At 74.8% G+C, this 55,787-nt stretch carries 48 protein-coding genes (1 of these 48 running past the window's edge); 21 read left to right on the plus strand and 27 right to left on the minus strand.

The window, feature by feature from the left end; all coding sequences use genetic code 11:
• Positions 1-2,838, minus strand: a 2,838-nt coding sequence (locus AKI01S_RS12780; protein WP_067815599.1) for an AfsR/SARP family transcriptional regulator, incomplete at its 3' end; no start/stop codon positions are given.
• Positions 2,839-2,928: 90 nt separating this feature from the next.
• Between AKI01S_RS12780 and AKI01S_RS12785 the strand changes: the two genes are divergently transcribed.
• The gene (locus tag AKI01S_RS12785) at positions 2,929-3,777 is read left to right on the plus strand and encodes an NAD(P)-dependent oxidoreductase (protein ID WP_067815602.1); all 849 of its coding nucleotides are present in this window, start codon (positions 2,929-2,931) and stop codon (positions 3,775-3,777) included.
• Between the two features lie 44 nt (positions 3,778-3,821).
• On the opposite strand, the gene AKI01S_RS12790 is transcribed toward AKI01S_RS12785, so the two are convergent.
• A complete protein-coding gene (locus tag AKI01S_RS12790; RefSeq protein WP_067815605.1) occupies positions 3,822-4,448 on the minus strand; it encodes a helix-turn-helix domain-containing protein in 627 nt (208 codons plus the stop codon).
• Positions 4,449-4,687: 239 nt separating this feature from the next.
• Between AKI01S_RS12790 and AKI01S_RS12795 the strand changes: the two genes are divergently transcribed.
• Positions 4,688-6,130: a carbon-nitrogen hydrolase family protein gene (locus tag AKI01S_RS12795; protein WP_067815608.1), complete on the plus strand. Its 1,443-nt coding sequence runs from the start codon at positions 4,688-4,690 to the stop codon at positions 6,128-6,130.
• A gap of 5 nt (positions 6,131-6,135) precedes the next feature.
• On the opposite strand, the gene AKI01S_RS12800 is transcribed toward AKI01S_RS12795, so the two are convergent.
• Positions 6,136-6,912 carry an IPT/TIG domain-containing protein gene (locus AKI01S_RS12800; RefSeq protein ID WP_067815611.1) on the minus strand — a complete coding sequence of 259 codons (777 nt, stop codon included), beginning with the start codon at positions 6,910-6,912 and terminating at the stop codon, positions 6,136-6,138.
• A gap of 72 nt (positions 6,913-6,984) precedes the next feature.
• The gene (locus tag AKI01S_RS12805; RefSeq protein WP_067815781.1) at positions 6,985-7,350 is read right to left on the minus strand and encodes a winged helix-turn-helix transcriptional regulator; all 366 of its coding nucleotides are present in this window, start codon (positions 7,348-7,350) and stop codon (positions 6,985-6,987) included.
• A 91-nt stretch (positions 7,351-7,441) separates the two neighbouring features.
• Between AKI01S_RS12805 and AKI01S_RS12810 the strand changes: the two genes are divergently transcribed.
• A complete protein-coding gene (locus AKI01S_RS12810; protein WP_067815614.1) occupies positions 7,442-8,098 on the plus strand; it encodes an NADPH-dependent F420 reductase in 657 nt (218 codons plus the stop codon).
• Positions 8,099-8,140: 42 nt separating this feature from the next.
• Here the strand turns inward: AKI01S_RS12810 and AKI01S_RS12815 are convergent, their stop codons facing one another.
• Entirely contained in the window at positions 8,141-10,024 is a 1,884-nt protein-coding gene (locus AKI01S_RS12815) for a WD40 repeat domain-containing serine/threonine protein kinase (RefSeq protein ID WP_157419803.1), read from the minus strand.
• Between the two features lie 71 nt (positions 10,025-10,095).
• Positions 10,096-10,983, minus strand: coding sequence for a LysR family transcriptional regulator (locus AKI01S_RS12820; RefSeq protein WP_083999457.1), 888 nt, complete (start codon positions 10,981-10,983; stop codon positions 10,096-10,098).
• Between the two features lie 84 nt (positions 10,984-11,067).
• Between AKI01S_RS12820 and AKI01S_RS12825 the strand changes: the two genes are divergently transcribed.
• Positions 11,068-11,622 (plus strand): NuoB/complex I 20 kDa subunit family protein, encoded by a 555-nt coding sequence (locus tag AKI01S_RS12825; RefSeq protein ID WP_067815623.1) that lies wholly within the window; start codon positions 11,068-11,070, stop codon positions 11,620-11,622.
• Between the two features lie 705 nt (positions 11,623-12,327).
• Here AKI01S_RS12825 and AKI01S_RS12830 read toward each other — a convergent pair.
• Positions 12,328-13,575, minus strand: a complete 1,248-nt coding sequence (locus AKI01S_RS12830) for a macrolide family glycosyltransferase (RefSeq protein WP_067815626.1) — start codon at positions 13,573-13,575, stop codon at positions 12,328-12,330.
• A 63-nt stretch (positions 13,576-13,638) separates the two neighbouring features.
• On the opposite strand from AKI01S_RS12830, the gene AKI01S_RS12835 reads away from it, so the two are divergent.
• On the plus strand, positions 13,639-14,250 hold the full coding sequence (locus AKI01S_RS12835; RefSeq protein WP_067815628.1) for a TetR/AcrR family transcriptional regulator: 612 nt from the start codon (positions 13,639-13,641) through the stop codon (positions 14,248-14,250).
• Positions 14,251-14,355: 105 nt separating this feature from the next.
• On the plus strand, positions 14,356-16,053 hold the full coding sequence (locus tag AKI01S_RS12840) for an ExeM/NucH family extracellular endonuclease (RefSeq protein ID WP_067815631.1): 1,698 nt from the start codon (positions 14,356-14,358) through the stop codon (positions 16,051-16,053).
• A gap of 58 nt (positions 16,054-16,111) precedes the next feature.
• Here AKI01S_RS12840 and AKI01S_RS51680 read toward each other — a convergent pair whose 3' ends face one another.
• Positions 16,112-16,348, minus strand: coding sequence for an EF-hand domain-containing protein (locus AKI01S_RS51680; protein ID WP_067815634.1), 237 nt, complete (start codon positions 16,346-16,348; stop codon positions 16,112-16,114).
• 256 nt (positions 16,349-16,604) lie between these two features.
• Here AKI01S_RS51680 and AKI01S_RS12850 point away from each other — a divergent pair, with 256 nt between their 5' ends.
• Positions 16,605-17,966: a serine/threonine-protein kinase gene (locus tag AKI01S_RS12850; RefSeq protein ID WP_083999463.1), complete on the plus strand. Its 1,362-nt coding sequence runs from the start codon at positions 16,605-16,607 to the stop codon at positions 17,964-17,966.
• Between the two features lie 210 nt (positions 17,967-18,176).
• Positions 18,177-19,166, plus strand: a complete 990-nt coding sequence (locus AKI01S_RS12855) for an LLM class flavin-dependent oxidoreductase (protein ID WP_067815640.1) — start codon at positions 18,177-18,179, stop codon at positions 19,164-19,166.
• On the opposite strand, the gene AKI01S_RS12860 is transcribed toward AKI01S_RS12855, so the two are convergent.
• From AKI01S_RS12860 to gabT, 7 genes are all read right to left on the minus strand, one after another.
• Positions 19,142-19,939 (minus strand): SDR family NAD(P)-dependent oxidoreductase, encoded by a 798-nt coding sequence (locus AKI01S_RS12860; RefSeq protein WP_067815643.1) that lies wholly within the window; start codon positions 19,937-19,939, stop codon positions 19,142-19,144. The genes AKI01S_RS12855 and AKI01S_RS12860 overlap by 25 nt on opposite strands.
• A gap of 1 nt (position 19,940) precedes the next feature.
• Positions 19,941-20,648, minus strand: coding sequence for an ABC transporter ATP-binding protein (locus AKI01S_RS12865; protein ID WP_067815646.1), 708 nt, complete (start codon positions 20,646-20,648; stop codon positions 19,941-19,943).
• Positions 20,645-22,360: a branched-chain amino acid ABC transporter ATP-binding protein/permease gene (locus AKI01S_RS12870; RefSeq protein WP_218009656.1), complete on the minus strand. Its 1,716-nt coding sequence runs from the start codon at positions 22,358-22,360 to the stop codon at positions 20,645-20,647. Before AKI01S_RS12870 ends, AKI01S_RS12865 begins: the two co-directional genes overlap by 4 nt.
• The gene (locus AKI01S_RS12875; RefSeq protein WP_067815652.1) at positions 22,347-23,204 is read right to left on the minus strand and encodes a branched-chain amino acid ABC transporter permease; all 858 of its coding nucleotides are present in this window, start codon (positions 23,202-23,204) and stop codon (positions 22,347-22,349) included. Before AKI01S_RS12875 ends, AKI01S_RS12870 begins: the two co-directional genes overlap by 14 nt.
• Positions 23,197-24,375, minus strand: a complete 1,179-nt coding sequence (locus AKI01S_RS12880) for an ABC transporter substrate-binding protein (RefSeq protein WP_067815655.1) — start codon at positions 24,373-24,375, stop codon at positions 23,197-23,199. Before AKI01S_RS12880 ends, AKI01S_RS12875 begins: the two co-directional genes overlap by 8 nt.
• Before the next feature lie 20 nt (positions 24,376-24,395).
• The gene (locus tag AKI01S_RS12885; RefSeq protein ID WP_067815657.1) at positions 24,396-26,078 is read right to left on the minus strand and encodes an amidohydrolase; all 1,683 of its coding nucleotides are present in this window, start codon (positions 26,076-26,078) and stop codon (positions 24,396-24,398) included.
• Between the two features lie 214 nt (positions 26,079-26,292).
• Positions 26,293-27,663, minus strand: coding sequence for a 4-aminobutyrate--2-oxoglutarate transaminase (gene gabT, locus AKI01S_RS12890; protein ID WP_067815659.1), 1,371 nt, complete (start codon positions 27,661-27,663; stop codon positions 26,293-26,295).
• 75 nt (positions 27,664-27,738) lie between these two features.
• Between gabT and AKI01S_RS54235 the strand changes: the two genes are divergently transcribed.
• The gene (locus AKI01S_RS54235) at positions 27,739-29,181 is read left to right on the plus strand and encodes a PucR family transcriptional regulator (protein ID WP_281186072.1); all 1,443 of its coding nucleotides are present in this window, start codon (positions 27,739-27,741) and stop codon (positions 29,179-29,181) included.
• Here AKI01S_RS54235 and AKI01S_RS12900 read toward each other — a convergent pair whose 3' ends face one another.
• A complete protein-coding gene (locus AKI01S_RS12900) occupies positions 29,182-30,165 on the minus strand; it encodes an aldo/keto reductase (protein WP_067815661.1) in 984 nt (327 codons plus the stop codon). It abuts the gene before it with no gap.
• 117 nt (positions 30,166-30,282) lie between these two features.
• Between AKI01S_RS12900 and AKI01S_RS12905 the strand changes: the two genes are divergently transcribed.
• From AKI01S_RS12905 to AKI01S_RS12925, 5 genes are all read left to right on the plus strand, one after another.
• Positions 30,283-31,113, plus strand: a complete 831-nt coding sequence (locus AKI01S_RS12905) for a helix-turn-helix domain-containing protein (protein ID WP_157419804.1) — start codon at positions 30,283-30,285, stop codon at positions 31,111-31,113.
• Positions 31,114-31,171: 58 nt separating this feature from the next.
• The gene (locus AKI01S_RS12910) at positions 31,172-32,404 is read left to right on the plus strand and encodes a helix-turn-helix domain-containing protein (RefSeq protein ID WP_067815664.1); all 1,233 of its coding nucleotides are present in this window, start codon (positions 31,172-31,174) and stop codon (positions 32,402-32,404) included.
• A gap of 61 nt (positions 32,405-32,465) precedes the next feature.
• Entirely contained in the window at positions 32,466-32,711 is a 246-nt protein-coding gene (locus AKI01S_RS12915; protein WP_157419805.1) for a hypothetical protein, read from the plus strand.
• 71 nt (positions 32,712-32,782) lie between these two features.
• Positions 32,783-33,124 carry a hypothetical protein gene (locus tag AKI01S_RS12920; protein ID WP_157419806.1) on the plus strand — a complete coding sequence of 114 codons (342 nt, stop codon included), beginning with the start codon at positions 32,783-32,785 and terminating at the stop codon, positions 33,122-33,124.
• Positions 33,125-33,196: 72 nt separating this feature from the next.
• Positions 33,197-34,624, plus strand: a complete 1,428-nt coding sequence (locus tag AKI01S_RS12925) for an aldehyde dehydrogenase family protein (protein ID WP_067815672.1) — start codon at positions 33,197-33,199, stop codon at positions 34,622-34,624.
• A gap of 48 nt (positions 34,625-34,672) precedes the next feature.
• On the opposite strand, the gene AKI01S_RS12930 is transcribed toward AKI01S_RS12925, so the two are convergent.
• The 3 genes from AKI01S_RS12930 to AKI01S_RS12940 are packed head-to-tail and all read right to left on the minus strand — an operon-like array spanning position 34,673 to position 40,434.
• Positions 34,673-39,319, minus strand: a complete 4,647-nt coding sequence (locus tag AKI01S_RS12930; RefSeq protein ID WP_067815675.1) for a hypothetical protein — start codon at positions 39,317-39,319, stop codon at positions 34,673-34,675.
• Positions 39,320-39,361: 42 nt separating this feature from the next.
• The gene (locus AKI01S_RS12935) at positions 39,362-39,766 is read right to left on the minus strand and encodes a hypothetical protein (RefSeq protein WP_157419807.1); all 405 of its coding nucleotides are present in this window, start codon (positions 39,764-39,766) and stop codon (positions 39,362-39,364) included.
• A 17-nt stretch (positions 39,767-39,783) separates the two neighbouring features.
• Positions 39,784-40,434, minus strand: coding sequence for a hypothetical protein (locus AKI01S_RS12940; RefSeq protein WP_067815681.1), 651 nt, complete (start codon positions 40,432-40,434; stop codon positions 39,784-39,786).
• A gap of 133 nt (positions 40,435-40,567) precedes the next feature.
• On the opposite strand from AKI01S_RS12940, the gene AKI01S_RS12945 reads away from it, so the two are divergent.
• Positions 40,568-41,785 carry an MFS transporter gene (locus tag AKI01S_RS12945; protein WP_067815684.1) on the plus strand — a complete coding sequence of 406 codons (1,218 nt, stop codon included), beginning with the start codon at positions 40,568-40,570 and terminating at the stop codon, positions 41,783-41,785.
• Here the strand turns inward: AKI01S_RS12945 and AKI01S_RS12950 are convergent.
• Entirely contained in the window at positions 41,772-43,040 is a 1,269-nt protein-coding gene (locus tag AKI01S_RS12950; protein WP_067815689.1) for a cytochrome P450, read from the minus strand. The genes AKI01S_RS12945 and AKI01S_RS12950 overlap by 14 nt on opposite strands.
• Before the next feature lie 9 nt (positions 43,041-43,049).
• On the minus strand, positions 43,050-44,411 hold the full coding sequence (locus AKI01S_RS12955; RefSeq protein WP_067815692.1) for a glutamine synthetase family protein: 1,362 nt from the start codon (positions 44,409-44,411) through the stop codon (positions 43,050-43,052).
• A gap of 150 nt (positions 44,412-44,561) precedes the next feature.
• Here AKI01S_RS12955 and AKI01S_RS12960 point away from each other — a divergent pair, with 150 nt between their 5' ends.
• Positions 44,562-45,350: an acetoacetate decarboxylase family protein gene (locus tag AKI01S_RS12960; RefSeq protein ID WP_067815694.1), complete on the plus strand. Its 789-nt coding sequence runs from the start codon at positions 44,562-44,564 to the stop codon at positions 45,348-45,350.
• Between the two features lie 58 nt (positions 45,351-45,408).
• Here AKI01S_RS12960 and AKI01S_RS12965 read toward each other — a convergent pair whose 3' ends face one another.
• The gene (locus tag AKI01S_RS12965) at positions 45,409-46,845 is read right to left on the minus strand and encodes an APC family permease (protein ID WP_067815697.1); all 1,437 of its coding nucleotides are present in this window, start codon (positions 46,843-46,845) and stop codon (positions 45,409-45,411) included.
• Between the two features lie 193 nt (positions 46,846-47,038).
• Here AKI01S_RS12965 and AKI01S_RS12970 point away from each other — a divergent pair, with 193 nt between their 5' ends.
• Together AKI01S_RS12970 and AKI01S_RS12975 are read left to right on the plus strand one after the other, a co-directional pair.
• Positions 47,039-47,611, plus strand: a complete 573-nt coding sequence (locus tag AKI01S_RS12970) for a MarR family winged helix-turn-helix transcriptional regulator (RefSeq protein ID WP_067815700.1) — start codon at positions 47,039-47,041, stop codon at positions 47,609-47,611.
• Between the two features lie 40 nt (positions 47,612-47,651).
• Positions 47,652-48,584 carry a TIGR03619 family F420-dependent LLM class oxidoreductase gene (locus tag AKI01S_RS12975; RefSeq protein WP_067815703.1) on the plus strand — a complete coding sequence of 311 codons (933 nt, stop codon included), beginning with the start codon at positions 47,652-47,654 and terminating at the stop codon, positions 48,582-48,584.
• Positions 48,585-48,597: 13 nt separating this feature from the next.
• Here AKI01S_RS12975 and AKI01S_RS12980 read toward each other — a convergent pair whose 3' ends face one another.
• A complete protein-coding gene (locus AKI01S_RS12980) occupies positions 48,598-48,876 on the minus strand; it encodes a hypothetical protein (protein WP_067815706.1) in 279 nt (92 codons plus the stop codon).
• A gap of 142 nt (positions 48,877-49,018) precedes the next feature.
• Positions 49,019-49,897, minus strand: coding sequence for a LysR family transcriptional regulator (locus tag AKI01S_RS12985; protein ID WP_067815710.1), 879 nt, complete (start codon positions 49,895-49,897; stop codon positions 49,019-49,021).
• Between the two features lie 95 nt (positions 49,898-49,992).
• Here AKI01S_RS12985 and AKI01S_RS12990 point away from each other — a divergent pair, with 95 nt between their 5' ends.
• Both AKI01S_RS12990 and AKI01S_RS12995 read left to right on the plus strand, forming a co-directional pair.
• The gene (locus AKI01S_RS12990) at positions 49,993-51,330 is read left to right on the plus strand and encodes an MFS transporter (protein WP_067815790.1); all 1,338 of its coding nucleotides are present in this window, start codon (positions 49,993-49,995) and stop codon (positions 51,328-51,330) included.
• 45 nt (positions 51,331-51,375) lie between these two features.
• The gene (locus AKI01S_RS12995; RefSeq protein WP_067815714.1) at positions 51,376-52,233 is read left to right on the plus strand and encodes an NAD(P)-dependent oxidoreductase; all 858 of its coding nucleotides are present in this window, start codon (positions 51,376-51,378) and stop codon (positions 52,231-52,233) included.
• A gap of 1 nt (position 52,234) precedes the next feature.
• Here AKI01S_RS12995 and AKI01S_RS13000 read toward each other — a convergent pair whose 3' ends face one another.
• From AKI01S_RS13000 to AKI01S_RS13010, 3 genes are all read right to left on the minus strand, one after another.
• Entirely contained in the window at positions 52,235-52,456 is a 222-nt protein-coding gene (locus tag AKI01S_RS13000) for a hypothetical protein (RefSeq protein WP_067815716.1), read from the minus strand.
• A gap of 133 nt (positions 52,457-52,589) precedes the next feature.
• The gene (locus AKI01S_RS13005; RefSeq protein ID WP_218009657.1) at positions 52,590-53,558 is read right to left on the minus strand and encodes a MerR family transcriptional regulator; all 969 of its coding nucleotides are present in this window, start codon (positions 53,556-53,558) and stop codon (positions 52,590-52,592) included.
• A gap of 63 nt (positions 53,559-53,621) precedes the next feature.
• Positions 53,622-54,707 (minus strand): helix-turn-helix domain-containing protein, encoded by a 1,086-nt coding sequence (locus tag AKI01S_RS13010; RefSeq protein ID WP_067815723.1) that lies wholly within the window; start codon positions 54,705-54,707, stop codon positions 53,622-53,624.
• A 139-nt stretch (positions 54,708-54,846) separates the two neighbouring features.
• Here AKI01S_RS13010 and AKI01S_RS13015 point away from each other — a divergent pair, with 139 nt between their 5' ends.
• Positions 54,847-55,787, plus strand: partial view of an FAD/NAD(P)-binding protein gene (locus AKI01S_RS13015; RefSeq protein WP_067815726.1) — the 5' portion only. The gene runs 481 nt beyond the window's last position; 941 of the gene's 1,422 nt are visible here — the first part of the coding sequence; it begins with the start codon at positions 54,847-54,849; its stop codon lies beyond the right edge, outside the window.

Below are 55,787 nucleotides of genomic sequence, written 5' to 3' on the forward strand. Positions count from 1 at the left end.
GGCCGCCTCCGCCAGCAGCCGGGCCGCGTGCCCGGGTCGTCCGGCCAGCGCCTCGGCTCCCGCGAGCCCCTCCAGGGCCAGCGCCACGGCGCGCGGGTTCCCGCTGGCCCGCGCCGCCGCGAGTCCCTCGCCGTGCAGGCGGCGGGCCTGCTCGGCGTCGCCGCGCAGCTCGGCGACGAAGCCCAGCTCGGCCAGCACGAGCGCGAGCCCCGGCGCGCCGTCGACCCGCCGGACCCAGCCCAGCCAGCGGCGCAGCAGCGCCTCGGCGGCGTCGAGGTCGCCGCGCCTGCGGGCGGCGAGGGCGAGGCCGATCTCGGCGAAGTGCTCCATCCGCCGGTTCCCCTCCGCGGCGGCCAGCCGGGCGGCGCGGCGGTGCAGCTCGTCGGCCCGGTCATGGTCGCCGGTCAGCGACGCGATCCGGCCGAGCCGCGACAGCCGGTAGGACACCTCGGAGCGCAGGCCCAGGTTCTCGGCCAGGGCGAGGCCCTCCTCGTGCAGGCGCGCGGCGCGGGCGTGGTCGCCGCGGATCTCGGCCAGCACGCCGAGCCGCTCGGCGGCCTGCATCCGACCCCAGCGGTCGCCCTCGGCGTCGAACAGCGCCAGGCTCTCGGCGGCGTCGCGTCCGGCCGTGGCCAGGTCGCCGGAGGCCAGCGCGCACGCGGCCCGCGAGTACAGGGCGGCGGCCGTGCCCCAGGCGTCGCCGTGCTCCCGGAACGCCGCCAGGGCACGGTCCGCCAGGTCCGCGACGTCCCGCAGGTCACCGAACCCGGCGCGGGCGAAGGCCAGGAACCACCGTCCCCACGCCAGGTCGCGCGGGTCGTCGATCCCCCCGAGCGCGGCGCGGGTGCGTGCGGCGCGGTCGGCCCCGTCGCCGTCCAGGAACGCGAAACCGGCCCGCCACACCCCGACCCGCGCGCGGACGCCGGGCGTCACCGGGCCCGCGACGCCCGCCGCCGCCTCCAGCGCGCGGCGGGCCTCCCCGACGCGCCCGCGCAGGAACCAGTACCAGGCCAGGGCGTCGGCGAGGCGCAGCGCCGTGTCCGCGTCGCCGGACCGCACGGCGTCGTCCAGGGCGGCGCGCGGGTCGGCGGTGTCCAGGCGGTCCAGCCACCGGCGCTGGCCGGGGCCGCGCAGGGCGGCGCGTTCGGCCAGGTCCAGGTGGTGGCGGCGGTGCCGGGCGCGGGTCGCGTCCTCCTCGCCCGCCTCGCGCAGGCGTTCCAGCGCGTAGGCGGCGACCGACTCCAGCAGCCGGTACCGGCCCGCCGTGTGCACGACCAGCGACCGGTCCACCAGGCGCGCCAGCGGGTCGAGCACGTCCTGTCCGGGCGTGTCCGCGCACACCGCCTCGGCGGCGGCCAGGGGGCAGGCGTCGGCGAAGACCGCCAGCCGCCGCAGCACGGCGCGTTCGGGTCCGGGCAGCGGTTCCCAGCTCCAGTCGATCACCGCGCGCAGGGTGCGCTGGCGGGCGGGCGCGTCCCGGGGGCCGCCCGTCAGCAGCCGGAACCGGTCGTCCAGCCGGTCGGCCAGCTCGCGCACGTCCATGGACCGCACGCGGGCGGCGGCCAGCTCCACGGCCAGCGGCAGCCCGTCCAGCCTCCGGCAGACCGCGGCGACGGCGGCGCCGTCGGTGACGGGACCGGGAGCCCGCGCCGCGAACAGCGCGACCGCGTCCGCCTCGGCCAGCGGCGGAACGCTCCACACGCGTTCCCCCGAGACGCCCAGCGGCTCGCGGGAGGTGACCAGCAGCCGTAGGCCGGGCGCGCCGCGCAGCAGGGCCGCGGCCGTGGCGGCGACCTCCTCGGCCCGCCGTTCGCAGCCGTCGAGGACCAGCAGCATCCGGCGGTCGCGCAGCGCCCCCGCCAGCCGCGCCACCGGGTCGGCGGGGCCGCCCGCCACGTCGCGCAGGCCGGCGGTCTCGGCGACCCGTTCGGCGACACCGGTCCCGGCGTCGACGGCCTCCACCAGCCAGACGCCGTCGGGGTGCTCCGCGCCGCGCGCCGCCTCGACCGCCAGCCGGGTCTTGCCGACCCCGCCAGGGCCGGTCAGCGTGACCAGCCGGTGCGCGCGCAGTTCCGCGCGCACCTCGGCGAGGGCGGCGTCCCGGCCCACCAGGTCCGTGACGGGGGCGGGCAGGTTCCCGCGCGGCGCGTCCAGGGACGGGTCCCGCCGGAGGATCGCCTCGTACAGCGCGGTGGTGCGGGGGTCGGGATCCATGCCCAGCTCCTCGCGCAGCAGGTCGCGCAGGTCCAGGTAGGCGCGCACCGCCTCGCCCTGCCGCCCCTCGCGGTACAGGGCGCGCAGGTGCGCGGCGCGCAGCCGTTCCCGCAGGGGGTGCCGGGCGACCAGCGCGGCCAGCTCGCCCGCCGTCCGCGTCCCGGCCCCCTCCTCGACCGCCGTCAGCCGCAGCTCCGTCAGCCGGGCGATCTCCGGCAGGGCGAACGGGGCCTCGGCGAAGTCCGCGAACGCCGCGCCCCGCCACAGCGCGAGCGCGTCGGCCTCCCCGCGTGCCACGGCCTCCTCGAAGCGGCCCGCGTCCACGGCGTGCGGCGGGACGGCGAGCCGGTAGCCGGGCGGGCGCGTCTCGACGAGGGCGCGGGCGCCGGGTTCGGCGTCCTCCAGCGTCCGCCGCAGTTGCGACACGCGCGCCCGCAGCGTCGCCCTCGGGTCGGCGGGCGGCTCCGCGCCCCACAGCCAATCGACCAGGCGGTCCGCCGCGACGGTCTCGCCCCGGTGCGCCAGCAGGCAGGCCAGCAGCGTCCGCACCTTCAGATCGGGCACCCGGACCGGTTCACCCCCGTCGGTCCGCACCTCCAGCGGGCCGAGCACCCCGAAACGCATGATCCAACCGTATGCCCGAACCCCGGCCGAACCCGACCCGAACCCCCCTGCCCCACAGTCGTCCCGTCACCAACGTGAAAGGCGGAACCCATGACGAGGACTCCCGTGACCGTGCTCGGACTCGGCCTGATGGGCACGGCGCTGGCCGGGGCGTTCGTGCGCGCCGGTCACCCGACGACGGTGTGGAACCGGTCGGCCTCCCGGCCCACCCCGCCCGGTGCGACCCGCGCCGCCGGGATCGGCGAGGCGGTGGCGGCCTCGCCGCTGACGGTCGTGTGCCTGTCGGTGTACGACAACGCGGCCTCGGTGCTGGACGAGGCGCGCGACGTCCTGCCCGGCCGGACGGTCGTCAACCTCACCAACGGCGCCCCGGCGCAGGCCCGCGCCCTGTCCGGGGAGGTCGCCGGGTACGGCGCGGCGTACCTGGACGGCGGGATCATGGCGGTCCCGCCGATGGTCGGACGGCCCGAGGCGCTGGTCCTCTACAGCGGCCCGGCGGAGGCGTTCCGGACGCACGAGGGGACGCTCGGGGCGCTCGGCACCGCGCGCCATCTGGGCGAGGACCCCGGGATGGCCGCGCTGTACGACCTGGCCCTGCTCAGCGCCATGTTCGGGATGTACGCCGGGTTCTACCAGGCGGTCGCGCTCGTGCGGTCGGAGAAGGTCGCGGCGGGCGCGTTCGCCCCGATGGTCACCGAGCTGCTGGCGGCGATGCTGCCGAGCCTGCGGCAGCAGGCCGAGCAGATCGACGCGGGAGCGTACGCGACCACCGTGTCCAGCATCGACACCACGCGGGCGGGCCTGCCGGGCCTGTTCGCGGCCGGGCGTGACCAGGGGGTGGACACGCGGTTGATGGAGCCGTTCCGGGAGCTGGTCGAGCGGGCGGTGGCCGCCGGTCACGGGTCCGACGGCCTGGCCCGGCTGGTCGAGCTCCTGTGACCGGTCCCGGCCGCGCCCGGCGGGCGCGGCCGGGGCAAGGGGGGTCAGGCGAGGTCGGGGCGGCGGGTCGGGGGCGGCGGCGGGGTGTCCGGGGAGCCCTCGTGGTGCGGGGCCTCGGTGAGCAGGCCCGCGCGTTCCAGGTACTCGCGGCCGCGCGGGGTGATGTCCCAGGCGTTGTGCCGCCACTCCTTGCGCCGCCAGACCACGCCCGCCGACAGCAGCTTGCGGCCGACACGGCTGACCTCGGTGGCGTCGGTGCCGAGGGCGTCGGCGAGCTGCTGGTTGTTCATGCCGGGGTGGCTCGCCACGCTCTGCAGGAAGCGCGCGGCGTGGCCGCCGGGCTGCAGGCCGAGCTGGAGGCCCGAGGGCAGGCGGCGCAGCGCCCAGTGCGCGACGTCGATGAGGCCGAGGATGCGGCCGCGTTCCTCGCGCTGGTCGGGGTCCAGGTTGGCCTTGTCCAGGTAGTGGGCGCGGTGCAGCCACTGGAGTCCGTCCTGCACCGCCACCAGCGCGGCCTCGTCCGCGCACAGCGACGCGTCGTTGATGAGCATGCCGAGGGCGCTGAAGTGGCCCTCGCCGATGCTCTTGGCGTGCTCCATGGAGTCGATCAGACGGCGCGCCTCGCTCGCGCGGTCATGTCCGGCGGGCGGCGTCTCTGTGCGTCCGGTCACGGGTCACCTCACGGTCGTCGAGTGCGCGGACCCCTCCAGCATGCGCCGATGCCAAGTGAATGTCAAGTGATGGGTCGAGCGCTTTCCCCGGTCACGAAAACGCAGGTCGGCAACGCTTTGGTCACACTCGCAAACTTTCTTCGTACGATGTGTATCGCATGTCACTGATGACCCTGACGCCCGGCGGTTAGCATCGGGCGACCCGCCCCTGACCGCCCCGCTCCCCCCGGAGGGCGCCCATGACGGACCGGACGGCTTCGGCTGTCTACCCGGCCGAACCCGCCGACCTGTTCGTGCTGCTGTACGACGACCTCCCCGACGAGCTCTTCCGGCAGTGGACGGCCACCGAGTGGTACGCCGACGACGAGGTACGGCGACGCGCGCTCGAACTGTCGGAACAGGTGCTGGAGGACGGCGAGCCCGACGCCGGGACCGTCCGCGCGCTCATCGCGGAGGACGGGTACCGCGGGCGGTTCACCGTCCTGCTCGCGCTGGACCAGGCGCTCGCGCATGTGAACCCGTTCGGCCCCTACCACAACGCGCCCGCCTTGGTCGGCACGCTCACCCGCTACCTGACCGAGGGGCGGTTCAACACCGACGGGGTCCCCGGGGCGCTGCTGCCCCGGTGCGCGTTTCCGGGACGTCCGCTGGGGCGGCGTTCCAAGGCCGACTTCTTCGGCGTCCAGCGGGTGCCCGCCGGACGGTGGGACGCGCTCGACCACCGCGTCCTCCCGGCGGTGAACGACCCGCACTTCCCCCGGGAGGAGCCCGTCGCCGTCGGCTGCGCCCCGATGCTGGAGACCCGCGACGAGGTGGACTTCCGCGTCGAGCGCCACCACCGCCTCGACGTCTACCGGCTGGGCCCGGTCGAGCACGCGGTCTCCGGCGGCCGGATCGAGACGGTGCTGCGGCGGCTGGACGAGGCGGGCGCGCAGATCGCGGTCATGCCCGAGGCCACGCTGACCGACGGGATCGTGGAGCGGTGGAAGGAGGCGGCGTTCCGCACCGCCGGACGGGACCGGAGCCGCCACCCGCTGCGGCTGATCCTGCTGGGCAGCGGCCCGGTCGGCGGCGGCGACCCGCCCGCCAACCGCGCCGTGCTGATCGACCGCTGGACCGGCGAGGAGCTGCTGACGCAGGACAAGCTGTCGGGCTTCACGCTGGACGCCCGGCAGCTCCGGATGTGGCGGCTGTCGGACCGGCCGGTCGCGGGCGCGGTCGACGAGTACATCGCGCACGGCGACCGGATCGGGCTGCTGGACTGCTCACTGGGCCGGCTGGCCGTCCTGATCTGCGAGGACCTGACCCGGTCGACCGGGTGGGAGCCGGAGTTCGCGGCCTGCGGGGTGTCGCACCTGCTCGTTCCGATCTTCTCCAAGCCGATCCTGCGGTTCCGCTGGGAGCAGCAGGCCGCCGAACGCCAGGTGAACGTGCTGGGGAGCTGGTCGGTGGTCGCCAACAGCCTGGCGGTCGGCAACGCGATCCCGGCCGAGGAGCTGGACGAGCCGCGCTACACCTGCCTGGTCGTCGGCCCCGAGGACGCGGGCCGCGACCGCCACGGCGCCTCCCTCCAGTTCGGGCGGGCCAAGTCCGCCGACGAGGTCGCGGTGACCGACGAGGGCGAGCTGCCGCGCGTGCTGCCCGGCGCCGCCCACGAGGCGTGGTTCCCGCACTGGTCCTGACCGGCTCACTCCACGGTGAAGTCGGCGGGGCCGGTCGCCGACCCGGCGGGCGTCAGCACGGTCGGCCGCCCGCTGGTCGCGCCCGCCGGGACGGTCGCCCGCACACTGTCGTCGGTGACCTCGGCGGCCGGGGCGTCGGCCCCGCCGAACCGCACCGCCGTCGCCGACCGCAGCCCGCTCCCCCGGACCAGCACCTCGGTCCCGACCGGGCCGGAGGCGGGCTCGACCGAGTGGACCTGCGGCGGCAGCGCCTGGTCGCGTCCGGCCTGCGCGGGGGCCAGCAGCGTCGCGAACACCGCCCGCAGCTTCTCGGAGGTCTCCCGCGAGAACAGCCCGACCAGCGCGGCGATCGCGGCCATCCCGTAGGGGTTGACGTCGGTGGAGCCGCCGGTCGGGGAGGTCAGCCCGCCGCGCAGCACCAGGTACACGACCAGCGCCAGCAGCGCGCCGGTGAACGGCAGGAACAGGTACATCATCAGCCAGCTACGGCGCAGCGACCGGTTGCCGACGTACCAGAACAGCGACCGCATCGCGTGCACGGTCGCGCCGACCGCCCCGGCGGCGAGCACGACGACGAACAGGCTGGCCTCCCGCGAGACCCGCGCCGTCCACCCGAACAGGTCCACGCGGACGGCGGGGACGCGTTCGGGCTGGGCGGCGGCCGACGCGGGCAGCGGCGGAGGCCACACCTGCACCAGCACGACGAGCAGCCCCACCGCCAGGACGGCCAGCAGCGCCGCCACCACCACGATGTCCCGGGTCCGCGCGAACCCCGATCCCACCGGAGACTCAACACCCACGCGGGGTTATCGCGCCTCCCGACACTCCCGTTTCGCCCATCCGCCCGTTATGGGTCATGACGTCGTCGGCGGCTCCACGAGCTCGGCCTGGTGGTCGGCGGCCCACCGCGCGAGCTGGGCCAGTGGCCCGTTCGCGAAGGACTCGCCGAGCGGTGTGAGCCGGTAGACCGCGGCCCCGCGGGCAGGCGCCCCTTCGGCGTCGCGGACCCTGGTGACGAGCCCGCGCGATCGCAGACGCCGGAGCGCCTGGGTCAGCACCTTGTCGCTGATCCCCGCGATGCGCGGCAGGAGTTCGTTGCGTCGCGTCGGTCCCGGGCGCAGGGCGGAGAGCACGACGGGATCCCAGGTGTGGTGGATGAGCTCGACCGCCGCGCGCACATGGCAGTCGGACACGAACGTCGGGCAGTTCTCCTCGATCACGGGTTCCAGTGTCACACCGGCCTCCTACCGATCGGTAGGAGCCGCGTTCGTAGCGTTCCGAGGGCATCGCTTCCGAACGAAGGAGATCGTTGTGAACGTGGGGATCCTGGGCACCGGCGACCTGGCCGTGACGCTGGGCCGGGTCTGGGCCGCGGCCGGCCACCCGCTGTCGGTGACGGGGCGGAACGGGCCGCGCGCCGACGAGGCCGCCGACCGGATCGGCCATGCCGCCAGAGCGGTGGCCCCCGCCGACTTCGCGGCTCGGGCCGACGTGGTCGTGGTGGCGCTCCCCTGGGAGGGCCTGGAGACGGGGCTGTCCCTCGTCGGCGGCCCCCGGGGGGCGCTGGCCGGCAGGACCGTGCTCGACTGCACCAACCCGGTCGACCACGCGACCGGGGCGCTCAAGCCCGCGACCGGCTCAGCGGCCGAACTCGTGGCCCGCACGGCCGCGGGGGCGCACGTGGTGAAGGCGCTCCATCTGTTCGCGGGCGCCTCGTGGCCGTACGAGGGGCCGCGGGACACGGCGCCGGTCGTGGCCCTCTGCGGGGACGAGCCGGGCGCGCTCGATCGCGCCGCGGCGCTGGTCCGGGATCTCGGCGGGCGGGCCGCCGTGGTCGGGGGGCTCGACGGCTCGCGGCAGCTGGAGGAGGCGGCGGGGTTCGTCATGCGGGTCGTGGCCGCGGGTCACAACCCTCGGTTCGCCGTCCCCGACGTGGACCCGGCCGCCCTTCGGGCCGCGACCGGCTGATCCGGCCGATGCCGCAGGCGGCGGTCAGCTCAGCCGGTGGTGTCATGGGCGCCACAGGCGTACCGTGCGGTCGCCGCCGCCGGTGGCCAGGATCCTGCCGTCGGGGCTGAACGCCACCGACAGGACGGGCTCGATGTGGCCGGTCAGGGGCTGGCCGACGGGGGTGCGCGAGGCGACGTCCCACAGGCGCACCGTCTTGTCCTCGCCGCCGGTGGCCAGGGTCCTGCCGTCGGGAGTGAACGCCACCGACCAGACCTCGCCGGTGTGACCGGTGAGGGGCCGGCCGATCGGGGCGCGTGAGGCCACGTCCCACAGCCGCACCGTCTGGTCGACGCCGCCGGTGGCCAGGGTCTCCCCGTCAGGGCTGAACGCCACCGACAGGACGGTGTCGGTGTGGCCGGTGAGGGGCTTGCCGATCATGCTGCGCGAGGCGACGTCCCACAGCCGCGCCGAGTCGTCGGCGCCGCCGGTGGCCAGGGTCTCGCCGTCGGGGCTGAACGCCACCGACCAGACCCAGCCGGTGTGACCGGCGAGAGCCTGGCCGATCGGGGCCCGCGAGGCGGCGTCCCACAGGCGTGCCGTCCTGTCCTCGCCGCCGGTGGCCAGGGTCCTGCCGTCGGGACTGAAGGCCACCGACCGGACCCGTCCGGTGGCGAGGGGCTGACCGGTCGCGGTGCGCTGGGCGGCGTTCCACAGCCGTACCGTCCCGTCGGCGCCGCCGCTGGCCAGAGCCTTGCCGTCGGGGCTGAACGCCACCGAGAAGACGGCGTCGGTGTGACCGGTGAGAGGCCGACCGGCCGGGGCGCGTCGGGCGACGTCCCACAGCCGCACCGCCTTGTCCTCCCCGCCGCAGACGGCCAGGGTCCTGCCGTCGGGGCTGAACGCCATCGCGTTGACGCTGCCGAGGTCGCCGGTGGGGAACTGGCCGGCGGCGACGGGCGTGCGGTTCCAGCGGGGGTGGTCGGGCGGCCGGGTGAGCAGGTAGGCGGCGGGGACGGCGATGAGCGCCGCGACCGCGACGACGGCCGCGAGGATCTTCAGGCGGGTGCCGCGGGAGGCGCGGGAGGCGCGGGAGGGCCGGTGCAGGACCTTCGTCGGCTCGGCGGGCCGCGCGGCGATCCGGCGCAGGGCGACGGCGGCGGCGCCGGCGGTGGGCCGCCGGGCGGGGTCGCGGCGCATCAGGTCGCGCAGGACGGGCTTGAGCGCCTGGGCGCGGGTCGTGGGGGCGGGGGCGCTGCGGCTGACCGCCAGCAGCAGCGCCGCGGTCGTGTGACCGGCGAACGCGGGACGGCCCTCGACGGCGTAGTAGAGGGTCGCGCCCAGGGACCACATGTCGGACGCCGGGGTGGCCTGGTGGTCGTTGATCTGCTCGGGGGCCATGTAGGAGGGGGTGCCCAGCAGCGCCCCGTACGGGGTCAGGGTGGCCTCGCCCGTCACCGCCGCGACCCCGAAGTCGGTGACCACCACCCGGTCGCCTTCCAGCAGCACGTTGGCGGGCTTGATGTCGCGGTGCACGATCCCGGCCGCGTGCGCGGCGGCCAGCGCCTCGCAGATCCCGGCGCCGATCCGGGCGACCTCGGCCTCCGGCAGCGGCCCGCCGTCCTTGACGATCCGGTCCAGCGAGGGGCCCCTCACCAGCTCCATCACGATCCAGGGCAGGCCGTCCCGGTCGTGGAACTGGTCGTGGACGGTGATGATGCCCGGATGCTTGAGCATCCCCGCCGCCCGGCCCTCCCGGTCCATCCGCGCGACCATCGCCGCCCGCGTCTCGTCGTCCATCCCGGACGGGAGCTTGACCTGCTTCAGGACGACCTCGCGCCCGATGCGCTCGTCCATCGCGCGCCAGGCCGCGCCCATACCGCCCTCGCCCAGCACTTCCAGCAGGCGGTAACGGCCTATGACCAGCCTTCCCGCGTCCCTCGTCACATCCTGTACGTAACCATTCACGGCGCACCCATCCACGCCGGGCGCCAGAACATGCCCGCGATGACCTGGCCTCACCCGCTCCCCGCGGTGATCCGGGCGAAGTCGTCGAGCACCGCGCCGCCCGTGTCGGCGGACCAGACCGGGGCGCAGACCATCGGGGGCAGGCCGGACACCGGCACGGTGACCACGCGGGGGTCGTCCGGACTCACCGAGGTGACCGTCAGGTGGATCACGTCTCCCGCGGCGACCAGGACGACCGCCTCTTCAAGCGAGGCGGACCTGTGCCGGGGCACCCGGCGCAGCGGGGTCCCGCCGGGGGTGGCCGGGGGCGTCCACAGGTCGGCGAGCCGCTGCGGCATGCCGCTCGGGTACAAGATGTCCTGGCCGGCCAGTTCCTCGACGTCGACGCCGGCGCGCCGCCCCAGCGGGTGCCCGGCCGCCACCAGCGCCGCCCGCTCCCGGTGGAACCACGCCGGGCCGACGTTGAAGCCCATGGCCTCGACGCGCGCGGGATCGGCGGGCAGCCAGCCGACGAAGACGTCCACCGGCCAGCGGTTCCCCCACCGGGCCGGGTCGGTGTTGGGGTGCGCCGAACGCACCACGGCGCAGCGGGGACGGGCGCATTCGAACGCCCGGATCGGCCCGTCGACCGCGGCGGCGGGCAGGCTGGTCGCGACGCCGACGCGCAGCACCTCGGTGCCCGCGCCGCTCCGCGCCTCCTCCAGCGCCCGTTCCATCCGCCGGTACGCGGGCTGGAGCTCGGCGCGCAGCCGTTCGCCCAGCGGCGTCAGCCGGACCCGCCGGCTGGTCCGCTCGAACAGCGGGGCGCCGACCCGGCGTTCCAGCGCGCGCACCGCCTGGCTCACGCGAGGGGCGGACACGCCCAGCCGCGCGGCCGCGCGGCCGAAGTGCAGCTCCCGGGCCACCTCCAGGAACGCCTCGATCTCGCGCATCTCCATGCGCCCATTGTGACGCCGGGCTTAACGACCGTGGCGGGATCCGTCGTTGATCGCGTCACGCCACGCGGCCAGCCTGGAAGGACTATGGGACTCGAAGAGCACCTTCCCGGGGACTTCCTGCTCACGACCGTCGAGGCGATGGCCGGCTGGGCGCGCAGGTCGTCGATGTGGCCGATGACGTTCGGGCTGGCCTGCTGCGGCATGGAGCTGATGGCCGTCGGCGATCCGCGGCACGACTTCTCCCGGTGGGGGATGGAGCGCGCCTCAGCCACGCCCCGCCAGGCCGACCTCATGGTCGTGGCCGGGCGGGTGAGCCAGAAGATGGCCCCGGTGCTACGGCGGCTGTACGACCAGATGGCCGAGCCCAAGTGGGTCATCGCGATGGGCGTGTGCGCCTCCTCGGGCGGCATGTTCAACAACTACGCCGTCGTGCAGGGCGTCGACCACATCGTCCCGGTGGACGTCTACCTGCCCGGCTGCCCGCCGCGGCCGGAGATGCTGCTGGACGCGATCCTCAAGCTGCGCGACAGCGTCCAGAACACGAGGCTGGGCGCCCACCGCCGCGCCGAGACCGCGATGCGAGAACGGGCCCGCCTGGCCCGGCTCCCCCTGATCAACACCCCCTCCGACCTCCGATGACGCGCGTCAGAGCGTTAACCGGCGATCGAGCCGTTCGCCGTTCCCTGTAGGCGGCACCTCAGGGGCTCGCAGCCATATCCGGGCAATGCCTCGGGGCGGAACTCCTGGCGAAACGTCAGCAACCAGCCCTTCGGCTCCCGCTCAGCCGGTACAGCGGGAGGCATCCCGCTCACGCGTCGCGCGACGCCGCCCCACGGCGATCGAACCGTTCCCTGTAGGCGGCGCACCAGGGACTCGCAGCCGTATCCGAGAAAGGCGCCGGGGCCGAGCTCCTGGCGAAGCGTCAGCAACCAGCCCTTCGGCTCCCGCTCAGCCGATTTGGCGGGGAGCACCCCGCTCACGCGTCGTGCAGCGCCACCCCATGACGATCGAGCCGTTCCCTGTAGGCGGCACCTCAGGGGCTCGCAGCCGTATCAGGGAAAGGCGCCGGGGCCAAGCTCCTGGCGAAGCGTCAGCGACCAGCGCTTCGGCTTCCGCTCGGCCGGTTCGGCAAGGGGCACCCCGCTCACGCGTCGCGCGGCGCCGCCTCATCGGTGGTGGTCGACGAGGGCCGCAGCGGACGATTCGGGTGTCTCTGTGGGGTGGTGTGAACGTTCCCGCGCGTCGGGCAGCCGCGTATTTGAGTGCGCTGCGGCTCAGATGGTGGGCGGTCTTCGGCGTCGGAGCCTCCCGGATTGCTGTGGCAGCGGGCTTTGACGGCACCGTCTAGGAGAGGTACGTCTCGATCAGGTCGGTGGCTCGGCGGGTGCCTCCCTCTTCGGCGGTCTCGGTGCGGATCCTCTTCAGGGCCGTGGCGACGTCGGGGGACGTGGTCAGGTGGTCCAGGGCCTCGCGGAGGGCCGGGGCGGTCGCCTCGGCGGTGTCCAGGCGGCGGGCGACGCCGAGCTCGACGAGGCGGTCGGCGTTCATGAACTGGTCCACCGCCTGGGGCACGGCGATCATCGGGACGCCGTAGTAGAGGCCCTCGTTCGCGCCGCCGCTGCCCGCGTGGGTGACGAACAGGTCCGCCTCCTTCAGGATGGCCTTCTGCGGCACCCAGCGGTGGACCTCGACGTTGCCGGGGATCGGGCCGAGGGCGGCCTCGTCCACGTGCTTGCCGATCTGGAGGACCAGGCGCCAGCCCGGCAGGTCGCCGAACGCCCGCAGGCACTCCCGGTAGAGGTCGGGCTGGTCGGTGAAGGTCGAGCCGAGGGAGACCAGCGCGACGCGGGAGCCGTCGGCGGGGCGCTGCCAGCCCTCGTCCAGGTCGAGGGGCAGGCAGGGGCCGACGAACGTGTAGCGGTCCGGGTCGACGCGGTCGGCGTTGGGCTGCATGGCGCGCGGGATCAGCGCCAGGCAGCGGTCGGGGCGGCCGGAGAAGCGCTGGGGGTCGGTGTCGGCGACGCCGCTGTCGGCCAGCCACCGTTCGAAGCGCTCGAAGTAGGAGGCCCCGGTCGGGGTGGCGCGGACCGACTCCATGAACTCGGCCATGTCCTCCTCGTAGCCCTCCCAGGCCACGGCGGACGGCGAGAGCTGGACGGCGGGCACCCCGTAGCGCTCGGCGAGCACGCGGCCGGTGTAGCCGGTGATGTCGTAGAGCACCAGGTCGGGGCGGTCCTCGTCGTAGACGGCGGTGAGCTGCGGGAGCATCGCGATCGAGTCGTCCAGGAAGACGGCCATCTGGCCCGCGGGGTCCTCGGGCCAGTCGGAGGGGTGCTCGGTCCCCTCGTGCGGAAGCGTCGAGCGGTAGACGACGGGCTCGGCCCCGGTCGCGGCGATGCGGTCGGCGTAGACGGCGTCGTTGGCGTAGGTGACCCGGTGGCCCCGGGCCGCCAGCTCCCGGATGATCTCCAGGCTCGGGTTGACGTGCCCGGGGAACGGGGTGCTGACCATGGCGATGTGGGCGGGACGGGTCATGCGTCTGCTCCGATCACTATGAGACGAGACGGTTCGTCTCGCTGCGTGCTCCACCATGCCGCACGGCCGGACGCGTGTCAAGACGAGACGTCTCGGTTCGTTTGGGGGTAGGTTCGGGTCATGACGCGATCACCCTCCAGTGACGCCCCGGGCCGGGGGCCCGATCCGGGGCGGCGCAGCGAACGGTCCCGCCGCGCGATCCTCACCGCCACCCGCGAGCTGGTCTTCGAGGTCGGATATCCCAGGCTGACGATCGAGGCGATCGCGGCGCGGGCCGGGGTCGGCAAGCAGACGATCTACCGCTGGTGGCCGTCCAAGGGCGCGGTGATGTTCGACGCGCTGCTGCACGAGGCGCGGCAGGAGGGCCCGGCGCTGCCCGACACCGGGGATCTGGCCGCCGACATGCGGACGGTGCTGCGCGCGATCGTCGACGAGTTCAACGACCCGGTGCTGGACCGCATGACCCGCGCCCTCGGCAACGAGGTCAACAACGATCCGCGCCTGGCCGCCGACATGCTGGAGCGCCTCCTCGGCCCGCAGCTGGAGGCGACCGCGGAACGGCTGCGCGCCGCCCAGCGCGCCGGTCAGGCCGCCCCCGGCGTCGACCTGCCGGCGGCGGTCGAGATGTTCTACGCGCCGCTGTTCTACCGCTGGATGCTGCGCACCGGCCCGTTGACCCACGCCTACGCCGACACGGTCACGGCGATGGCCGTACGGGCGATCGCCCCCTGACCGGAAGCCCGATATCTCCCTCAATCACCCCAATCAATTACAAATTGGTGGAGTCTTCACGATTACGCCATCCTCGGGGGGTGCGGCGGCCCTACGCTCGCGCGCATGCGCCGAACAGCAGCAGCATTCACGACCGTCCTGGCCGCCGGTCTGGTCACCGCGACCGGCACCGGGGCGGCCCAGGCGGAGCCCGGCCCCTGCGCCGTGCCCGCCACCCACCAGATCGCCCAGGTCCAGGGCGACGGCAACGCCTCCCCGCTCGCCGGACAGACCGTCCGCGTCGAGGGCGTCGTCACCGGGGACTTCCAGCAGGCGAACCAGCTCAAGGGCTTCTTCGTCCAGGACCCCACCCCCGACGCGGACCCCGCGACCTCCGACGGCCTGTTCGTCTACTCGACGCAGGACGTCAAGCCCGGTGACCGCGTGCTGGTCACCGGCAAGGTGGTCGAGTTCAACAAGCTGACCGAGCTGTCGCCGGTCACCGCCGTCGACGTGTGCGGGACCGGCGAGGTCGCCCCCGCCAAGGTGCGGCTCCCGCTCGCCAAGGGCGCGACCCTGGAGCGGTACGAGGGCGTCCTGGTGCGCTTCCCGCAGAAGCTCACCGCCACCGAGACCTACGGGCTCGGCCGGTACGGCGAGATCGCCGTGTCGCAGGGCGGGCGGCTCTTCCAGCCGACCGAGGGCCACGGCGACACCCAGGCGGGGAACGACGCCCGCCGCGTGCTGCTGGACGACGGCTCCACCGTGCAGAACCCCAAGCCGGTGCCGTTCAGCCGGAAGGGCCGCGTGCCGCGCACCGGCGACACGGTCACCGGGCTCACCGGCGTGATGCAGGAGGCGTTCAACGCCTACCGCGTGCAGCCGGTGGGGTCGCCGCGCTTCGCGCCCGCCAACCCGCGCCCGAAGAAGCCGGGGCCGGTCGGCGGCGAGGTCCGTGTCGCCAGCTTCAACACCCTCAACTGGTTCACCACGCTCAACAAGCGCGGCGCCAACTCCACGGCCGAGCAGGAACGCCAGATCGCCAAGCTCGTCTCCGCCCTCAAGGGCCTGAACGCCGACGTCGTCGGCCTCATGGAGGTCGAGAACAACGGCGACACCGCGATCAAGGCCCTGGTGGACCGGCTGAACGCCGCCGTCGGCGCCGACACCTACACCTGGGTGAAGCACCCCAAGCCGGGCACCGACGAGATCCACGTCACGATGATCTACAAGCCCGCCAAGGTGAGGCCGGTCGGCGCGCCCTCCTCCTCCGACGCCCCGGTATTCGAGCGCCCGCCGCTGGTGCAGACGTTCCAGAAGGTGGGCGGCGGCGTGCCGTTCACCATGGTCGTCAACCACTTCAAGTCCAAGGGCTGCGGCGGCGCGACCGGCCCGGACGCCGACCAGGGCGACGGCCAGGGCTGCTGGAACGCCCGCCGCGTCACCCAGGCCAAGGCCATCGCCGACCTGGCCCGGGGGCTGCGCAACCCGATCGTGCTCGGCGACCTGAACGCCTACTCCGCCGAGGACCCGATCAAGACCCTGAAGGCGGCGGGCCTGGCCAGCCAGACCGAGCGGTTCGTCCGCCGGGAGCAGCGCTACAGCTACGTGTTCCAGGGCCAGTCCGGCGAGCTGGACCACGTGCTGGCGGCCAGGAGCCTGGCCAAGCGGGTCACCGGCGCGACGATCTGGCACGTCAACAGCGACGAGCCGACGATCATGGACTACAACACCGAGTTCAACCCGCCGGAGATGTACGCGCCCGACGCGTACCGCTCCAGCGACCACGACCCGGTGCTGATCGGTCTCGACCTGCGCAAGTGACGCTCTCGCCCCCGACGCCCCGTCCGGTCCCCGGGCGGGGCGTCGCCCGTTCGCGGGGTCAGGAGGCGGGCAGCCCCCCGAACAGGCCGAGGTACTCCTCGAAGTCCAGCCGCCCGTCGCCGTCGGTGTCGGCCTCGGCGAACAGCTCGCGCAGCAGGTCCTCGGGCGCGTTCATGCCGAGCGCGGCGACCGCCCGCCGCATCTCGTCGAAGCTGACCGTTCCGTCGGAGTCGGCGTCGAAGTCGTCGAACGCCTGACGCAACTCGGCACGGGCGGTGTCGTCCAGCTTGGCCATGGCCGGGTCTCCCCTTCGTCGTCCGGCGCCCGTCTGCGGGCCCCTTCCACCTTGGCAGAATCCGCCCCCTCGTGCGGCGCCCCGCACGCCGCGCGGCGTTCCCGCAGGAAGATGACCTTTTCCCGGGACCGAACCCGCCCGGAGGGGCGCGCATCGTAGGGGTATGAGCGCCGGGCCGGCCGCTCGGAACGTCGGGCACCTCGCCGACGGCGGCCCACGGGGAACGTGACGTCCGGCGGGAACAGGGGCACGGAGCATGGCAGTGGCGGCACTGCGCAGGGACGACCCGGTCCGGCTGGGCGACTACCACCTGCTCGGCAGGCTCGGAGAGGGCGGGCAGGGCACCGTCTACCTGGGGCGGCGCGGGGACGCCGGGGAGCAGGCGGCGGTCAAGCTGCTCGGCGCGGAGGCGGCCGAGAGCGAGACCGCGCGGATGCGGTTCATGCGGGAGTTCGAGGTCGCGATGCAGGTGGACGACTTCTGCACCGCGCGGGTCCTGGACGTGGGGATGCAGGACGGGCGGCCGTTCATCGTCAGCGAGTACGTGCCGGGCCCGTCGCTGTACCGGCAGGTCACCGAGCACGGCCCGCTGACGGGCGGCGAGCTGCAGCGCGTGGCGATCGGCATGGCGACCGCGCTGGTGGCGATCCACCAGCGGGGCATCGTGCACCGCGACCTCAAACCCCAGAACGTGCTGCTCGGCCCGTCCGGCGCACGGGTGATCGACTTCGGGATCGCGCGGGCGCTGGACGTGTCCACCCAGACCACCCGGATGATCGGCACCCCGCTGTACATGGCCCCCGAGCAGGTGCGGGCCGAGTCGGCGGCCCCGCCCATCGACGTGTTCGCCTGGGCGGCGACCGTGGTGTTCACGGCGACCGGCGCCCCGCCGTTCGGCGCGGACTCGCTGCCCGCCGTGATCAACCGGATCCTCAACGACGAGCCCGACCTCGGCGACCTCACCGGCCGCCTCCGGGAGATCGCCGCGCTGTGCCTGGCCAAGGACCCGAAACGGCGGCCCGACGCGGCGCAGGTGCTGCTGTGGCTGCTGGGCAAGGACCTGACGCCGCCGCAGCCGCCCGCCGCCGCGCCGCCCTCGGCCGAGCTCCAGGCGATCCCGCGGGAGGTCCTGGTGGAGGGGCGCAAGCTGGCGGAGCTGCGGCAGTCCGACGCCGCGACGCGCTCCTCCGGAGGGACGACGACGGACCCGTCGGACCTGTCGTTCGGGGAACGCGGCCGGACCAGCCCCGCCGGGGGCCGGGCCGACTGGGGCGGCGCCCCGACCCCGCCGCCCCAGATGCCGCGGACGCCGCTGCCGCCGCACACCCCGCCTCCGGCCGGGGGCTACCCCATGGCGCGACGGCCGCCGCACGGCGAGGCGACCTGGCCTCCCCCGGCGCCCCGGGCGCGGAAGGGCTCGGGGCTGCGGTGGGTGATCGCCGCCTCGGTGGTCGCGCTGCTGCTGGCCGGGGCGCTGGCGCTGCTCCTTCTCCTGCCCCGCCTGCTGGCCTCCGACGGGAACGGCGGCGGGTACGAGACGCACAGCCCGCAGCCCACGCACACGGTGACCAGCAGCCCCTACGGCGGGCAGGGCGACGGTTACGGCACCCACTACTGAGCCGGGGTCAGGGCCTTCCGGGTCCGGTGCGCGGCTGTGCGGGGGCCGGTGGTCCGGGCGCGGGCCGACCGACGCGGCCGTGGCGCGGCGGCGGACCATTCGACCGTAACGGCACCGGGCAGTCGCCGTCGGGCGACCAGGGCTGCTCCTGTGATCCTCCGCTCGTCCAACGAAGGAAGAACGGGCAGGCGGGCGGGGTTGGAAAGGTTCATGACCGTTCCCTTCTCCGTGCTCGATCTCGCGCCCGTCGCCAGCGGGTCCACCTCCGCGCAGGCGCTCCGCAACACCCTCGACCTGGCCCGGCACACCGAACGGCTCGGCTACCACCGCTACTGGCTGGCCGAGCACCACACGATGCCGGGCATCGCCTCGGCCGCGACGTCCGTGCTGATCGGGCAGGTCGCGGCGGTCACCGAGCGGATGCGGATCGGGTCCGGCGGGATCATGCTGCCCAACCACGCGCCGATGGTGGTCGCCGAGCAGTTCGGGACGCTGGAGGCCCTGTACCCGGGGCGGATCGACCTGGGGCTGGGCCGCGCGCCGGGCACCGACCAGAAGACGGCGCTGGCGCTGCGCCGCTCCCCCGAGGCCCTGTCGGTGGACGACTTCCCCGAGCAGGTCCACGAGCTGCGCGGCTACTTCGAGCCGCGCAGCGACGTCACCCCGGCGGCGGGCAACCGGCCGCCGGTGTGGCTGCTGGGGTCCAGCGGGTACAGCGCGCGGCTGGCGGGGCTGCTGGGGCTGCCGTTCGCGTTCGCGCACCACTTCAGCGCCGAGAACACGCTTCCGGCGCTGGAGATGTACCGCGAGTCGTTCCGGCCGTCGGCCGACCTGGACGAGCCCTACGCGATGATCGCCGTGTCGGTGACGGCGGCCGACGAGGACGACCGGGCGCGTGAGCTGGCGCAGCCGCAGGCGCTGTCGTTCCTGCGGCTGCGGCAGGGGCGGCCCGGCCCGCTGCCGACGCCGGAGGAGGCCGCGAACCACCCGTACACGCCGCTGGAGCGCGACATCATCGAGTCGCGGATCGCCGCGCAGGTGGTGGGCGGCCCGGAGGCGGTGCGGCAGCAGATGGACCTGCTGGTCAAGCGCACGGCGGCCGACGAGGTCATGGTGACGACGATGGTCTTCGACCACGCCGACCGCCGCCGCTCCTACGAGATCCTCGCCGACCTCTACGACCTGGGCCGCACCTCGTAGTCGAACGGGATCGTGCCCGGATCGGGCAGGACCGTGCCGCCGTCCACCGTCAGCACCGCGCCGTTGACGTAGGAAGCGTGCGGGCCGAGCAGCCACAGCACGGCGGCGGCGGCCTCCTCCGGCGTCCCGGGGCGGCCCTGCGGGACGAGCTGGGTGACCTCGGCGTACGCCTCGTCGACGTCCAGGTCGAGGGGGTCGCCGAACGCGCGCATCTCCGCGTCGGCCATCTCGGTGCGGATCCAGCCGGGGCACACGACGTTGGCGCGCACGCCCTGCCCGCCGTAGTCGACGGCGATGCTGCGGGTGAGCGTCGTCAGGCCCGCCTTGGAGACGGCGTAGGCCGCCGCGCCGGTCGAGGCGCGCAGCGCGGCGATCGAGGAGACCGCCACGAACGCGCCCCGCGCCGCGACCAGGTGCGGCAGCGTGGCCCTGGCCAGGTGGAACACCGAGGTCAGGTTGGTGTCCAGGCTGGCCTGCCAGTCCTGCGCGGTCAGGTCGAGGACGGCCCCGGGCCGCATGGTCCCGGCGTTGGCGACCACGCCGTCCAGCCGCCCGTGGGCGTCCACGACCTCGGCGACCAGGGCGGCCACCGCCTCCGGCGAGGTCACGTCGGCGACGCGGGCGTCGGCCCCGGACGCGGCGGCGACCCGCTCCAGGGCGTCCCGGCGGCGGCCGCAGATCACGGCGCGGGCCCCGGCGGCGCGGGCGCCGTGCGCGACGGCCGCGCCGATCCCGCTGCCGCCGCCGGTGATCAGGTAGACGCGTTCCTCCATGTCAGGGCTCCTCCGTGGGGGTCTCGCCAAGGTAGGCGGCGTGCAGGCGTCCGGGCGAGGCGCGCAGCGGTCCGGGCGGGCCGGAGTAGGTCAGCGCGCCGCCCGCCAGCACGTGCGCGGAGTCGGCGATCTCCAGGGCGAGCGTGGCGAACTGCTCCACCAGCAGCACGGTCACGCCGCCGTCGGCGAGCGCCCGCACGGCGGGCAGCAGCCGCCGCACGATCACCGGGGCGAGGCCGAGCGACATCTCGTCGATCAGCAGCACCTTCGGGCCCGTGGCCAGGGCGCGGGCGAGCACGACCATCTGCTGCTCGCCGCCCGACAGCAGCCCGGCGGCGACGTCGAGGCGTCTGCCCAGCTCGGGAAAGAGTTCCACGGCGCGGTCGAGGGCGTCGGCGGAGCCGTTGACGACGCGGACGTTCTCGGCGACGGTCAGCGCGGAGAACACCGTCCGGCCCTGCTCGACCAGGGCGAGGCCGCGTCGCGCGCGGGCCACCCGGTCCAGTCCGGCCAGGTCGGCGCCGTCGAGGACGGCGTTCCCGGCGGCGAACGGCAGCACGCCCGCGACCGCCTCCAGCAGGGTCGTCTTGCCCGCGCCGTTCGGGCCGAGCAGCACGGTCACCGCGCCGGGCGGGGCGGTCAGGTCGATGTCGCGGACGACGGGCGCGGCCCCGCGCGCGACCGCGACGCCGCTGAGTTCGAGTGTCATGCGAGGGCCGCCTCGTCTCCCAGGTAGGCGCGGGCGACCTCGGGCTCGGCCAGGGTCGCGGCGGGCGGGCCCGCCGCGATGACCCGGCCGAAGTCGAGGACGGCCACGTGGGCGCAGGCCCGGCGGACCATGTCGAGGTCGTGTTCGATCAGCAGCACCGACGCGCCGTACCGGGCGGGCACCTCGGCCAGCCGGTCGGCCAGCGCCAGGGAGTCGGCGTGGGTGAGCCCGGCGGCGGGCTCGTCGAGGACGACCAGCCGCGGCCGGGCCAGCAGCGCGGCGGCGACCTCCAGCAGCCGGCGGCTGCCGACGTCGAGGTCGCCCACGTGCCGGTCCGGCGGCGGGCAGCCGAGGAAGGCGCAGACCTCCGCCACCTCGCCGCGCCCCACCCTCCGGCGGGCGGCGAAGCGCAGGTAGGCGCCGACGGTCAGCCCGGTCGGGACCCGGTCCTGCTGGAACGTGCGCCGCAGGTGCGCCGCGCGGCGGTGGACGGGCAGGCCGTCCAGGCGCCTCCCGGCCAGGGTGATCTGGCCGGTGGCCCCGGGGAGGAAGCCCGACAGCGCGTCGGTGAGGGTGGACTTGCCCGCGCCGTTCGGCCCGATCAGGCCCATGACGGTGCCCTCGGGGACGGTCAGGTCCACGTCCTGGAGCGCGGTGACCTTCCCGTACCGGACGGTCAGGCCCGTCACGGTCAGGAGCGGCCCGCCACCGGGCGGGGCCTTCGCCGCCTCCCCGCGCGGAACGGCCGCGGCGGGCGGCGCGGGGCGGCGGGCGCGCAGCCTGCGGGCGAGGCCCTCGCTGACACTGGCGCCCTGCGTCAGCGCCTGGACCGCGCCGGCCGCGAACAGCACGTTCGCCCAGTCCTGCGGGACGCCGAGCCGCTTGAGGACCTCCGGCACGAACGTCATCAGCAGCCCGCCGAACAGCGCCCCGCCCGCGTACCGGGACCCGGCCATCACCGCGACCACGAACAGGGCGAGGGAGTTGATCGTCTGGAAGTTCTGCGCGGTGACGGTGCCGATCTGCCCGGCGAGCACGCCGCCCGCCACGCCCGCGGCGAACGCGCTCGCCGCGAACGCCGTCAGCTTGGTCCGCGCGACGCTCGTCCCGGCGGCGGCCGTGGCGCGTTCGGAGAACCGGACCGCCCGCCAGGCCGCGCCGGCCCGGGTGCGGTCCACCAGCCACAGCGCTCCGCAGACCAGCGCGAACACCAGCGCCGCGAACACGAAGTAGCCCCGGTCGGTGGCGATGGGGCCGGGCCGCGGCACCTGCTGGAACGTGGTCGCGCCGGGGAACCGCAGCGCCGCGACCACCACGTCGGCGGTCGCGGCGAAGCCGAGCGTGACCACGGCCAGGTGCACGCCGCGCAGCCGCAGCGCGGGCAGCCCGATCAGCGCGCCGAACGGCACCGCCGCCAGCCCGCCGGCCGCCACCCACAGGACCAGGCCGCCGGGCGCGGCCATGACGTTCAGCCTGGCGACGGTCCAGGCGCCGACGGCCGCGAACGACAGCTGGCACAGCGAGTTCATGCCCGCCTGCCCGACGACGCCGAGGCCGCGCAGCGCGATCGCCGCCACCAGCGCCGACGTCGCCAGGAACAGCCAGTACCCGGGCAGCGCCACCGCCGCGACGGCGATCACCGCGAGGACGGCTCCGCCGGTGAGCAGGTCGGCGCGCCGTATCTCGACGTGCGGCATCTCAACGTGCGGCATCCCACACCTCCCGCCGCTGGGACCAGACGAGGATCGCCAGGATCACCGCGAACGGCACCGCGTCCCGGTACTGCTGGAGGTCCTCCACGTGCGCGAGCACGCCCTGCATGACGCCGAGGCCGAGACCTCCGGCGACCGTTCCGGTCAGGCTCCGGAACCCGCCGACCAGCGCGGCCGTGCAGGCGGGGATGACCATGAGGGCCAGCGAGCTCTGGTCGGCGGACTGCTGCGGCGCGACCACCATCAGCACGGCGGCGGCCAGCGCGCCGGTCGCCGCCCACGTCCCGACGGCCAGGCGGCGCGAGGGGATGCCGAGGAGTTCGGCGGTGGTGGGCCGTTCCGACAGGGCGCGCAGCCGCAGGCCGACGGCGGTGCGGGTGAGCAGCAGGTGCGCGCCGGCCGCGAGGGCCGGGGCCAGCAGCGCGCACACCGCCGCCGCCCGGGTGACGGTGACGCCGCCGACCGTCAGCAGCGCCCCGCCGAACGGTCCGGGGACGCGGCGCGGGTGCGTGCCGAACGCCAGGAACGACACCGCCAGCAGCCCCACCAGGAACGCGATCGCGATGGCGGAGCGCTGGTCGGCCCCGGCCTCGGCGAACCAGCGCGCCATGATCCAGCCGAGGGCGGCCGCGACCAGCCCGGCCGCCAGCAGCCCGGCCGGGGCGGCGAGCGCGTAGGGCAGTCCGGCGTCGGCCAGCAGGGCCATGCCGTAGACGCCGATGACGCCGATCGCGGCCTGGGCGAAGTTCACCACCCGCACCAGGCGGAACATCAGGGTCAGGCACAGGCCGAGCGCCGCGTACGCGCCGCCTCCGGCCAGCCCCGCGACGGCTCCGTCAAGCATCGGGGAGCCGCACCCAGTCGGGGGTCAGGACGGTCCAGGACCCGTTGCCCGGCCGGACGAACTTGCCCGCGAGGTTGGTGGCGTGCGCGTCGCCGCCGCCGAACCCGAACGGGGTGCCGGTCATCGGCGACGGCAGCGGCCGGAGGCCCTTGAACGCCTTGGTCACCGCGTCGCGGGTGACGTCGCCCCTGATGCCCTTGAGGACGGTCACCAGGTGGGTGGCCGCCAGGTAGCCGCCCTGCGCGAACGACGTCAGCGGCACGTTCCGCTCGGTCATCAGCGCCCGCCAGTCCTTGGCGGCGGCCGAGTCCTCGTCGCTGTAGGGCTCGAACTCCGACAGCGCGACGACGTCCCTGCCCGCCGGGCCGAACGCCCGGGCGGCCTGGTCGGTGTAGGTGGAGGTCAGGAACAGCCACCGGATGCCGGTGATCTTCTGGGCCTGGGCGGCCCTCACCCAGCCGACCGCCATGGGCTCGGTGCCGTTGAAGAACACGCCCTGGCAGCCCGCGTCGCGGGCGCGCAGCAGGTAGGGGGTGAAGTCGGTGGTGGACGCCGACAGGCTGCGGTCGTCGATCAGCAGCCTCTTCCCGGTGATCTTCGACCAGCGGGCGGCGCCGTCCCGGTAGGCGTCGGCGGTGCCGCCGATGATCGCGAAGAAGGCGCACAACCGGTCCATGCCCAGCTTCTCGGAGGCGTGATAGAGGCTGAGCGTGGTGCCGAGGAACGGCCCGGTGTTGACCGGGGAGATGTTCGGGGAGTTGAAGCAGCCGGGGTCCACGCCGGTGCCCTGGACCGACACGATGCCGGTCTGCTGGTAGAAGGGGCCGTTGACCTGGCAGTCCAGCAGGCTCGCGCCGCCCGCCAGCGCGACGGCCCGCCGGTTCTGGGCGAGGTCGCGGGCGGTCTGGGCGGCGGTGGCGGGGTCGCCCTTGTCGTCGCCCGCCACGTACTCGATCCTGCGGCCGTTGACGCCGCCCTGGGCGTTGACCCGGTCGAACACGGCCCTGGCGGCCCGGGACGCCTCGGGGAAGGTGACCGCGCCGCTGAGGGTGTTGACCGAGCCGACGACGATGGGGCCGTTCGCGCCGGTCCCGGATCCGCACGCGGCGGCGGCCGCGAGCAGCGCTCCCGCGACGCCCGCCGCCGTCAGGCGGTGGAACTTGCCGTTCATGGGTTCCTCACTCGCGGGGTTCAGAGGGTGGAGTGGACGACGCGGCCGTCGAAGACGGTGAGGGCGACCGGGACGTCGGGCAGGTCGTGCGGGTCGAGTTCGGTGAGGGTGCCGTCGAGGACGGTGACGTCGGCGGCCTTGCCGGGTTCGAGGGAGCCCTTCCACTCCTCGGCGAAGTCCTGCCAGGCGGCGTGGACGGTGTAGGCGCGGACGGCGTCGGCGAGCCCGACGCGTTCCTCGGGGCCGTAGGGGCGACCGCTGACCTTGCCCTCGCGCAGGATCATCGCGGCGACGCCCTGCCGCCAGTTGGGGTGGGTGACGGGGGCGTCGGAGCTGCTGGTGACCGGGATCCCGGCGTCCAGGGCGGACCGGACGGGCCACTGGTAGGCGGCGCGCTCCGGGCCGAGCAGCTCGGCCATGGCGTCGGCGATCGTCCACTTGATCGCGGGGTTCATGTTCGCGCCGAAGCCGTGCGCGGCGAGCTTGCGCAGGCTCTGCGGGCCGACGAGGTCGGCGTGGATGACGTAGTGGCGCGGGTCGTCGCGGGGGTGCCCGGCCTGCGCCGCCTCGAACGCGTCCACCACGGCGTCGATCGCGCGGTCTCCGGTCACGTGCACGCCGAGCTGGTGCCCGGCCTCGTGGGCGAGGCGCACCATCTCGGTCAGCTCGCGGACGCGCAGCGCGTCGGCCTCGCCGTGCACGCACAGGCAGCCGAAGCCGCCGCCGGGGTACTCCTCGCGGACCCAGGCGGTCTTGTTGGGCGGGATGCCGTCGGCGAACAGCTTCACGCCGAGGACGTTGAGGACGCGCGGGTCGACGTTCTGGGGGATCTCGGCCTCGGCGAGGCCCTTGGCGATGTCGGCGGCCGAGCCGCTCATGCCGGTGAGCAGCAGCAGGACGCTGACGCGGGCCTCCAGCCCGCCGGCGCGGGCCAGGTCGGCGTAGACGTCGAGGGTGAGCTGACCGGACGCGCCGCCGAACAGGTCGGTCCCGCCGGGGCCGAGGCCGGGTTCGGTGTAGCTGGTGATGCCCTCCCGGTGGAGGGCGGCGACGGCGTTGCGGACGCCCCGCTCGATCTCGTCGCGGGTGTGGGCGGGCAGGTGGCGTTGCAGGAGCCCCTGCGCGCCCTCGGCGAGCAGGCCGTTCGGGGCGCCGGTGCCGTCGGTGTGGATCACGCCGCCCTCGGGGACGGGGGTGTCGGCGGTGATCCCGGCGAGTTCCAGGCCCCTGGTGTTGGTCAACGTCAGGTGGCCGGTGAAGTCCTGGAGGTAGACGGGGTGGCCGGGGGCGACGGCGTCCAGGTCGTGGCGGGTGGGGGCGCGGCCGTCGGTGAGGTAGGCGGCGTCCCAGCCGTTGCCGCGGATCCACCGGCCCGCGGGGGTGCGGGCGGCGGCGTCCCGGACGGCGGCCAGGATGTCGGCGATGGACCGGACGGCGGGGTAGCCGAGGTCGAGCGCGAGCGGCGGCCGGGACAGGCCGAACGCGCAGCCGTGCAGGTGGGAGTCGTTGATGCCGGGCAGCGCGGTGCGCCCGCGCAGGTCGATCACCTCGGTGCGCGGTCCGGCCAGGGCGGCGATCTCGTCGGTGGTCCCGACGGCGGTGACGGCGCCGCCGGTGAGCGCCACGGCCCGGGCGGTGGTGAAGGCGGGGTCGGCGGTGAGGATCTCACCGTTGAGCAGGACCAGGTCGGGGGAAACGGTCATGTCCGCACCACTCCTGGGAAATTTGGACCCAAACGTTGTTGAACAGAGAACGTACGGAACCAAACGAGATCAGGTCAACCACCGATTCGTAACGGAGCAACCCAATTCGCCGCCGAACCCATAGCCGAAAAACCGAAAAAAGCAGCGAAGGGTCGCCGACGGCCCTTTCGGGCGGTCGGCGACCCTTCGCCGCCTGACTCCTGTGGCGCGGGGACTAGGAGGCGAACGCCTCCTCAAGGATGGTCAGGCCCTCGTCGAGGAGGTGCTCGGGGATCACCAGCGGGGGCAGGAAGCGCAGCACGTTGCCGTAGGTGCCCGCGGTGAGGACCAGCAGGCCCGCGGCGTGGCAGCGGCGCGCGACCTCGGCGGTGAGCGCGGGGTCGGGCTCCTTGGTGCCGGGCCTGACCAGCTCGATCGCGATCATCGCGCCGCGCCCGCGCACGTCCCCGATGGCCGGGTGCCTCTCGGCCAGGGCGCGCAGCCGGGGCAGCATGATCTCGCCGATGCGGCGGGCCCTGCCGGTCAGGTCGTCCCGCTCGATCTCCTCCAGCACCGCGAGGGCGGCCTCGCAGGCGAGGGGGTTGCCGCCGTAGGTGCCGCCGAGGCCGCCGCCGTGCACCCGGTCCATGATCTCGGCGCGGCCGGTGACGCCCGCCAGCGGCAGGCCGCCCGCGATGCCCTTGGCCGTGGTCACGATGTCGGGGACGACCCCCTCGTGCTCGCAGGCGAACAGGTCCCCGGTCCGCGCGAAGCCGGTCTGCACCTCGTCGGCGATGAAGACGATCCCGTTGGCCTCGCAGAACTCCGCGATCGCGGGCAGGAACCCGGGCGCGGGCTCGATGAAGCCGCCCTCGCCCGCGATCGGCTCGATCACGACCGCGGCGACGTTGTCCGCCCCGATCTGCTTGGTGATCTGGTCGACGGCCTGCGCCGCCGCCTCCGGCCCGGCGTTCTCCGGCCCGGTCGGCCAGCGGAACGGATAGGCCAGCGGCATCCGGTAGACCTCGGGCGCGTAGGGGCCGAACCCCTGCTTGTAGGGCATGTTCTTGGCGGTCAGCGTCATCGTCAGCAGGGTGCGGCCGTGGTAGCCGTGGTCGAAGACGACGACCGCCTGCCGCCCGGTGGCGTACCGGGCGATCTTGACGGCGTTCTCGACGGCCTCGGCGCCGCTGTTGACCAGGAACGAGCGCTTCTCGTGGTCGCCGGGGGTGAGCCGGTTCAGCGCCTCGCACACCGCGACGTAGGACTCGTACGGGGTGACCATGAAACAGGTGTGGGTGAAGCGCTCGACCTGGTCGCGCACGCGCTCGACGACGCGGGGGTTGGCGTTGCCGACGTTGGTGACGGCGATGCCGGACCCGAAGTCGATCAGCGAGTTGCCGTCGGCGTCCACGACCACGCCGCCCCCGGCGTCGGTGACGTACACCGGCAGCACGCTGCCCACCCCGGGCGGCACGGCCGCCGCGCGCCGGGCCTGGAGCTCCCGGGAGCGGGGACCGGGGATCTCGGTGACGACGCGGCGCTCCTGGGGAAGGCGCGCGGCGTTCCCGGAGGCGGGGGCATCGGTGATGGGGACGCTGGTCATGGCGCGAAGGTAAGCTCGCGACCCACTGCTGTGCACCGTACGGAACGGCGAATCCCCGCCGCTCACCCTTCCACCGTGGACATCGAAAGCGAGACCGCCGTGCCGCCTGCCCTCGCCACCGTGACCGGGTTGCCGTCGCTCGGGCTGCGGGCGCTGACCGACGTGCCGGACGCGCGGGTGCGGTGGGTGGCGGTGAGCGAGCTGGAGGACCCGACGCCGTTCCTGGAGGGCGGGGAGCTGGTCCTGACCACGGGGATGCGGCTGACACCCGGCAACGCCGCCGCCTACGTGGCGCGGCTGGTGGCGCGGGGGGTGGTCGGCCTCGGCTTCGGCGTCGGGCTGACGCACGGGACGGTCCCGGAAGCCCTGCTGGAGGCGGCCCGCGCGCAGGGGCTGCCGCTGCTGGAGGTGCCGCGCGCGACACCGTTCATCGCGGTGGGCAAGGCGGTGTCGCGGATGCTGGCGGCCGAGCAGTACGAGGATGTGACCAGGGCGTTCCAGGCCCAGCGGGAGCTGACCCGCGCGGCGTCGAAGGGGCCGGGGCCGCTGGTCTCCCGCCTGGCCCGGGAGCTCGGCGGCTGGGCGCTGCTGCTGTCCTCCTCCGGCGAGGTGCGCCACGCCGAGCCCGCCCCGGCCCGCGACCGCGCCGCCGCCCTGCTGCCCGAGCTGGAACGCCTGCGCAAGGCGCCGTCCAGCGCCGCGTTCTCCGGCCCGGACGACCACGTCACCGTGCAGAGCATCGGGGTGAGCGGCCGTCCGGCGGGCTTCCTCGCGGTCGGGACGCCCGACCCGCTCCCCCACCCGGCCCACACGATCGTCGGCGCGGCGGTGGCGCTGCTGACCCTCCAGTCGGAGACCCCGCGCACCGACCGGGACCTGCGCGCGACGCTGGCCGCGCTGCTCCTCGGACTCCCGCACGGCCCGGCGCTGCCGCCCGCGCCGCTCCGCGTGCTGGCGTGCGCGGGCGGGACGGCGGTGCTGGACGCGCTGCACGCCGACCCGGCCGGGGCCCGCTGCCTGGCGGTCCCGCTGGCGGACTCCTGCGCGGTGATCACACCCGGGCCCCTGGCCGACCACGTCGCCGCCCTGGCCGCCGACCACGGCCCGGTGGGCGTCAGCCCGCCCGCCGAACGTGCGGAGCCCGGCGGGCTGCGCACGGCGCTCGGGCAGGCCGAACGGGCGCTGGCGGCGGCGCGGCGGGGCCGGGGCGTCGTCCGGTACGAGGACCTTCCCGGCCAGGGCGTGCTGGGGCTGCTGGACCCCGGCCTGGCGCGGGCGTTCGCGGACACGCTGCTGGCCCCGCTCCAGGCCGAGGGCCTGGTGCCGTCGCTGCGCGCGTACATCACGGCCAACGGCCAGGGCGAGGCGGCGGCCCGCGCGCTGGGGATCCACCGCCACACCCTGCGGACCCGCATGCGCCGGGCCGCCGAGCTGCTGGGCCGCGACCTGGACGACCCGGCCGTCCGCGCGGAACTGTGGATCGCCCTGACCGTCGTCCGCGACGACGCGGCGGACTGATCAGCGGTCGATGTTGGTCAGGTAGTTCTGGTCGCCCTGGGGTCCGGCCACGGCGTCGCGGGGGACGCGCGCTTCGAGCTCGTCGAAGACGGCGGCGGGCAGGTCCAGGTCGGCGGCCGCGGCGTTGGCCCTGGCGTTGGCGGCGCGGCGGGTGCCGGGGATGGGGAACGCGCCCCTGCGCAGCAGCCACGCCAGGGCGAGCTGGGCGGCGGTGACGTCCTGCTCGGCGGCCAGGGTGGCGAGGGTGTCGGCGAGGGTGACGTTGCGGGCCAGGTTGTCGCCCTGGAAGCGCGGGTTGCCGCGCCGCCAGTCGCCGCCGCCCATGTCCTCGCGCGAGCGGACGGCGCCGCCGAGCAGGCCGCGGCCGAGGGGGCTGTAGGCGACGAAACCGACGCCGAGTTCCGCGCAGGCGGCCAGGACGCTGTCCTCGGGGTCGCGCGTGAGCAGGGAGTACTCGCTCTGCACCGCCGTGATCGGGTGGACGGCGTGGGCGCGGCGGAGGGTGGCCGCCGACACCTCCGACAGGCCGATGTGGCCGATCTTCCCCGCGGCGACCTGCTCGGCGAGCGCGCCGACGGTGTCCTCGACGGGGGTGGTCGGGTCGAGGCGGTGCAGGTAGTACAGGTCGACGCGGTCGGTGCCGAGACGGGTCAGGCTCGCCTCCAGGGCGCGCCGGACGTACTCGGGACGGCCCAGGCCGTGGACGAGGCGGCCCTCCTCGTCGTGGTCGCCGCCGAACTTGGTGGCCAGGACGATCCCGTCGCGGCGCGGCCCCAGCACGCGGCCGACGAGGCGTTCGCTGGCACCGGCCCCGTAGATGTCGGCGGTGTCGACGAACGTGACGCCGGCGTCCACGGCCGCGCGCAGGGCCGCGGCGGCCTCGTCCTCGGCGACGTCGGCGTAGATGCCGGTGGCGAGGGTCATCGCGCCGAATCCGATGACCGAGACTTCCGGGCCCCGCCGGCCCAGGGTGCGGTAGCGCACGCCGGAAACACCTCTTCTCGTGATCGGGAGCGCCTCCAGCCTCGGGGACGGGAGGGAAGGGCTGCCAGAGCCCGCCGGAGGCTAGTAACGGCGGTGCTAGTAGGCACACTGGAGGGCATGCGAGAGATGGCCGACTTCCTCCGGTCGCGGCGCGACCGGCTCCGGCCCGAGGCCGTGGGGCTGCCCACCTACGGGCGGCGGCGCGTGCCGGGGCTGCGGCGCGCCGAGGTCGCGCAGCTCGCGGGGATCAGCCCCGACTACTACATGCGGCTCGAACAGGGCCACCCCGTGCGCCCCTCCCCCTCGGTGCTGGACGCGCTGGCGCGGGCGCTGCGGCTGGACGCCGACGAACGCGACCACCTCTACCGCCTGGCGCGCGCGGAGCCCGCGCCCCTGCGGCGGCGCGCGGACGAGGAGGCGGTGCCGGGCGTGCGCCGGCTGCTGGAGCAGCTGGACGCCGTCCCGGCGTACGTGCTCAACGGCCGTCTCGACGTGCTGGCCTGGAACGCGATGGCGGCGGCGCTGGTCGCCGACTTCGCCGCGATGCCCCGCCGCAACCTGGTCTGGTACGCCTTCTGCGACCCGCGGGCGCGCTCGTTCTACGTCGACTGGGAGACGATGGCGCGGCAGGGCATCGCGCACCTGCGCGCCGCCACCGGCCGCGACCCCGGCGACCCGGCCACCCGGGAGCTGATCGAGGAGCTGACCGGGCGGAGCGAGGAGTTCCGCACGTGGTGGACGTGGCAGGACGTCAAGGGACCCGGCGCGGGACGCAAGGAGTTCCGGCACCCGGAGGTGGGCAGGCTGACGCTGGACTACGTCGCCATGCTGCTGCCGGGCACCCTCGACCAGCAACTGGTCACCTACACCGCCCCGGCCGGAACCCCCTCCCAGACCGCCCTGGACCGGCTCGCGGCGCTCGCGGCCGAACGCTCCCAAGCCCCCTGACGGAACGGGTCAGCGCCTCGTAGCCTGAGAACGCGACCGTCCAGGAGAGGCGAGGCTCATGCACGACCGTGACGTCGATCCGGCCCACTCCGCCCTGTCCACGGGGGAACGCATCCGCTACTGGCGTGAGCGCCGGGGCATGTCGCGGGAGGTCCTCGCCGGGTTGGTCGGCAAGAAACCCCGGTGGCTGAAGGCCGTCGAGCGCGGCGAGATCGGTGATCCGAAGCTCCCGGCCCTCCTCGACATCGCCGACGCGCTGCGCGTCCGCGACGTCTCCGAGCTGGTCGGGGACCCGAGGGCGCCGCGCAACATGTTCCGTGGACCCGGGCATCCGCGGCTCGGTGAGGTCCGCGACGCCATCAACGCCGTCGCCGTGCCCGTGAGCGGGCCGCCGCCGTCGCTGGACCACCTGCGCGCACGCGTGGACGCGGCGTGGCGCGCCCGGCACGCCGCGCCCGACCACCGGACCGTCCTGGGCGGGCTGCTGCCGGAGCTGATCCGCGATGCCAGGCACGCCGCGAAGATCTATGAGGGCTCCGAACGGCGGCGGGCGCTCGCCCTGCTGGCGGGCGCCTACCACCTGACCCAGTTCTTCGTCGCCTACCAGCCGTCGGCCGATCTGCTGTGGCGCGTCGTCGAGCGGTCCCTCATGACCGCCGAGGAGAGCGAGGACCCGTGCGCGTTCGCGGGCGCGGTCTGGCTGGCGGTCCAGGCGCACCGGGACGCGGGGGACTTCGACGCCGCCGAGTCCACCAACCGCGAGGCTCTGGAGGCGTTGAAGCCCCGCGTCGATGACGCCGGGCCGGAGCTGCGGGCGCTGTGGGGGGCGCTGCACCACGAGGCGGCCTACACGGCGGCGCGGGTCGGGCAGGACGCGGTCGCGTGGCGCTGGTGGGAGGAGGCCGACCGGGTCGCCCAGTCCCTGCCCGCGGACTTCTACGAGCCGCTGACGTCCTTCAGCCGGGTCGTCATGGGCGCTCACGCGGTGACCGTGGCGGTCGAGTCCCGCAAGAGGGGCGAGGCGACACGGCAAGCGGAGGCGCACGCGTCGGCCCGCATCCCCTCGCAGCCCCGGAGGGGGCGGCACCTCATCGAGGTGGCACGGGCCTGGCAGCTCGGCGGAGAGAAGCGTTCGGCGTTGGGCACCCTCCAGGACGCCTACGTCGCGGCACCGGAGACGATCCGCTACAACGGCTACGCCAAGCAGATCGTGCTGGAACTCGCGCGGGAGCCGGGCACGCTGCGGCGCGACGCCCGCGACCTCGCAGACCGCATCGGCGTTCTGGTCTGACCGATACAAGAGGACAGCGATCCTGTCCCTTCGTGTCCGCCGGGCGACCTAGCGTTCCCGCATGTTCGCACGCCGTCCGTCCACCGAACCTCTTGATCAGCAGTGCCGCGCCATGGCGGCGTGGCTGGGGCGGGAGTTTCCCGCGTGGGTGATCTGGTGGGGGCCCGCGACCCGGCGTTACTGGGCGTTGCCCCGGCGCGGCGTGGTCGCGCCGCTGCTGGAGGCCGCCGATCCCGAGGCGCTGGTGGCCGCGCTGCGTGAGGCCCAAGCCTGGAACGGCATCGGCCCCACGGCGAGGAGGCCCTGAGTGCCGGTTCCGGAAGCCGGGCGGGCGTGTTCGGGGGCAGCCCGATACCTACGACCAGGGAGGTCGTTCGGATGAGTGATGTGGTGCGGGAGCGGCTGGTCGTGTTGCAGGGCGCGTTGGTCGGGTGTGGGTTCGCGACCGAGCTCACCGGCGGCGGGCTGCGGGTCGTCGGGGACGGGCCGGGATGCTGCGCGGCGCAGGAGCGTCCGGCCGTTCTGATCACCTGCCGGGCCCGTGCCGAGGATGGCGGGCGGGTGTGGTTCTTCACCGGGTGGAACGAGGCCGTCGCCCCCGCCGACCGGGTCGCCGACGCCGTCGCGGCCGTTCGGGGGTGGATGTCCGGGGCGGCGAACGCGGCGGGTCCGATTGGACACCCTGGAGGAGTGCCGGGGCGGGGTGCGGGGATAGCGTGAGGGCGTCGGTTAACGAGAGGAGAAGGCCCCGCGCCCCGGCATAAAGACCAGGGGTTCGGTGCTGATGTGGACATGAACGTGACTCCATTCTGGCTGGCCGGCCGAGCCGCGACCGGTGACGAAGAGCTGACCGTGACCCACCCGTACGACGGTCGTGTCGTGGGGACCGTCGCCGTCCCGACGCCGCAGCAGGTGGAGGAGGCGATCGCCAAGGCCCACGCGGTGCGCAGGGACGCCGCCGCGCTTCCCGTGCACGTGCGGGCCGAGGCGCTCATGCACGTCTCGCGGCGCCTGGAGGAGCGCGCCGAGGAGATCGCCAAGCTGATCACGGCGGAGAACGGCAAGCCGCTGATGTGGGCGCGCGTGGAGGTCAAGCGCGCGGTGTCGGTGTTCCGGTTCGCCGCCGAGGAGACCCGCCGGTGGAACCCCACGATGCAGCGGCTCGACACCGACCAGGGCGGCGAGGGCCGCCTGGTCTACGTCTCGCGGGTGCCCAAGGGGCCGGTGCTGGGCATCTCGCCGTTCAACTTCCCGCTGAACCTCACCGCCCACAAGGTCGCCCCGGCCATCGCGGTCGGCGCGCCGATCGTGGTGAAGCCCGCCCCGGCCACGCCGCTGTCGGCGCTGGTGCTGGGTGAGATCCTCGCCGAGACCGACCTGCCCGAGGGCATGTTCTCGGTGCTGCCGGTCCCCAACGAGCGCGCCTCGGACCTGGTGAAGGACGAGCGGCTGCCGATCGTCTCCTTCACGGGCTCCGTCCCCGTGGGGTGGTCCATCAACGAGCAGGTGCCGCGCAAGCACGTCACCCTGGAGCTGGGCGGCAACGGCGCGGCGGTCGTGCTGCCCGACTCCGACCTGGACTGGGCCGCGCAGCGCATCGGCCTGTTCTCCAACTACCAGGCCGGGCAGAGCTGCATCGCCGTGCAGCGGGTCTACGTGGACCGCTCGGTGTACGAGGAGTTCCTGCCGAAGCTCGCCGAGGTGGTGGGCGGCCTGGTCACCGGCGACCCGTCGGACGAGAAGGTCCAGGTCGGGCCGCTGGTCAGCGAGGACGCCGCCAAGCGCGTGGAGTCCTGGGTGGACGAGGCCGTCGCGGCGGGCGCGAAGGTCGTGACGGGCGGCACCCGCGAGGGCGCGACCTACGCCCCCACGGTCCTGTCCGACGTGCCCGCCGACGCCAGGGTGCTGCGCGAGGAGGTCTTCGGGCCGGTGCTGGCGGTCCAGCCGGTGGACGGGGTGGACGAGGCGTTCGCGCTGGTCAACGACTCGGCGTTCGGTCTCCAGGCGGGCGTGTTCACGCGCAGCCTGGACGTGGCGTTCCGCGCCCAGCGCGAGCTGGAGGTCGGCGGCGTGATCATCGGTGACGTGCCGTCCTACCGCGCCGACCAGATGCCCTACGGCGGCGTGAAGGACTCCGGTGTGGGCCGCGAGGGCCTGCGGTCGGCCATGGACGACTACACCGAAGAGAAGATCATGGTGTTGACGGGGCTGCCGCTCTGACGACGCCCGGGAAGGGGCCGTCCCGGTTCGGGGCGGCCCCTTCCGCCGTCAGCGGGCGGACCAGGCGTTCGCGAACATCTCGTGCAGCGGGACGGGCGGCAGCAGCACCAGGTGCGGGCCCGTGACCTCCTTCTTGTCGTTGACGCGGGCCAGGTGGGTGCGCAGCTTGGAGGTCTCCACCGGCAGGTTGGGGGCCTTCAGGTCCGTCCACTGCCCCGGGACGAACGCCGTGCGGCCCGCGCGGGACCGCTTGCCCTGGTCGATCAGGCCGAGTTCCGCCAGCTCGGCCTGGGCCTTCTTGTGCTTGGCGGGGCTCCAGCCGTTCCATTTGCGGACGTTGCGGTCGGTGGGGCGGGCCAGGGTCAGCAGCTGGAGGTAGAGGGCGGCGGCGTCCTCCGACGTTCCGGTCTCCTCGGCGACCTCGGCCACCAGGCCGGGGACGCTGAGGCGCGGGTTCGCCTCGTACCGGCCGGCCGGAACGGGGCTGTCGGCCATGCGCGCCACCATGCGGGCCAGGCCGGAGTCGTAGAGGGTCTCCACCGCGCGGACCGCGTCGGCCAGGGTGTCCAGGCCGTGGGCGGCGCAGGTCCGCAGCACCCGGTCGAACGCCTCCGGGTCGGCGAACCCGCTGGTCCGCACGTAGACCTGCCATCCGTAGTGGCCGTCGGTGTCGATGACCAGCAGCCCGTCGTCGTGCACCTCGCAGTCCCTGCTCTGCGCCGTGACCTTCGGCACGGGGTGGGTGCCGGGACCGAAGCGGGCGGCCAGTTCCTCCTTGCCGGAGGCGAGGGCGTGGACGCCGAGCGGGATGTACAGGTTCGGGGAGTCGAGCATCCCGCGCAGGTGGTCGTGCGCCGAGGGCACTCCGGCCAGGGCCGGGCCGCCGACGGGGCGTTCGGTCAGCGCCCACAGCAGCACCGACACCAGGTGCTTGTAGGGGTCGTCGTAGTGCCGCTGGCCCGGTTCGCCGTGGTCGTCCTTCCGGTAGAGGCCCATGCCGTACTTGCCCGCGGCCAGCATGAACCCCGGGTCGGCGGGGTCGCCGGTCCGCGGTTCGGCGAGCCACCTCGCCCAGTGCTCGCTCATCCCGCTGCTGAGGCCGAGCTCCTTCTCCAGCCCTTCGAGGACGGCCTCGTCCAGCGGGACGGTGACGCCGATGCGGTCGGCCCAGACCCTCGCCATGCGCTCGGCGGCGGCGCGGTCGCCGCCCGGGGCCCACAGCTCGGCGGGGTCGTCGGGGATCCCGGCGGCGAGCAGCTCCAGGCGGCCCGGCAACGTCAGCTCGCTCGTCACCGACTCGTACTCGCGCCCCAGCGACTTGGAGCCCTTGTAGGGCTTGGCGCGGAGCATCCGGTCGTGCGCCTCGAAGTTGGTGGTGAAGTCGGAGCCGAGGTGTCGCCGCCAGGGCAGGCCGTCCAGGGCGAGCAGCGCGAACACCCGCCGCACGCCGGTCGCGGCGGCGAACGCGTCGACGGCGTCGTCGCCCGGCCGGACGGGCCCGTGCTCCTCGTACAGCTCCAGCAGGCGGCGCAGGCGGGCGGCGTCGTCGCGTTCGATCGTGACGACCTCGACGCCGGTGGCGTCCGCCGGTTCCGGGGCGTCCACCGGCTGGACGAACGCGTAGGTCCCGGTCGGGGACGTGATCGGGCCGAGGACTCCGGTGCGGGCCAGGCCGGTGAGGGCGGAGCCGCGGGCCTTGCCGGTCCGCCACGTCCCGGGCCGGGCGAACGGCGTGCCGGTCCAGGCGCGCAGCAGCTCGGCGAGGGCGGGGCGCTCCTCGTCGCGGGTCGCGGCGGACACCAGCCGCCACGCCACGGCGTCGATGCGGCCCAGCAGCGGCAGCCAGTCGCGGGGCAGGCCGGTCCGGCTCATCTCCCGCGTCGTCTCGTCGATCTCGCCCGCCAGGTAGCTCCCCTCGACGAGGATCGAGGTGAGGATGCCGGGCCGGGAGGTGATCTTGACGTCGGTGCCGAGCAGGACGCGCAGCGCCGCCGTCAGCTCGGTGTCGGGGACCGGGACCGGCGGCCGGACGAGGGCGCCGGAGCGGACGCGCGCGACGCGGTCGGAGACGGTCTCGCGCAGGCGCAGCACCCGCGCGGCCCGCGCCACGGCCTCCGCGACGCCCGCGGCGATCGCCGGGTGGGTGACCTCGGGCAGCACGCGGGCGACGGCGTCGGCCTCCCGGCCGGGCCCGGCGCGCAGCAGCTCCCGGACGGCGTCGTCGGTGACGTTCCGCAGGGCCTTGGAGGAGGCGGGGTCGCGCGGGGTGAGGAAGTGCCAGAACGCGGGCGGCGGGAACACCGGCCGGTTCTGCGGATCCTCGCGCGGGTCGTCCTGCGGGTTGGGGAACGCGCGGACCTCCCACATCGCGGTGTCGGTGCCGTCGGCGGCGTGGGCGCGCATCAGCCCGAAGTAGTTCAGGGAGTGCTGGGTGACGACCATGTCCGCGCCGCCCTCGGGCATCCGCAGGATCCCCCACGGGTCGCCCATGCGGGGCCCGCCCGCGAACGTGGCGCGGCGGCCGTCGACACCCTCGATCTCGTAGCCGGTCTCCTTGACCCCGAACTCCTTGGTCCGGCACATGATCCGGAAGCCGACCACGCCGTTCGCCTGGCCGAGCGGGGAGGTCACGCCGTCGGGCAGCGGCGCGTAGGACAGGTCGTCCCACGACCACTGCTTGCCCTCGGGCGGGGTGACCTCGGTGAAGAAGGCGGGCAGCGATCCGGTCCGGACGCGTTCGCCGGTGGCGGGGTCGACCTCGGCCCAGTCGGAGGAGTCGTCGATGCGGCTGTCGGCGCTCCACACGCGGGTGCCGTCGCTGAGCTGGCGTTCGTGGCGGCCGATGCCGTGGCGGTCGCCGGGCCGCAGGACGCGCTCGCCGTCGTGGCGGCCGTCGGCGGTGGCGAACTGGAAGCCGAACGCGCCGGTCAGCGGGTTGTGGCAGGGGTTCATGCCCCACGGGTCCCCGGGGATGAACCGGTCCTCGGGGCTGCTCGCCCAGAACGCGAGCTCGGGGCGTTCGTGGTGCGAGCTGGTCCGCTCGGTGGTGCGGACGCCCACCAGGAAGTCGCCGCCCGCGTAGTGGACGGTGAGCACGCGCGCGCCCTCGGGCAGGGGGAAGGAGCATGCGCCGCGCCGCCCCGCGTGGTCGACGGCGATGGCGCGGTCCGCCCCGTAGACGGTGAGGACCGGCCAGGTGGCGGTCACGCCGACGACCTCGCCGATCTCCTCGACCGCCGCGTCCAGCGCGGGCCAGCCCAGCTCGGCGGGGATGCCGTCGCGCAGCGCGCGGCCGAGCGGACCGACCAGGTCGAGCCCGGCCAGCGGGTCCTCGATGTCCTTCAGGGCGTCGATGGTGGGCAGGTCCAGCAGGCCGTCCAGCTCGGTCATCGCGTCGTCGGCGGCCTGCAGTCCGCCGCCCTCGACCTGGCGGATCAGCCGCACCAGGCGTTCCTGGACGCTCTTTTCGAGACCGGGGAGGTTCGACAGCACGGACAGGGCCGTCCCGCCGACCGGCCGCCGCGTGAACGTGTCGGTGCGGCTCGCGTGGACGGTGCCCTCCAGGCGCTTGCCGAGCACCGGGTCGGCGGCCAAAGCCGTCAGGTCGCGGCGGGACGCCTCGCCCCAGAAGTGCACGCGGTGGTTCTCGGTGTCGGCAATCGGGATGCCCGCCGCCAGCAGCGCGTCGGCCAGGTCGGCGTCGACGTGCCCGTGGCGGTAGCGCGTCTGGTGGATCCTCACCGGGACGCCCGCCGCGCGCACGCGGGGCGCGAGGCGTTCGATCACGCCGAACAGCTCCTCGGCCATGGGCTGTCTGGTGACGCCGCCGTAGGCGACCCGCTCGTAGCCGTACTGGTAGGGGAACCTGCCGAGCCACGCCGCGAGGCCGCCGGTCGGCTCGACCTCCCCGACGGCCATCGCGTCGATGAGCCCGGCGGCGTCGAGCATCCGCAGCAGCGCGCCGCCGTCGGTGTCGTTGTCGGGGAGGAGGTCGACCAGCCCCTGGCGGGCCCCGTCGTCCGGCCCGGCCTTGGCGAAGACCTTGGCGGCCCCGTCCAGCAGCCCGTCGGGGAGGCTCGCGGTCCGCGCACCCGCCAGCACCTCGCCGAGCACCCTGGCGTCCTCGTCGAGGCCGAGCCCGGCGGCCTTGGCCGTGGCCCGCAGCCGCCGGGGGAGGTCGGCGGCCAGCGGCCCGCCGCCCCGGCCCCACTCCAGCGCGAACCGCACGAACTCCCGGTGCGCGTCCTCGGCGGGGAACGTCTCGGTGAGCCACCGCTGATGGGTGGCGAGCTCCTTGCCGGGCAGCGTGCCGTGCCGCGCGAACAGCAGCGCGTTCTCCACGGCGTAGGCGGTGTCGATGGGCAGGCCGTACTCGCGTTCGGCCTCCCGGGCCCGCGTGTAGCAGGAGGCGGCGGCCTTCTGCGCCCGCGACGCCCGCCAGGAGCCGCGGACGGCGGCGCTCATCCGGTGCCCGACGGTGTCCCAGAACCACGGCCGGTGGTGGGCGGGCAGCGCGTTGGCCTCGCGCCTGAGATCGTCCACGGCCCGGCCGGGCTTCTCGTAGCCGCGCCGCAGCCGCTCGGCGACGCGTTCGACCAGTTCCTCGGCGTGGCCCACCTGGTCGGGCGCGACGGTGCGCACCCATTCCACGTAGACGATCGACGCGTACGGTTCGGCGGGGAGCGCAACAGACATGCCGGCGATTATGGCAACCCCCGCCGACACTCGGTGATCTGCTCACTCCCCCGGGGTGGGCGGGAGGGCGAACGGGTCTTCGGGGAGGAGGCAGCCGTGGTCCTGGAGGGGCTTCGGGTCGCCTAGGACGATCCTGGTGATCTCTCCGGCGGGGGACATTCCGTCGGGGTGATTCGGGGCGCGTTCTCCTGGGCGGGGTGCGCCGCGTCCCACGCTGGGGAACGGTTGTGGTGGGCCGAGGCGTCCGTCGCGGTCCAGGAACGCGTGCACGGCGTCGTACACGTCCGCCACGGCCTGCTCCGCCTCGCTCGCCGAGGTCTCCGGGTGGGCCTGCCGGTACGCCCGCCGGGCGGCGGCGAGGAAGCGCTCCGGGTCGGTGATCACGACGTCGTGGCGGGTGCGGACGCTGATCGTCATGCCCGGTTCGGGGCGCACGGGCTCGTCCACGCTGATCTCCATGGCGGCTAGGGCCTCGGGTCGCCGTGCCAGCGCCATTCGGTCGGGCGGGGGCGGCCGGGCAGGTCGGCGCGGCCCGTCGCCCACAGGAGGGCGGGCCAGGGCGGGGCGTCGGCCGGGGCGTCCGGGAACAGGCGGTTGAGGGCCCGCGCGCACAGCTCGGACGGGGGCCGCCAGTCGACGCCCAGGGTCCCGGCCAGGTCGTGGGTGTGGACCAGGGTCTCCACCAGGCCCATCGCGGCGAAGCCCTCGGGGTCGGCGTGGCCCCAGGTGTGCCAGGAACGCACGTGCGGCGGAGTGGTGCGGACCATCGCCACCAGCAGCGACCCGCACGACTCCAGCACCCGTAGCAGGCCCGCGGGACCCGCGCCCGGGTCGGCGTACACGCCGTTCCGCGGGCCGCCGGGGCGGCGCGCCTCCCAGCGGAACGGCACGTAGCCGTCCTCGGGCGGGGTGCGGAGGCCCAGTTGGACGGCATAGCCGAAAAGGTCGTCGGCCAGGTGCTCGGCCGTCTCCCAACAGGTCCAGTCGAGGGACCCCGCCTTGGCGTCCCAGTTCGCGGCGGGGGCCGCGACCAGCGTGTCCACGGCCAAGCGCACCGCCTGTTCGAGGTCGTCGGCGGTCACCGGCGCACGGCCGTTGTCTCCTGGCAAGCGCATGTCCGGAACGTACCCTGTCGGCCGGGTCCCGGTCAGGCGGTTACCGGCGGTCGTGCGCCGTCATGGAAAGGATCATGGTGGGTAGGGGGCGCCGGGTGAGATCGGAACGTTCCCGACGAACGGAGCCCCGGCCATGCCCCCCGCCTGCCAGACCCCTGTCCGCTCCCCCACCGCCGCGCCCAGCCGCAGGCACGCCTGGGGGTTCTGGGTCGTCGCGGTGGCGTTCGCGACGCTGATGGCGTTCGGGACGCTGCCGACGCCGCTGTGGCCGATGTTCGCCGCCCGCGACCACTTCGGCGCGACGATGGTGACGGTCGCGTTCGCGGTGATGGTCCTCGGCATCTCGGTGGGGTTCCTGTCGCTGGGACACCTGTCGGACCGGGTGGGACGGCGGGTCGTGCTCGTTCCGGCGCTGCTGACCTCGGCGACCGCCGCGCTGCTGCTGACGGTGTGGCACGGGCTGGCGGGGCTGCTCGTCGCGCGGGTGGTGACGGGGCTGGGGGCCGGGCTGATGGCCTCGACCGCGACGGCCTACCTGGACGACCTGTACGCGCGCGCCCATCCGGACCGGCCCGGGTCGGCGACGCCGGGCCTGGTCGCCGCCGTCGTCAACCTGGGCGGCCTGGCGATCGGGCCGCTGCTGGCCGGGGTGCTGGGCCAGTGGGGTCCGGCCCCGCTGACCACGCCGTTCGTGCTGGCGGGAACGGCGCTGGCGGTGCTGGCCGCGCTGGCGGCGACCGCTCCGGAGACGGTGGACCGGCGGGCGCTGCGGGACAGGCCCCGGCGGTTCGGGCTGCGGGACGGCGCGCGGGCCGCGTTCGCCGGGGCCGCCGGGACGGGGTTCCTGGCGTTCGCGGTGATGGGGTTCTTCGCGGCGCTGGGCGCGGTGATGATCCGGGACGTGCTGGGGATGTCGTCGGTGTTCGTGGCGGGGATGGCGCCGTTCGCGCTGTTCGCGGCCTCGGCGGTGGCGCAGCTCGCGCTGGGGCGGCTGCCCGCCCGGCGGCTGGTGGCGGTCGGGCTCGCGCTGTACCCGGTCGGGCTGGCGCTGACCGCGGTCGCGCTGTTCCGGCCGGTGCTGGCGGTCTTCCTGGCCGGGGCGGCGGTCACCGGCGCGGGCGCGGGGCTGCTGTTCAAGGCGGCGGTCGGCGAGAGCGTGGAGGCCGCCCGCCCCGAGTCGCGGGCGGGCGTGCTCGCGGTGTTCTTCGTCATCAGCTACGTCGGGACGGGGCTGGTGCCCGTCGCGTTCAGCCTCGCCTCGCACGCGTGGGGGCCGCGCCCCACGGTGGTGGCGTTCGCCGTGGCGCTGTCGGCGGGCGCGGTCCTGACCACGCGGCTCAGGCGAGGGTGACGGTCACGGGCATCTCCTTGACGCCGTTGACGAAGTTGGAGCGGACCCGGCGCACCTCGCCCGCCGGGCGGATGTCGGCCAGCCGGGGCAGCAGCTCCTCGAACATGATCCGCATCTCCAGGCGGGCGAGCGCGTTGCCCAGGCAGAAGTGCGGGCTGCCCTTGCCGAACGTGATGTGGTCGTTCGGCGCGCGCGTCACGTCGAAGCGGTAGGGGTCGTCGAAGGCGGTCTCGTCGCGGTTGCCCGAGGCGAACCACAGCACGACCTTGTCGCCCTCGCGGATCGTCCTGCCGCCCATCTCCACGTCGCGGGTCGCGGTGCGCCGGAAGTGGTACACCGGCGACGCCCATCGCAGGAACTCCTCCACGGCGGTCGGCATCAGGTCGAGGTCGTCGCGCAGCCGCGCGGCCTGGCCGGGGTGGTCGATCAGCGCGCGCATCGTGTGGGTGATGGCGTGCCGGGTGGTCTCGTTGCCCGCGACGACCAGCAGCAGGAAGTAGTTGTCGAAGTCGCGGTCCGACAGGGGCTCGCCGTCCCTCGGCGTCTGGTTGACCAGCCTGGAAACCAGGTCGGTGCCGGTGCCACCGCGCCGCCTGGCCGCCAGCTCGCGCCCGTACTCGAACACCTCCAGCGACGCCGGGCTGCGGAACGGCAGGTCGCGGTACCGCTCGCTCTCCTCGCTGTGCAGCAGGACGTCGGCGTACTCGGGGTCGGTGTTGGCGATGATCCGGTTGCCCCAGTCGATGAGGCGGGCGGTGTCGTCGTCGGGCACGTCCAGCATCCGCGCCAGCACGTTGATGGGGAAGTCGGCGGCGACCTCCTTGACGAAGTCGAAGGTGCCCTTGGCCAGCGCCGCGTCCAGCGTCCGGGCGGTCAGCCCGCGCAGGAACGTCGCGTACCCGGCGACCGCGCGCGGCGTGAACTCGCGTTGCAGGACGCGCCGCAGCGCCAGGTGCCGGGGCCCGTCGGTCTCCAGCATGGAGCGGCGGATCGCGGCCTGGCGCTCGTCGACCTCCTCCAGGTTCACGAACCGGGTGGAGGTGAACGTGGCCGGGTCGCGGTCGGCGGCGACGATGTCGGCGTGCCGGGTCAGCGACCAGAACCCCGATCCGCCGTCGTGCTCGGGGTTCCAGTGGACGGGGTCGGTGCGGCGCAGCGCGTCGAACATCCGCCACGGCGTCTCGCCGTCCATGAAGTTGTCGAGGTCGGCCAGGTCCACGCCGACCGCGTCGGGGGTCACCGTCTCGATGCTCAAGGGGGCTCCTCACAGGTGGTGGGCGTACTCGCGGAACTCCCAGTCGGTGACGTACCGCTGGAATCGGGCGACCTCGTCGCGCTTGTAGGCCAGGAACGCCGAGACGAACCCCTCCCCCAGCACCTCGGCCAGGTCGGCGTCCTCCTCCAGCGCGTCGAGCGCGGCGGTCAGGTCGGCGGGCAGCGCCGGGGCGCGGGCGGCGTCGTAGCCGTAGCCCTCCAGGGGCGGCGGCGCGGCGCACTTGTCGCGCACGCCCAGGTAGACGGCGGCGACCAGGCCCGCGATGCCGAGGTAGGGGTTGGCGGAGGCGTCGCCGAGGCGGACCTCCAGGCGGGACGCGCCGCCGCGTTCGGGCGGGATCCGCACCATGGCGCTGCGGTTGTCCAGCCCCCAGTCCACCAGCCAGGGGGCCAGGGTGTCGGGGCCGAACCGCTTGTAGGAGTTGACCGTGGGGTTGAACAGGGCGGCCAGGGCGGGCGCGTGCTCCAGCACCCCGGCGACGGCGTGCCGGGCGACGTCGGACAGGCCGTGCTCGCCGTCGGCGTCGTCGAACACGTTGGTCCCGTCGTCGGCGCGGCGGCACGACAGGTGGACGTGGAAGCCGGAGCCGCCCTCCCCGTTGAACGGCTTGGCCATGAACGTCGCCAGCCGCCCCTCGGCCCGCGCGATCTCCTTGACGGCCGACCGGAAGCGGAACGCCCGGTCGGCGGCGTCCAGCGCGCCGGAGTGGTCGATGTTGATCTCGAACTGGCCACCGGAGAACTCGTGGTTGCCCATCGTCACGCCGAGGCCCATGTCGCGCAGGTGCCGCAGGGCGCGCAGCAGGTGCCCGCCCGGGTCGCCCCGGCGGCCGGTGGTGTAGACGTCGCCGGGGCCGTCGGCGTAGCGCCGCCAGCGTCCCGGGGCGTCCGGGTCCGGCTCGCACAGGAAGTACTCCAGCTCGGGCCCGACGACGGGGTCGAGGCCGAGTTCGCCGAGCCGGGCGACGGCGCGGCGCAGCACCTCGCGCGGGCCCTCGGCGCACCGGCGCGAGCCGTCGGGCTCGTACGCCTCGCCGAGGCACTGGGCGACGCCGCGCTCCCACGGGACGGGGCGCAGCGTGGACAGGTCGGGCAGGACGCGGATGTCGGGGAGGCCGGCGTCCAGGCCGCCGGCGACGTCGACCACGTCGCCCCGCGGGCTGGTGTGGTACACCGCGCGGCAGAACGCCAGGCCGTGCTCCATGACCGAGGGCAGCCGCTCGACCAGCACGTCCCGGCCGCGGTCGACGCCGATCAGGTCGGGATAGCTGACCCGCACGACGTCGACGCCGTCGGCGCGCAGGCGTTCCACGACCTGTTCCACGGTCTCGTTCGTACCGGTGGCGCTCACCTGGGGACTCCCCTCGGAGGAGACGGGGGCGGGGGATCATTTGAGCCCAAACCATAAGTCCGCGCGAACCTCCTGACAAGGCCCGGAAGTGACAGAACCCACTCTCCGGCCATATCGTACGGGCCCAAACGAAAACGTCGAGGAGGCCCCGTGGCACCCGTCCGAGGATTCCTGCACCCCAAGACCGCGACCGGCCGCTCGTCGCTGATCCCGAGCCCGCCGTGGCACTACTCCGGCGACCTGCTGACCGTCGAGTACCGCACCGACCCGGCCCGCGTCGCCGAGCTGCTGCCCGACCCGCTGGCCCCGGCCGCCGAGGACCCCGGCGCGGTCGCGATCATCTGGGCGGACTGGCAGTCGTGCTCGGCGTCGGGCGAGGAGCTGCTCGACCCGGTCCGCGCCCAGTACCGGGAGTGCTTCGTGGTGGTGCGCTGCTCGTTCGGGGGCCGCACCTACTCGCGCTGCGTCTACATCTGGGTCGACAAGGACTTCGCGATCGCGCGCGGCCTGCACCAGGGCTACCCGAAGAAGCTCGGCTCGATCCACCAGACGCGGCCGCACCCGTTCGGGGGCGCCGCGCCGCGCCTGGCGCCCGGCGGCCGGTTCGGCGCGACGCTGGCCGCCGCCGACCGGCGGCTGGCCGAGGCCGTGGTGACGCTGCGGGAGCCGTCGGAGACGAACGGCTTCGTCAACGGCCACCCCATGGCCCACCACCGCCACCTGCCCTCCATCGAGCCGGACGCGCCGCCCGCGCTGGACGAGCTGGTCGAGTCGGGCGCGGCGGGCTTCGAGGGCGGCCGGGCGTGGCGGGGCGACGCCGAGCTGCGGCTGTTCGACTCCCCGACCGAGGAGCTGTCGCTGCTGCGGCCCGAGGAGATCATCGGCGCGTACTACCGGCAGGTCGGCGTGGTGTGGAACGGCGGCCGGCGCCTGGCCTGACCCCGCACGCGGGCGCCGCGCGTTCCCGCCGGGGACGCGCGGCGCCCGCGTCCGCCGGTCAGCCCCGGCCGATGCGCGCGTACCTCGCCGGGTCGGCCGCGCGCAGGTAGAGCGCGAACGCCACGCCCGCCGCCCCCGCGACCAGCAGCGCCGCCGGGAGCACCCAGATCAGCGCCGCGCCCCTGTCGGCCCCCAGCAGGGCGTCGAAGTTCAGCAGGCTGGTCGCGAACACCGCCGCCAGGCCGACCCCCGCGACGACCGGGGCGACGAGGCGGCTGTAGGCGTTCTCGCCCCGCGCGTCGCGGTGGAAGTAGCCGACGACGGCCGCCGAGGTCAGCGCCAGCAGCAGGATCACCCCGAGCGCGCCCAGGTTGGTGAGCCAGTTGAACAGGGTGAGGACCGGGTCCCCGCCCGACAGCGCGAACGCGGCCACCACCACGGCGGCCAGCGCGGTCTGCGTCGCCGAGCCGACGTGCGGCGAACCGTGCGCGGGGTGGGTGCGGGCGAGGACGCCCGGCAGGACGCCCTCGCGGCCCAGGGACAGGAAGTAGCGCGCGACCGCGTTGTGGAACGACAGCAGCGCCGCGAACAGGCTCGTCACCAGGAAGAGCTGCGCCAGGTCCGCGAACGCCTTCCCGACGTGCTCCTGCGCCAGCACGAACACCAGCGCCGGGCCGTCCTGCCGCGACCGCTCCGCGATCCGCTCCGGGCCGGTGCCGACCGTCATCGCCCAGGCGGTGAACGCGTAGAACGCGCCGATCAGCGCGACCGAGACGTGGGTGGCGCGGCTGACGGTGCGGCGCGGGTCGCGGCACTCCTCGCTGTAGATCGCGCCGGACTCGAAGCCCATGAAGCTCGCCATCGCGAAGCAGAACGCCGCGCCGACCGCGCCGGTCGTGGCCGCCTCCGGGGTGAGGCCGTGCGCCGACACCCCCGAGGGCGCGCCCGCGAACTGCGCGACGTCGAAGACCAGCACGGTCAGGAACTCCACGGCCAGCAGCACGCCGAGGACCCGGGCGTTCAGGTCGACGCGGCGGAAGCCGAGCACCGCCACGAGCGCGACGCCCGCGAGCGCGACGGCCCACCACGGGACGGCCACGCCCAGCCTGGATCCGAGCAGGTCGGCGGTGGTGAAGCCGAACAGCCCGTACAGGCCGATCTGCATGGTGTTGTAGGAGACGAGCGCGACGAACGCCGCGCCGACCCCGGCCGTGCGGCCGAGCCCGTGGGTGACGTAGGCGTAGAACGCGCCCGCGTTGGAGACCGACCGGCTCATCGCCGCGTACCCGCCGGTGAACACGGTCAGCAGCACCGCCAGCACCACGTACAGCAGCGGGATGCCCGCGTTGCCGGTGACGGCGAACGAGGTGGGCAGGCCGCCCGCCGCGACGGTCAGCGGGGCCGAGGCGGCGACGACGAAGAACACGATCTCCGGCACGCCGATGCGGCGCGCGGTCGCGGCGGAGGGGGGAGGGGCCGGGTCGAGGGTCGCCATGGGGCAGCTCCAGGGGTCGGTACGGCCCCCGGGAGCGATCGTTTGGGACCGTACGAGATGGCGGAATGCGCAGATCGTACGGACTCGAAAGACCGGTGACAAGGAGTAGATTCGGCCCTGTCCACGGGGACGACCCCCGCGGCGCGCTCTGCGGGAACACTCTGCGGGAACACTCTGCGGGAAGAGGAAGCACGTGACGGGGCACCACACACTGCAGGAGACCGAGCAGGCCATCGCGCGGCGGCTCGGCGACGTTCCGCTGCGCCACGACGCGATGATGGCGGTCTCCAACATCTACCGGGCCGCCGCCGCCATCCGGCAGCACTTCGAGGGCTCGGTGCTGCGCCCGGCGGACCTGACCTGGACCGCGTTCGTGGTGCTGTGGGTGGTGTGGATCTGGGACGGGATGGAGACCCGGCACGTCGCCGAGGAGGCGGGGATCTCCAAGGGCACCCTGACCGGCGTCGCCAAGACCCTGGAGGGGCGCGGCCTGGTCGAGCGGGCCCCGCACGCCACCGACGGCCGCCTGGTCGTGCTGCGGCTCACCGACAAGGGCGAGGAGCTGATGCGGGAGCTGTTCCCGCGCTTCAACGCCGAGGAGGCGTTCGTGGTGGAGCGGCTGTCGGGGGTCGACAACGAGCGGCTGGCCGGGACGCTGCGCTCGGTGATCGAGCATCTGGAGGAGCGCGGCGAGGAGCGCCGGGCCGCGCTGCACGCCGACTCTCCCCCGCCGCGGCGCCGCTCGGGACGGCGCCCCCGCCCCTGACCCCTGGCGCCTTTTCGTTTGACCCCATACGATCGGCGGCATGACGCCACGCTTCGTCCTCGTGCTCAGCGAGAACTGGACCATGACCACCGGCCGCGACCTGCCCACGCTCGTGCGCTGGGCGCGGGAGGCCGAGGACGCCGGGTTCGACGCGGTGATGGTCAGCGAGCACGTCGTGCTCGGACCGGACGCCGGGGCCGGCGGCGTGATGGGCAACCCGCGCGAGTACGCGCTGCCGGGCAACCAGGACCCGTTCACGCCGTGGCCGTCGTCGCTGGCGCTGCTCGGCGCCATCGCGTCGGTGACGAGCACGCTGCGGCTGGCGGCGGCGGCCGTGCTCGCGCCGCTGCGGCACCCGCTGGCGCTCGCCCGCGACCTGGGAACCCTCGACCTGCTGTCGGAGGGCCGCCTGGTCGTGCAGCCGACGGTGAGCTGGAGCCGGGACGAGTACGCGGCGCTGGGCGTCCCGTTCGACCGGCGCGGCGAGATCCTGGACGAGCAGCTGGAGATCTGGGAGCTGCTGTGGAAGGGCTCGCCCGTCTCCTACCGGGGCGAGCACTTCTCGTTCCGGGACGTCTACTTCGAGCCCCGCGCCTACCGCGAGGACGGGCCGCGCATGTGGTTCGGCGGGCAGCGCCTGCACGCGCGGCTGCTGGACCGGCTGGTGCGGTACGGGCACGGCTTCCATCCGCTGGGCCGCCCCGCGCCCGAGGAGCTGGACCGGCTGCGGGCGACGCTGACCGCCGCCGGCCGGGACGCCGACACGCTGGAGATGGTCGGCGGAACGCGGCCCACGTTCCCCGACGACCGCTCGTGCGCGCCCCTCGCGCCCGCGCTGGAGTCGATCCCCGAGCAGATGGAGCAGGGGTTCACGACGTTCTGCATCAAACCGTCGCAGTTCACCGACGACCCGGACGGGGTGGGCGCGTTCTGCCGCGAGGTGATCCGCCGCACCGGGGCGCTGCTGGGCTGACCGCCGGCGGGGCTCAGCCCTTCCCCTCCTCCTCGTCGTCGGCGTGCGCCAGCGTCAGGACCATGCGCGCGGCCTCGGTCCAGCGTTCGATCGAGGCCGTGGACAGCCGCCCGCCGATCGGCGGCAGCCAGGCCACGAGCCCGGCGACCGCCGGGTCCAGCTCCTTGCCCGCGACCCGGAGCGGCGGCTGCTGCTGCGGCGCCGGAACGTGCTGTTCCTCCACGTGCGTCGCGTACCGCCCGGCGACGCGAGGCTGCATCTGGGCCATGTCATGGGGCGTGTTGTTCGACATGCCCGGCACGCTAGCCGCGCCTCCGACGCCCGCAACAGGCGATCTCCGCCGCCTTTGCCGTCGCCCGGGCCAACCATCACCGCCCCCGCACCGCGTCGTTGCCGGGCCTCTCACCCGGCCCGGCGAACCCGGCGAAACCCCCTCAGGCGCTCGCCGCGTACAGCACGTCGCGGAGGCCGGGGACGTCCTCCCGGTCGCCGCGCCACACCAGCCGCAGGCTCAGGTCCGGGGCCACCAGCGGGAGGCGCGCGAGCGTTCCGGCCGCCAGCGACGACGCCACCGCGAACTCCGGCAGCAGCGCCACGCCGAGGCCCTGCTCGGCCCAGGCGCGCATCACCGGAACGCCGTCGGCGTGCACGCGTTCGGGGCCGGGGCCGAGGAGTCGGTCGGCGGCCATCCGGAACGAGCAGGCGGGCACGTCGGCCAGCAGGCGTTCGCCGGCCAGGTCGGCGGGCACCAGGGCGGGGCGCCCGGCCAGCGGGTGGCCGGGGGCCGCGACCAGGACCAGCGGGACCGGCTCCACGTCCAGGAACGTCAGCGGCGCGGGCGGCGGCGCGAACCCCAGCCCGCCGAGGGTGTCGCCGGTGTCCAGCAGCAGCGCCGCCTCCAGGCGCCCGGCGGCGACGTCGGCGAGCAGCCCGTCGCGTCCGGCGCCCGCCCGGACCTCGACGCGCAGGCCCGGACGGCGTTCGGCGAGCCGCTCCAGCACGCGCGGCACCAGCGCGGCGGCGATGGTCTGCAACGCGCCGAGGCGGATCCCGCGCTCGTACCCGGCGACCTCGGCACGGGCCTGTTCGGCCTGGTCGAGCAGGCGGCGCGCCCACACCAGCAGGCGGTCGCCCGCGCCGGTGGTCCGCATGCCCCGGGCCGTCCGCTCGAACAGCGCCGTGCCGAGGGAGCGCTCCAGGGCCCGGATCTGGGCCGAGACGCTGGAGGGGGCCAGGTCCAGGGCGTGGGCGGCGTCGGTCACGGTGCGGTGCCGCACGACGGCCTCGAACGTGCGCAGCTGGCGGAGCTCCATGATCTCGGTAACGGGCGGGGAGCGTTCGGAATTTCCGAACGGTGTGTGCGGACGCGGCGGTGGAGGCGTTCCGGCTCGGCACGGAGGGTGGGGCCATGACGGTTCTGATCTCTTCGGGACGCCCGGTGGCGCGGCGGACGGCGCTGCTGGGCGTCTCGCTCGGATATTTCATGGTGCTGCTGGACATGACGGTGCTGGCGGTCGCCGAACCGGATCTGGCGGCGTCGCTGCGCACGTCGGTGGCCGGTCTGCAGTGGGCGACGACGGGATACACGGTGGCGTTCGGGGCGCTGCTGCTGTCGGCGGGGGCGGTGGCCGACCGGTACGGGGCGCACCGGGTGTTCCGGTGCGGGGTCGCGGCGTTCGGGGCGGTGTCGGCGGTGTCGGCGTTCGCCCCGACGCTGGGGGCGCTGGTCGCGGCGCGGGTGGTGCTGGGCGTCGCGGCGGCGGCATGCGTGCCCGCGTCGCTGGCGCTGGTCGCGCGGCTGTACCCGGACCCGGCCGAACGGGCGCGGGCGGTGGCGGTGTGGGCCGCCGTCAGCGGGGCGGCGGTGGCGGCCGGGCCGGTCGCCGGGGGCCTGCTGGTGGACGCGGCCGGATGGCGCTCGGTCTTCCTGGTGAACGTGCCGCTGGCGCTGCTGGTGCTGGGGGCCACCGGCGGGCGCGGCCTGCGCTGCCCGCGCGGGGACCGGCGGATCGACTGGGCGGCGCAGGCGGCGGCGTGCGGAGTACTGGCGCTGCTGACCGACGCGCTGATCGCGGCCGGGGCGCGGGACGGGGCGCGGGCGGCCCTGTCGGGCGTCGGCGCGCTGGTGGCGGTGGCCGTCTTCGTCGTCCTGGAGCGCCGCAGCGAGGCCCCGGTGCTGCCGCGGGCGCTGCTGGCGGGCCGCGGCGTGCGGGCCGGGCTGGCGGCGGGGGCGGCGACGAACTTCGCGCTGAACGGGATCCTGTTCGTGCTGCCGCTGCTGCTCCGGCGGGATCACGGATGGGGCGCGGCGGTCAGCGGGATGGCGTTCCTGCCGCTGACCCTGCCGTTCGCGCTGAACCCGCCGCTGACGGGACGGCTGGTGGCGCGGTTCGGGCCTCGGGTGCCGATCCTGGCGGGGCTGGGGTCGCTCACGGTCGGCGGCGCCGCGCTGGCCTGGGCCTCCTGGGCGGGCGCGGGCTACGGCCCGCTGGCCGCGGGACTGCTGCTGGCGGGGACCGGGGTGTCGCTGGTGCTGCCCGCCCTGGCCGCCGCCGTGGTCGCGGCGGCCCCGGAGGGGACGGCGGGTTCGGCCGGGGGCCTGCTGAACGCGACCCGGCAGGCCGGGGCCACGCTCGGGGTGGCCGCGATGGGGGCGTTCGTGGGGCCGGGCGCGCTGCTGCTGGCGGCGGGCGCGTGCGCGGCGGCCGGGGCGTGGTTCGCGGCGGTTGACCTCAAGCGGGGTTGAGTTTCTAGCGTGCCGTATGACCGACTCTTCAAGGAGGGCAGAGGCATGACCGACGTGACCGTGATCGGGCTGGGCGAGATGGGGGCCGCGCTGGCGGCGGCGTTCCTGGACGGGGGCCACGCGGTCACCGTGTGGAACCGGACCCCGGAGAAGGCGGAATCCCTGCTGGCCAAGGGGGCGCACCGGGCGGACGACGTGCGCGCGGCGGTGGCGGCGTCGGAGCTGGTGGTCGTCAGCGTCAAGGGCAACGACACCGCCCTCGCCCTGCTGGAGACGGCCGACCTCGACGGGCGGACCGTGGTGAACCTGACCGACGGGACGTCCGCCGAGGCCCGGCGGGTCGCCGCGGAGGTGGCGGCGCGGGGCGCCGCCTACCTGCACGGGCAGATCATGACGATCGCGCCGGGCGTCGGGCACCCCGACGCGGTGGTCTTCTTCGGCGGCCAGGCCGAGGTGTACGAGCGGCACGCCCCGGTGCTGGCACTGCTGGGCGGCCGGGGCACGCTGGTGTCGGACGACCCGGGCGTGCCGACGCTGTACGGGATGGCCGTGCACGGCACGATGTGGGGGACGCTGAACGGCTTCCTGCACGCGGCGGCGCTGCTGACCGACGCGGGCCTTGGGGTGGAGCGCTTCCTGGAGCACGCCGACGCGTCGATGTCGGCGCTGGTGGGGTTCCTGCCGTCGCTGGCGCAGGAGGTGGACCGGGGCGCGTACGCGGTCCCGTTCGGCGCGCTCCAGCACCACCTGCCGTCGGTGGAGGACCTGGTGCGGGAGAGCGGCGACCGGGGGATCGACACGGCGTTCCCGACCTACACCCTGGAGCTGGTCCGCCGGGCCGTCGCCGAGGGTCACGCGACCGACAGCTACTCGCGGCTGGTGGAGCACTTCCGGGGCCGCTGAGCTACCGCCGGTCGGTGTTCACCTGCCGGGCGACCTGGTGGACGGCCCGTCCGGGCCGCACCCGCGCGGGCTCGCCGGTCGGCCGCTCGATCCGCAGGTCCACGGTGGTGGACCGCACCACCCGGGTGGCGGGTACGGCGGCGTCGGTGACCGAGGGGACGAATCCCACGATCGTCGCCGCCGCTCCGCCCGCCATCAGGGCCGCCACCAGAAGGTGCCTCATAACCCTGGACTTCACCAGAGCAGGGGGCACCCCGACCATCCGGGAAACCACGGGCTTTTCCCCTGATCCCCTGATCCGTGGATGGGCAGATCACTGACACGGGTCCGGTGCCGGACCCCGGGAGGCCCGTGTTTCAGGCGGGATTCGCGCGCAGCCAGTCGAGGACCTGCTCGGCGTGCTTGTCCGGCGGGAAGACCGGATAGAAGACGTGTTCGATCCGCCCGTCCTTGATCACCATCGTCAGCCGCTTGTACAGCCGCATGCCACCCGCCTCGAAGGTGGGCAGCCGCAGCGCGTCGGCCAGCCGGAACCCTGAGTCCGACAGCATCCCGAACGGCAGGTGGAGGCGTTCCACGACCTCCTCCTGGTAGTCCACGTCCTGGCTGGACAGCCCGAACACGTGCGGCGCCCCGGCGGCGGCCAGCTCCGCGTAGTGATCGCGGAAGCTGCACGACTCGGGCGTGCAGCCACGCGCCCCGGGGATGCTGTCCCAGCCCTCCGGCAGGTCGACGTCGGGCGTCCCGATCAGCGGGAAGCAGTAGACGATCACCCGTCCGCCGCCGAGCGAGTCGAGCCGGACCGTTCCCCCGGAGGTCACGGGGAGTTCCAGAGAGGGCACCGCCAGGCCGGGCAGGTGGTCGGCGGCGCCGTCGTCCTCGGGGACGGGCAGGTTCGGCGGGAGTTCATACAGGTTGGTGCTCATGGCGTTCCTCGGGGGCTCGACGCGGCTGTTGCGGTGGGCGGCCTGACGCAGATGCCGGACGAGGAGGTCGCGCCGTTCGGTGAGCGCCTCGATCCGCGCGTCCAGTTCCGCGATGGCGTCGCGGTACCCGGCGAGCGCGGCCGGACAGTCGTCGGCGTGCTCGTGCCCGCTGGCCAGACAGTCCAGGAACGGCTTGGTGCGTTCCACGGGGATCCCGAGACCGCTCAGCGCCCGCGCCTCGTGCACGAGCCGGAGATCGTGCTCGGTGTACTCGCGGTACCCGTTGGACAGCCGGACGGGCGTGACGATCCCGACCGACTCGTAGTACCGGACGGTCTTGACGGTCACCCCGGCGAGCCGCGCGACCTCACTGATCCTCATCTGGGCCAGGCCTTTCATGCCGAGGACGGTAAACCCTGCCCCCATGGTCAACCTCAACCCCGGACGCCCGGTCACCGGGGGTCAGGAACGGGCCCCGGGCCAGTAGTGCTCGGCGAACAGCCGGGCGACCAGCTCGCCCCGGCTGGAGGCGCCCACCTTCCGGAAGACCGTCTTCAGGTGGTCGCGGACGGTGTGCGGGGAGATGAACAGCCCGGCGGCGATCTCGCCGGTGGGCAGGCCGCGCGCGACCCGCTGGGCGATCTCCAGTTCGCGCGGGGTCAGCTCGTACGCCTCGGCGATGATCACCGCCAGGTCGGACGCCGCCGCCGGTTCGATCACCACCGCCACCGGTCCGGGACGCCCGCCCGGGCCGGTCAGGCTCGACGCGTGGCAGACCAGCCACCGGCCCTCGGCGGTCCGGATGCGCACGCGGGCCCCGCCGTGGTCGCGGCCCCGCGCGACGGCCCGGGCCTGGAGCGCGGTGCCGACGATCCAGATGGGCAGCCGCACGCCGAGCGCGGTGGGCACCGACGGTCCGGGAGGCAGGCTCGCCAGGTGCTCGCGGGCCTCGTCGTTGAGGGAGGTGGCCGCACCGGACGGGTCGAACAGCACCAGTCCCGGGCCGGGGACGTCCGGCGGGGTTCCCGGTTCGGCGGGGCGGGCGAAGCGCCGCAGCCGGGTGGCCATGGGGGTCGAGAGACCGGCCACGAACTCCACCTCGTCGCGGGTGAACGGGCCGCCCTCCGTGCGGAACAGGCTGACCACGCCCCAGGAACGGTCACCCGCGCGGAACACCGCGCGCAGCTCGTCGTGAACCCCCTGCCCCTCCAGCAGCCTGCGGAAACGCGCGCTGCGGGCGGGCAGGTCCCCGGTCGCGGCGCGCAGCCCGGCCGCGGGGACGGCCGCGCGGGCGAGGTCCCGGAACGGGACGACGTTCTCTTCGAGGAGTTCGCTCTCCCAGTAGTCCGCGCAGCGTTCGCGCTCGCCCAGGCCCTCGACCAGCATCGGGGCCGTGACGAGGCCGGTCTCGGGGTCGGCGGCCGCCCACACCGCCGCGTCGAACGGCACCGTCCGCCGCAGCCGCGCCGAGACCCGGCCGAACAGGTCCCCGGCGTCGGCCGCCCGGTCGACGCCGGTCAGCGCCTCGCCGCGCCGTCGTCCCCCCATGGGCTCCCCTCCGTGGTCCGCGCTCCAGCCTGCGCGGTCTTCGTGCCTGTGCCAACCCCCCGGATGAGGGGGTTGTTCCGGGGGGATCGCCCCCGGGGAGGGGATGGGGGCCGGGCGCGCCGGTGCCGAGGCTGGGGGCATGGATATCGCGATCATCGGCGGCGGCGCGGCCGCCGTCGGACTGCTGGACACGCTGGCGACCACCGGCCGGGCGCACGGGTCGGTCACGGTGTTCGAGCCCTCCCCCGGCCTGTGGCGGGGCCGCCCGTACGGCCCGGACCTGGACTCGGTGCTGGTCAACGCCCCGCCCGCCATCATGTCGATCCGGCACGGCGACGCCGGCCACTACGCCGCCTGGCTCGGGGCCCGGGGCGACGCCCACCTGGACGAACGGCTCGGGCAGCCGCTGGTGCCCCGTGCCGTCTACGGCGAGTACCTGGAGCACACCGCCGAGAAGGCGGCGGCGGAGCTGCGCGAGCGCGGGTGGCGGGTGGAGGTCGTCGCCGCGCCGGTGGTCGGCGTGGCGCGGTCCGGCGGACGCCTGGTCCTGCGCACGGGCGGCGGGGACGAGCACGCCGCCGACCAGGTGGCGCTGTGCGTGGGCGGCGGCCACCCGCACGACCACTACGGGCTGGAGGGCGCGCCGGGGTTCGTGGGCGACCCCTACCCGCTGGCGCGGACGCTGGAGGGCGTGCCGCCGGAGAGCGACGTGGTCGTGATCGGCACCGGCCTGACGGCCGTCGACGTGGTCGTGTCGCTCGCCGCCCGGGGGCACACCGGGCGGATCGGCATGGTGTCGCGGACCGGCATGCTCCCCCACGTCTGGCAGCGGCCGGAGTTCCACCAGCCGCGGCACGTCACCGCCGAACGGGTGCGGGCCCTGCCGGACCTCCAGGGCGAGGTCACCCTGGCCGGGCTGGCCGGGCTGCTGCGCGCCGAGCTGGCGGACGCCGGGGAGGACCTCGACGCCCTGCTCGCCGACCTGCGGGCGGCGCGGACCGAGGATCCCGTCCGGCGGCTGCGCCGCCAGATCGCCGAGATCGACGCGCCGGGGATCGGCCGCCGCGTCCTCCAGCAGAC

This window comes from Actinomadura kijaniata NBRC 14229 (assembly GCF_001552175.1).
GTDB classification, from domain to species: Bacteria; Actinomycetota; Actinomycetes; order Streptosporangiales; family Streptosporangiaceae; genus Spirillospora; species Spirillospora kijaniata.

What these genes read in the sequence shown, in the direction of transcription:
- AKI01S_RS12885 (WP_067815657.1), bottom strand. Translation starts at nt 26,078, where the DNA reads ATGACCGTTTCCCCCGACCTGGTCCTGCTCAACGGTGAGATCCTCACC.
- AKI01S_RS12855 (WP_067815640.1), top strand. Translation starts at nt 18,177, where the DNA reads ATGACCGTTCCCTTCTCCGTGCTCGATCTCGCGCCCGTCGCCAGCGGG.
- AKI01S_RS12980 (WP_067815706.1), bottom strand. Translation starts at nt 48,876, where the DNA reads ATGTCGAACAACACGCCCCATGACATGGCCCAGATGCAGCCTCGCGTC.
- AKI01S_RS51680 (WP_067815634.1), bottom strand. Translation starts at nt 16,348, where the DNA reads ATGGCCAAGCTGGACGACACCGCCCGTGCCGAGTTGCGTCAGGCGTTC.
- AKI01S_RS13010 (WP_067815723.1), bottom strand. Translation starts at nt 54,707, where the DNA reads ATGGGGGGACGACGGCGCGGCGAGGCGCTGACCGGCGTCGACCGGGCG.
- gabT (WP_067815659.1), bottom strand. Translation starts at nt 27,663, where the DNA reads ATGACCAGCGTCCCCATCACCGATGCCCCCGCCTCCGGGAACGCCGCG.
- AKI01S_RS12915 (WP_157419805.1), top strand. Translation starts at nt 32,466, where the DNA reads ATGTTCGCACGCCGTCCGTCCACCGAACCTCTTGATCAGCAGTGCCGC.
- AKI01S_RS12865 (WP_067815646.1), bottom strand. Translation starts at nt 20,648, where the DNA reads ATGACACTCGAACTCAGCGGCGTCGCGGTCGCGCGCGGGGCCGCGCCC.
- AKI01S_RS12990 (WP_067815790.1), top strand. Translation starts at nt 49,993, where the DNA reads ATGACGGTTCTGATCTCTTCGGGACGCCCGGTGGCGCGGCGGACGGCG.
- AKI01S_RS12975 (WP_067815703.1), top strand. Translation starts at nt 47,652, where the DNA reads ATGACGCCACGCTTCGTCCTCGTGCTCAGCGAGAACTGGACCATGACC.
- AKI01S_RS12995 (WP_067815714.1), top strand. Translation starts at nt 51,376, where the DNA reads ATGACCGACGTGACCGTGATCGGGCTGGGCGAGATGGGGGCCGCGCTG.
- AKI01S_RS12905 (WP_157419804.1), top strand. Translation starts at nt 30,283, where the DNA reads ATGCGAGAGATGGCCGACTTCCTCCGGTCGCGGCGCGACCGGCTCCGG.
- AKI01S_RS12910 (WP_067815664.1), top strand. Translation starts at nt 31,172, where the DNA reads ATGCACGACCGTGACGTCGATCCGGCCCACTCCGCCCTGTCCACGGGG.
- AKI01S_RS12830 (WP_067815626.1), bottom strand. Translation starts at nt 13,575, where the DNA reads ATGGTGGAGCACGCAGCGAGACGAACCGTCTCGTCTCATAGTGATCGG.
- AKI01S_RS12785 (WP_067815602.1), top strand. Translation starts at nt 2,929, where the DNA reads ATGACGAGGACTCCCGTGACCGTGCTCGGACTCGGCCTGATGGGCACG.
- AKI01S_RS12795 (WP_067815608.1), top strand. Translation starts at nt 4,688, where the DNA reads ATGACGGACCGGACGGCTTCGGCTGTCTACCCGGCCGAACCCGCCGAC.
- AKI01S_RS12940 (WP_067815681.1), bottom strand. Translation starts at nt 40,434, where the DNA reads ATGCGCTTGCCAGGAGACAACGGCCGTGCGCCGGTGACCGCCGACGAC.
- AKI01S_RS13000 (WP_067815716.1), bottom strand. Translation starts at nt 52,456, where the DNA reads ATGAGGCACCTTCTGGTGGCGGCCCTGATGGCGGGCGGAGCGGCGGCG.
- AKI01S_RS12835 (WP_067815628.1), top strand. Translation starts at nt 13,639, where the DNA reads ATGACGCGATCACCCTCCAGTGACGCCCCGGGCCGGGGGCCCGATCCG.
- AKI01S_RS12985 (WP_067815710.1), bottom strand. Translation starts at nt 49,897, where the DNA reads ATGGAGCTCCGCCAGCTGCGCACGTTCGAGGCCGTCGTGCGGCACCGC.
- AKI01S_RS12930 (WP_067815675.1), bottom strand. Translation starts at nt 39,319, where the DNA reads ATGTCTGTTGCGCTCCCCGCCGAACCGTACGCGTCGATCGTCTACGTG.
- AKI01S_RS13005 (WP_218009657.1), bottom strand. Translation starts at nt 53,558, where the DNA reads ATGAAAGGCCTGGCCCAGATGAGGATCAGTGAGGTCGCGCGGCTCGCC.
- AKI01S_RS12825 (WP_067815623.1), top strand. Translation starts at nt 11,068, where the DNA reads ATGGGACTCGAAGAGCACCTTCCCGGGGACTTCCTGCTCACGACCGTC.
- AKI01S_RS12945 (WP_067815684.1), top strand. Translation starts at nt 40,568, where the DNA reads ATGCCCCCCGCCTGCCAGACCCCTGTCCGCTCCCCCACCGCCGCGCCC.
- AKI01S_RS12925 (WP_067815672.1), top strand. Translation starts at nt 33,197, where the DNA reads ATGAACGTGACTCCATTCTGGCTGGCCGGCCGAGCCGCGACCGGTGAC.
- AKI01S_RS12880 (WP_067815655.1), bottom strand. Translation starts at nt 24,375, where the DNA reads ATGAACGGCAAGTTCCACCGCCTGACGGCGGCGGGCGTCGCGGGAGCG.
- AKI01S_RS12920 (WP_157419806.1), top strand. Translation starts at nt 32,783, where the DNA reads ATGAGTGATGTGGTGCGGGAGCGGCTGGTCGTGTTGCAGGGCGCGTTG.
- AKI01S_RS12820 (WP_083999457.1), bottom strand. Translation starts at nt 10,983, where the DNA reads ATGGAGATGCGCGAGATCGAGGCGTTCCTGGAGGTGGCCCGGGAGCTG.
- AKI01S_RS12875 (WP_067815652.1), bottom strand. Translation starts at nt 23,204, where the DNA reads ATGCTTGACGGAGCCGTCGCGGGGCTGGCCGGAGGCGGCGCGTACGCG.
- AKI01S_RS12870 (WP_218009656.1), bottom strand. Translation starts at nt 22,360, where the DNA reads ATGCCGCACGTTGAGATGCCGCACGTCGAGATACGGCGCGCCGACCTG.
- AKI01S_RS12840 (WP_067815631.1), top strand. Translation starts at nt 14,356, where the DNA reads ATGCGCCGAACAGCAGCAGCATTCACGACCGTCCTGGCCGCCGGTCTG.
- AKI01S_RS12965 (WP_067815697.1), bottom strand. Translation starts at nt 46,845, where the DNA reads ATGGCGACCCTCGACCCGGCCCCTCCCCCCTCCGCCGCGACCGCGCGC.
- AKI01S_RS12850 (WP_083999463.1), top strand. Translation starts at nt 16,605, where the DNA reads ATGGCAGTGGCGGCACTGCGCAGGGACGACCCGGTCCGGCTGGGCGAC.
- AKI01S_RS12860 (WP_067815643.1), bottom strand. Translation starts at nt 19,939, where the DNA reads ATGGAGGAACGCGTCTACCTGATCACCGGCGGCGGCAGCGGGATCGGC.